This is a genomic window from Bradyrhizobium sp. CW1, assembly GCF_023100665.1.
GTDB classification, from domain to species: Bacteria; Pseudomonadota; Alphaproteobacteria; order Rhizobiales; family Xanthobacteraceae; genus Bradyrhizobium; species Bradyrhizobium canariense_D.
Genome location: NZ_CP064684.1, coordinates 6996179 through 7053849 on the forward strand (window position 1 = coordinate 6996179; position 57671 = coordinate 7053849).

Consider the following 57671-nt stretch of genomic DNA (forward strand, 5'->3'; position numbering starts at 1 on the left):
GCGGCCAAACCCGACCTCTTTGTTACCGCCGCGGATCAAATCGGGGAGTAACGCCTTGAATGTGGCGTCGTCTGCTGCAACATCCTGGCCGAGCGTTTCGACCGTTGCGGCTGCGCGTGCGAAGGCGCCTACATAGTCGTCATTTTCTACGTCGTCCAAATCATCAAGGTCGATGCTTCTCCCGCCCTTCGCGCCGAGGACGACCCCTCGGACTTTGTTCATTAGATTTTTCGGGCGCAAAAACTCTTCTAACACCTTGAGGCGTGCCAGAGATTCTGCAGCAAGCCCATTGCCATAAATGCAGGCCTGTCTCGCCGCGATCCAGCCTTCGCGCCAGAACCCCTTCGCAGCGACGGCATGGGCGATCCGCTCCAAGTCGTCGGCTCGGTTGACATTCGTCCAGAGCCCACGAAATTCATGGGCGATTGCATTGCGCACGCCTTCGCCAACGCTACTGTCCAGAAGCGCGAGCGGTTCGGCGAACGTCAACGCGGCGGCGAACCAATCCGCAACGTCTTTGCTGGTTGGCGGATGATAGCCGTAATCGCGTGAGCGAACGCCAAACTCAAAATTATAAACAGACATAAAATGGTTGGTCTTAAACACGGCTTCCAGCGCATCTGCGCCCAGCTTTTGCATCCCATCATCGCTTGATCGCATTAGCCCGTCGATTACTGAGAGGCGGGTCGTGATCGGGGCGTGTGTTCCGGACAGCACGACATAGAAGAGAGACTCAACGATCTTTCTCGGCTCATCGTTTGAACGTCCATCTCCGGGAAGGCGGGCGAATTGCACCAGCAACGCAACGGCGCGGCTAAAATGCTGGGCGTCGTACGCCAACGAACGAAGCAGTCGGGTGAAGGGCTTGCATTTGCCAAGAGTTGTATCGTCAGCGTTTTCCAGGGCGCTCTCTAAAGCCGAAAGCACGGCACTTGGCATGACGGGGGCGACGTTGCTGAACATTGCCCGGCCGAGATCGTTAAGATTGGCGACATCAGCCAAGAGTCCGCCAGGTGCAAGCCACCCTTGAACAATGTCACGAGCCTCTTGGCTGCTGTCGAGATAACCCAATCGCCTTGAGAACGATTGGAGAAGTCGGGGCGGCGCATTTTCGACGAATGCCGCGAGAAGTTTTTGGCGTGGGATTCTTTCAAGGGCGGTTGTTGCCAGCCGGTTCGCTATCGCGTGTGGTAATACAGCGCGCCACGGGCCACGCGTCTGCAATAGATGCCGCTGCTTTAATTCCGTCACCGCGCCAAATACATCTTCAGCGGTTCTGCCGACAAGTCCGCCGAGGACCGGCAGTTCGGCATCGTCCCCGTCGAGCTTCTCGCCTTCGAAGGAATAGACGAGGGAGCACGCTTGAGCCATCGAGAGTAATCCCGCGTCGGGATCATTGCGCTGTTGGAAGAGGCGACTGAACAGCAAGCCGTCACTCAAGCCGATGACCGTCTCGTTTTTACCCACCGTTCCGGCGAGCGCTAGGGCGACACGCGCATTGCCACCGGAGGAGTCTGCAATGGTCTTGCGATCAATCTGAGAAAGGTCGGGGAACGGATTTGCAATCAGCTTCTCGATCAGCTCAGGAGACGACGTATCGAGCACGAAAACGTCCGTGCCTTCGGGCTGATCCTCGCGGATATCGTATTCAACGGTAATGACGCTGAGCGTGGTTTTGGATGACCTAACGATCTCTGCAAGCTGCCGATGAATTGAGGGCGGGCAATTGTCGATGACAAGGATGGCACGGGTCTTGGCAGCGATAAGGTCTGATGCCAACAGGCCGGGCTGCGGATCGGGTCCGTCTGCAACGTCGGTATAAACGGCTAGCGATGGGTCGAGTGCGTTGATGCCTACGGCAGGCTCAAATAGCGCTTCAACAAGCCGCGTCTTGCCGACGCCCGATAAGCCAACTAAACGCGCCACGTGCCCGGGTGTGCGAAGCGCATCCCGTATCTTGTTGATGCCATCGGTTGCGGAAATACCATCGCCTTCATCCTTATCTCGCGTCCTGATCCGCGCCGCGGCATCGACCAGATAGGTGGCATCGGCGCCTTCAGGGCGAGATGACCAAGACCCGTACGCCCGCCAACCGGGGATGGACTTGCCAATCTTTGATCGCACCCATGGGATCAATCCCGGATGGCTACGTACCCAGGTGGCCATCCGGCCCCGGTCATAAAAATCAAGGGTGAGCTTGTCGGCGTCGGGCATTCCTTTCAAGGCTTCCGCCATTGCATCGCGGCGGCTTTTGAGTGCCGGGTCCGCCGTCGATCCGGCTGCGCTCACGATGATGTAGGCGCCCGAGGCCTGCGCCAATTCCGTAATAACGGGGCGAATTTCCCCCTTAGGCGCAGGCTTCATCTCAGCGAGAATTTCGCCCCGAGGCATGTCCTGCTTTTTTACCTGAAATCCCGTATCCGGCTTTGGGATAAACCCGTCGATCGCCGCCGAAGCGGGAAGCGCCACCCGGACATCGAGACCGCCATCCTTGGCGGTTTGATTGCCGCTCCATGTAACGGCGACGGTGGAAAGCTCACGCTGGCGCAGCTCCGCCTCACACAATCGCCCCACGAGTGCGCGCAAATCTTCGTCGTTTAATGCGGCGACGTGCTCGCCATCAATTTCAAACATAGGTTGAAGCTAGGGAGGCCCATAGAGTCGGTCAATTCGAGGCGCGCAGAAGCCAACTGGAATTTTGCGGGGTAAGCGGGTCGACGCCGTCCACAGGCTTGCGATTTTTACAGCAGGCCGTGACATAGGAACGACGAAATTTCAGGTAAATAGCTGATTTTGCTCACAGAAATAACGAGCGAGAAAAAGTACAGAATTTGCGTTTCGCCGGTCCTAGCCAGAGCTAAGACTTCTGATCTCGATTAGTTGCTCAATAGTCCATCATGAATGTACTTCGGATCAAAGTCCGTGAGCGCATCGAGTGGATTGACAGGAGCGCCCCAGATCGCCTGTCGCACCTCGGGTGCGAAAGCCCAAAACTTCTCTAGCCCGGCTCGGTTCGCAAAATGCGGCCATAAATCTTCATTGAGAATGATCCGCTGCAACGCTGTTCGGGCGATGTGCTCGACAATCGCTTCTTTGCGCAAAAGTTCAAGACGTCTGGGGCGGTCAAACGGCTCAAGAAGGCGGTCTTCGTGTAAATGTTCTACAGAACTGCGATCCGCGTAAATCTCTCCCATCACGTCACCATGCCCGGTGCCGATGAACAGTTCGGTCCTGTTTTTGAAATCACTTGCACCTTTGCCCGGCCTCGTCAGCACCAAGCCGTCAACGCAGCGCGCATACTGATGCAAGCGGTGGAGCAGATCCTGTTCGGGACGTGTCGCAATATAAAGATGTAAAACTCGGAACAGGCGCCAGTGACTGTCACCCTTGGCAATTCCGCTAATCTTGCCGAGGTGCGTTCCGACAGACGTAGCCTGCCGCAGATCGGACTGCGAGACTTCCGGATAGGGCCGAAAAATGTTTGGTACCGGCGATTCCAAATCTTGTGCTTGGCGTACACCGATTTCGTCATCTTCGCGTGATCCGGTCACGATGACGGGCTTGTGGGCGGTCGCAAATGGACACATCAGAAGAAGACCAATATAGAAATTCCAAACGCGTCGCTGAAGGGGTTGGCTTTCGCCGTCCAACACATCGGGCTGTTTTGACTTCAGCTTGCTGAGGATGAAAAGGTTGCAGTCGTCCACCTCTTCGGCGCGAATACTGCCCAACCATTCACGCCAATGCGTGGGCATTTTGAACTCCGCCCCGGTTAAGACCGACAGTTCGGGAGAGAGCGGTCCTTCGGAAAACCCGGCTTCGTCATCCTTCAGGCTTAGGCCGAGCAAGGCGTATTTCTCGCCGTCGTCTAACCACGTGCCAGATTTCTGCTCACTCATCTCTCATCCCTTCCGGTGCAAAGATCATTCAAAATCGCGAAGCCACCAGCGCCGCAAAAAAGATCAACAACGCGACCAGGATAGCCACAACACCTTCGGCATTGATCTTGAGGCACAGCAGACTGACTTGAAGCTTGGGTTCACGCATCGCACAGCTCTCCATTGAATACTCTGAGAACTGCCGGGGGGATTTGCTTTTGTCGTCAGTTTCGGAGAGGGCGTCAAGTATTATTGGAAAACGGGGATTGAAGGTGGTTTGAAGCGCCTTTGAAAGTAACCTTGCCCTCAGCACACGCCTTCGGCCGCTGACCGATCTCAATCGGGAGGTGATTCGCCTGTTAGCCGGCCCCCTCACTCATCTAAGTCATCATTCTTCAGCGGCTTCTTTTTCCGAGGCCACGAAGCTTCGCCCCAGTTTTTCATACCAATTCCGCAACTGCACCAGGACCATGCCAACGTCGAATGATAATCCCGCTACATCTGACGTCGCCCTGTCGATGTAGGCAGCGTCCACATGCTCTTGATCGAACGACGCTCCCGTCTTCCTTCGCGTCCACTTGCTGCGCACCGGGGAGTGACCGATTTTCATGAAATCGAAGATATAAAGAGAGTGGACGATCTTGTTGCGCCGGGTCGCTTCGGCCCGTAGCCGCTGCATGACTTCGTCAAAGGATGTCACCCACGCTTCTTGAGCCGGGCTGCCATCCGCGATTGCCGAGGAATGAACAATCGATTGAACCAGATCAATCTTCTGGCTGTTCGACAGAAGAGCGATGATGCCATGACTAACGTGCCGTCGATCTAGGCCGATTGCGAGTTGGATGATTTGATCGAGCTTGGATTCCACGTCTTGAAAGACGACCACATACATGCCGATGAACTGGAATAGGCGCTTGATCTCCGCTTTTTCCTTCTGTTCCCCTTCGTCCAGAACGGGTAGCTCGGGGAGCTTGTCCTTGAGTTCAGGATTTTGCTCAATCGCAGCAACGAGGCTTTTCCATGTGACAACCATTCAAGCCCCCTTAGCTCCTTATCGAAGCGCGATTGTTCCGCATCTTTTCCAGCTCTGCTTCCACGCGCTCAACCGACAAGCCAGTGACGCCGAACCGTTCATACAGCGAGGCAATGAGGGGTTGGAGATGCGTCGCGAGGTTGGATTTGATGTCCTTCACAGGAACAAGCGCCTCCAGCATAGCTTCATCGCTGCGCGCGGCGCCACCTTCCATGAAGAGGTCCGTCATCGGGCTTGCCCAGGCGCGAAGGACCCGCCCGCTAAGACCGGTATAGAGAACGCGCAACCGCACATTCACCTTGTCTTTGTCCTCGGCTAACTGCTCCGCGAGGGCCTCGGCATGCAGCAGGGCTTCACCCAGTCGCCATGTTGGGAGCGTGGTGTCAAAGATCGTTCTCGGCGCGAAGGTATCCTGCACGTCTTCCTGATAACCGCGCATGATGACGGCGCGGCCGGTGGGCGCTGCGCGCCAGAAATCGCAATGGGCGGCATCCCCGAAGGGACGGTCAACGCCCGCATCCGCCGGCTTGAGCCAGCACTCAATGACGCCGTCTAGTTCACGGGGCCTTACCTCGGGGCGGGTCAAGAATAGAAAAAGCGGCCAGCCGGTGTTGCTGCGTTGGGCCTTGCGGAGCATTTCCTCAAAATGGTGGAGCTCAACCGTCTTTAGATCGCCTTCTAGCGCGTAGTCGATCCGGAACCATCCATCTGGAAAGCGTCCGGGTGAATCCTTGGAAAGTGCGCTGGTAAGTTCGCGCCAACGGGCGAAGGCTTCCTGCACGAATGCACCCTGCGCACCTTCTTGGTTCGGTTCTTCGACGAGGCCGACAACGCGAAGGATGTCGAAGGCCTTGCCAAGACTGAGTGTCGGCTCGCCGCGATCAAAGGATACGATGGTGGGGATGCTAACGCTCGCAAGCGCCGCATGCTCTTTCTGCGTAAGTTTCTCCTGCTTGCGGCGGCGGATCGCCTCCGCGACAAGTTCGGACCAATTGAGAGGGGTTATTCCCCGAGGATTCGAAGGCATGCGCGGCTCACGATCTCTTGGTAGCGGTGGACAAAACCTTCGGGCGGCTCGCCTTGTGGTGGCTGGAGGATTTTCGTGGCGCGCTGCACGCGGCTTTTCAGATCGGCGAATGTTTGCTCGATCGCCCGCGGCGCAAGCCCGATGCTCTTGCCGAAGTTTTCCAATGTGGCGCGCGTGACTTGATCAAGGGGTATTGTCTTTCCGCCGATGGACAGCGCGAGGTTTTGATCAAAGCCGTCATAGAACGCGGTATTGACGATATCGTAGGCGGGCGAGAGCCGCAGCCCCGCGTCAGTCTCAAGAAGCGAGAAATTCTTGAGATGGGCGTCGCAGTTACCGACGAGCGCAAAAACGACGAGGCGGCGGAAAAAGCGTGCAAGGTCGATTTCGGGGCGGACGGAGTACTGCTTGATGACGTTTGCCACGTCTTCGTAGGAAGCATCGTATTTGCCGGCGAAATCACGGCCTCTTGGCTTGCTGAGAATCTGCGCGAAGTCTTCAAGACGAAGCTTGGTACCATCCGGCTTGCGATCAAAGCGGGTGACGATAAGGGCGGGCTCGTTGAGCACGGCCACATTGCCGAGCACGAATTCGTTGACCTCGTCCTTGCCGAGAACTTCAGCGCTCCATCGCAGGCTTAAGGCCTCGTTCCGCACAAGGGATTGAACGGCTTCACGCTCCGAATTGAACTTGGCGATGTAGGGAGCAAAGCCATCGGCCCCGGCGGGGGTGAACCGATTGCCTTCCTTGACGACGAGAAGCTTTCGCTGGACGCCGGAAACGGTGCGGCCTGGGCTAGCTGTCACTTCGGCGGCGGGCTCGACATCTTTTCCTTTGTCGCCCGCAAGGCGACGAACACCGACCGCGCCGATGCAATCCGCGCCGTAGCGGAGCAGGAGGCCAAAATCATCTTCCTCGGCGATATGGGCGGTGCGCGCCTGTTTCTCGCGCAACCAACCTTCCGGGCCGAGATGTTGAAAGAACGGATGCTCCCCTTGGGGCCATTCGTGTTCCCGCTGCAAGACCGGGAGCGCACAGGCGATGGGCGTTTGCCAGTTGGGGGTATAGATGAAGCGTGTTCCGCCATTGGCCGTTTCTTCGAACGTGCCAGCGGGCTGATCTTTGAATAGAACTTCTGCTTTCCTAAGTGTCATAGTAAGCTGTGGCTGCCTGAGTTTTATTCGAAGGAAACTACGCCATTCTACACGTATATGGCTTAGTAGGCGATCCAATTAAATCAGCAAGACAGCTATAGTTTAGTATACAGTTATTGCTATGATATTAGGTAGACATAACTTCCTATTGATAGGAAAATCAACGACTTAGCCGCAAGACTCCGCTTTGATTGAGCCACGTCTAGGCGAGATCCGGGTTCCGGGGCTTTCCTGGGAACCGGGCGGAAGGCTTAGCCGGCGCAAACTGTTCTCTGCCTCACACAGTCACTCTACCGCTGCTGGCTGACTTGGCGATGCTCGCCACCACCCTTCCTGCTCGCCTCGGAGGCGCGCTGAGGCTGAACTTTTACCGTTTGCGTTCCGCCCTCACCCGATGAGCACGTCGGCTGCATCAGAGATGGTGGTTTAAAAGCGATGGCCCTCAGGAATTTAAGCTTAAGTTCAAGCGGCGGACCCCTTGCCATACTTGGGCTTGCCCGTGCGGTGACCCATAAGGCTATCGATCAAGCTGTCGGGAGCTTCTGCTGCGATTAGCCGGTCTTTGAAGCTGTGGCGTAGTGAATAAACTGAATGGGACTTCGTCGGCCGCAAATTGTTCTCGGAAAGAAATTTGTTCAGGGTATCCTCAAGCACTAGCCATTCACGCGATGTTCGGTTTTTCCAGAAGGGCCGGCCCTTCCAACGATCCTGACCACCGTAGATTGCGCGCCGCCCGACAAGGCAATTTCGAAACCCAAGCTGTTCGATTTGGGCATAGCGATCTGCAGCGGAGACGATCGAAGGCTCGCGCAGGAGCAGGCGCGCGATTGCTGAAGCTTTGCTAAGCGCGGCTACTACCCCCAATCCGGCGAGAGGATCAAACGTCTGTCTGCGCGTGGCCGAGTTTCTCGGGATGCGCTGAATTTGGTTGCGGCCAAAAAAAAGGCATTCTGACATCGCCACTAACTGCGGCCGCTGCAGCGTACAAATCGGACCAGCCGGAGAAATCGCGGCGTGCTTCCAGGTTCGATTTCGGTCAAAGCAAGTGTACCGGCCGAAACAGCACGGTGCATGCCGGCTGCCAGGAGCCTGCAATTTATTTTTTGCTAGCTAATTCAGCGCGTCAGTTTGTTGATATTCTTGTTGGTATTCTCCGAATACGAAGACGAATATAGTCATATTTTCATACAGTTATGACACTAAGCGATTGCCGGTCAGGAAAACGGCCTCGGCATTCTTCGACTCGAGTTTCGTCACTTAGAAGTCCTCCGCAGGATTCTTTCTCTCTGCTCGCCGGGGCGCGAACGCGCAGCAGGACGCGGAACGGCTATCCGGCCAGCGTTCGCCAGTCCTTGATGACGACGGCAAGAGCGATCAGCGGCAAGATGATTTGCATCCATGCCTGCAGCATGGGTGGCTCGAAGAGCCAGGGCATATGTTCCTGCGTCTCCGCGGGCAAATACATGCAATATTCGGGTTTGAACGCATGAAGCCACTCGAACAGAAGGCGGCTTCTCTGGAAGGTATTGCACTCGCCCTGCGGCGCGAGCAGCAGAAAGAACTGCAGACTCAGGAAGGCCGCTCCCAAGGGAGGTATCGCCCGGAAGAGCCCGTTCTTGAGGTCCTTCTTCCCCCGCGTGCGCGGCAAATCTTCCCGAAGGAAATAAATCGCCAGTATCGCGAGCACGATCAGCAACGGCCCTAACACCAGAAAATAGCCGGCATTCAGCTTCAGCTTCAGATCGATCAACGGGACTTTGATCTCGTCGAACACCGAAGGTGCTCGAACGGCCACGCAAGCCGCAATGCAACAGAGACTCAGTATGAGAAAGTCCCGACACTTGGGATCCTTTTTCGTTTGGTCGGCATCGTCGTGAGGCATCCGAAAAGGCATTCTTTCTAAAGTGGAAAAAATTCGTCGAGCGCCTTCGGACATATCCAAGGCACGACCTGCGTCAGCGCTTCTACGTCACCATCTCGACCGAAGCACAAGCAACAATAACAACTTGCGGTCAGAACCCTAATCTTGAACGGACCCAACCATGACGACCGACTGCGTCGTTATGGTCACCGGGCCCTTGGGTGACGTCCTTGACGGCGTTCGTGACGGCCTTGACCGCCTCGTTGTTCGGTCCGGGGCCTTTCGTGACGTCATGCACGAAGTTTTGGAGCACCTTCATGATCTCGCCGTTGGGGCCGATCTCGATGTCGCCGATGGTCACCCGCATGTCGCCTTCCACGGCCGGGCAGGCCGGATGTTTGGCGGACTCGAGAGCAGCCGAGATCGCCGCTCTCTGGGCCTCTGCCTCGGACCGCGAGATCGCGCCATCCGACGGGTGCGCCTCCAAGTCGGCGGACACGGCGTAACCGTCCTGGCCCGTTTTCACGTCGGCGACGCTGACGCGGTATTCGATGGCATCGTGCATCAGTCGGAACGAAGTACCGTCGTCGAACCGATGCGTCGTTTCGAGAGCGACCCGCTTCGGAAGGTCGTCGATGACGAGGGTCGGCTGACCAATGGACTGAGGCACCGGAACATTCCATCGCAGCCCGACCGGAAATAGATCGGTCTTGAAATCGCCGATCTCGATGCGGCCATCGGTCTTGACGTCGGCCGTTACGCCGCCGCACGGCATGGATGCGTCGAGAACGAGTAGGGAATGGCCATTGGCCGCGATGCGGTTAAGCCGGAGGGTGCCGTCGACATGCTTGCCGGCGCCGCCCTTCAGCATGACGGTCGTGCCCGCGCCGCCGCCGATGGGAAACGGGTTGGCGTGAACGTGGACCTTCGCTTCCATATCCATGTTGAGGTCGACCGCAAGCGCGGCGCCCTGGTTCGGTAGCCACCGTGCGCCGACGTTGGACATGACAAGACGGGCCGTCGCCGAGGTCGGGTCCCTCAGTTCGACGTAGGATTTTCCGTCGGAGACCAGCTGACCCGTGGTCGCGATAGAGGCGATCGTGGCGGTACGATTGGCGTCGGGAAGCCGCGCGATCTGCTCCGCCATTCCTACGATGGTGGCTCCTTTCAGCATGAGGACGAGGTCGTGCTTCTGCTCCAGATCCTTGACCTCGTCGCCGAGCTTCGTCCGCAACGCGACGACTTTGGCCGGCAGATCGGCTTGCGGAGCGGTCGGCTTGGCGGGCGCGACTTCGTCCGGCGCGGTCCGCGTCGCCGTCAACCATACGCCAGACTCGACGAAGAGCGGCATAGAGGGCGCGAAGTTCTGCCGCACGGTTCGGCCCGGCAGAGAGCTCTTGAGTGTCACCGAACCCGCGCTCGTCGGAACGGTGCTGACGTTGGCGAAACCGGTGTCGAACGCTAATCCGTTCTCCATCGGGACTTCCACGACGAGGTGACGGTCGAGCGCAAGCATGAGACCGGACGCGATGACTTCTCCGACCGTGCGTCGTCCCGGCAGATCCAGGAAGCCCCAATCGAGCCGCGGCTCCGCGTTCGCGATCGAGATCGCAAACTCGGCGACGGTCTGCGCGCTCGCACCCGCCCGCTCGACCAACTTCGTGCCTCGGAAGGCGAGGTCGCCTTCGACGTGCATCTTGACGGCGGGGCCGTGGCTCTTGCTCGCCACACGGATTCCCATCGCGGCTCCGGCAAGACCGATGCCCGGCTTGATGCGGATCCCTTCGATCGTCGCCGCAATACCTCCGACCTTCTCTGCGGGCACGTCGACCGTCGCACCGACCAGCTGCTGCAACGCGCCGTCGAGCGCCTTGTTGGAAAGGAACGCCGCGGCATCCGCGGCTTGAGGACGCAGCCCGTTAGAAAGGGCTTCATCCATGAGAGCCAGCGCGGTCCACTCCGCTCCCAGCCTTTCGCGCATCACGAAGTCGTGCTTGTAGGTCAGCCAACTCGCGGTCGTGGCCAGGCCGACGGCCGTCACGAGACCGACGGAAGAAACAATGGCACGCGTTCTCATGTCGGAGCGCTCCCCGCCGCGATGATCGCGGCACTTTGCCCATAGCATGTAGGAGTTGAACTGCAGATGAACAACGACAGGACGCATGGCCGTCCGCACGTGTCGCAAAACATTTGCAATGACGACGGGCTCCAGCCAGCGATCGTGTGGCGCGAAATCCCATCGGCACCGACGACTTGTCTCCGGAGCGTGGACGTAGTTCAAAGGCCGGATCGATCGCGGATCAGGCCGGAGCGTCCGATCGCAGCCGCGGATCCAGCATGCCGTACAATACGTCGCCACTCTCGCGGAAGATGCGCTCACCCGGCTTTCCGCCGCCCGGCGACGGCGGCGAATCGAATTTGGCCGGCGTGATGTTCGGCATGATGCCGTTGGCGTGCAGCTGAAAAAGCGATTGATAGAGCGCGTGCAGAAAACCAAGCAATTCCCGCACCTCGTCCACGGTGGTGTTGGCCATCAGGGCGTCGGCGGTCGCCCGATCGATGCTCTTATGCGCGAAGATCTTGTGCCGGATCTCGCGGTACCTGGTCTCGTAGACTTTTCGCCAATGGCCGACGGCTTTGCGCATGCCGCGCACGTCGTCCGTACGAACCGTGCGCGTACGCCGCAGCGTCCTTCGGTGTCATGCCTTGCGCGATCCTCCGTCGCTCCTAGGCGACGGCGCTCAAAGCGGCGATGTCGCACGTCACGACGCCGAGCAGCTTGTCGATATTGTGCAGCGACTTCGGGTCCTAGTCGAAGATACGGCCGAGCACGACGAACGCCGACATCAGCAGCGCGTAGCGCGTGGTGATCCAGAACTTAGCGGTTTCGTCCATCCTCTCCACGACGTCCGGGTTCTTGGATGGGACGAGTTGCAGAGCAAGGTAGCCGAAGAAATATTGCAGCGCCGCCTCCCCCTCGGTGCGGAACATCTCGAGTTCATGCTCGAGCGGAGATCGTCGGGTGATCATTCGGTCACCTGGGTGCGCCAATCAGAACGAATGGAAATGCTCGCCCCGAACAAGCCAAAGTAGGCGAGACTCGTGCTCATACGCCGATCTGCGTGCGCGACAGCCTGGGACAGAAGGGGCGATTGGCGCCTCGAAAAGCAACCACTTCGGCCGGCTACGGAAGCGCTCAAAATGAGCTCAACAATGAGCGGATCGGAGTTCAGCACCGAAGGGGCATCTGGGCGACAAACTCTGCGTCTGAATTTGGTGGCGCCCCAACAAACACAACGCAACCAGCGCTGTCGTGGTAGCTATCTGGTAGCTACGACAATCCATCGACCCTCAATCTATGTATTAAGTCTCTGATTTATTTGGTTCAGTTGGGTGGGCTCGAACCACCGACCTCCTGTTCCACAGACTAAAGGTCGAAATTCAACCGCACCAATATCGCACCAGAAACGGCGTGAACGAACCGCAAAGAAAGCGATCGAGCTCGAACGAAACTGCAGCAAAATCAACCAATCCGATCGATAGTCTGCCGCTCATAATGGTCTGGTGATGTTCGAGTTACTCGCTCCACTAGGAATCAGAAACCTATACAGCGCAAGCCAAAGAGCGCCGCCACAGTGATCGCGTCGAGGCGATAGCTGCTGTCGAGCGGATCATCCGAGCAGCATTTGTTGTAGAGAGCCCCTCCTCCCGTGCGATTTACGTTCGGGCCGCTATCGCTGAACAATGCCGCGGAGATCGCCGTGCAACAGCCTGGAAAGAAAAACCCGACGGACTCTGCTTTTCTCGGAACTTGTGGATAGGTTGTGGTCAGGCTGTATGAGGAGATTGTCGTCGGGATCATGATATTACCGCGGCCTGAGGGCAAACATATATCAGGCAGGTGCCGATGATGAATCGAAGAGTTGTTCCCGGCTCGTGTAAACTCTCGATCGCAAGACTCGACGGGTGGCTCGCGACGTGCGGAGCTCACATCTGTGAGCTTGCTGAAGAGAGGACTTCCCGGTCATATCGGCGCTCGTCGGCAGATAGGCCCAATCCGTTGTGGTGCTTTCTGTGTGCGACTTTGTACCGTGCCGCCACCGCCCTGTTTTGCCGTGCTCGTCTTGATATAGATTTCAAGGCGATGTTTGTCAGCAAGAAGTCAGCACCTGCCGTCGCTGCAATCGATCGACCAGCCTCACGCCACGTCCTCTCGAGTGTTGGCTTGCGCGTCATAGATTCTCACTCGCAGCATGAGAAACCGCTTCTTCAGCTCGCGTGCGCCTGTTTTGGCCCCGTCTCTCGTCGCAAATTCAGTGTTGTGTCGCCCATCGATTTCGAGTGCGTAATCTGAACCGGCATTCACAGGCGTGAGGGACCATTTTTTCCTTGACAGTAAGAAGACGCGGTCGACCACTTAGCGGAGCCGCGCAAATCGCGCCAGCTCACTCCTATGTTGAGTAACGTTTTCAACCGCTGAAGTTCGCGATTTCCTGCACGAAGGTGAAGCCTTTGCAATCTCGACCGGAGCCAAGGGCACTCGCAATCGGAACTTCGCGGGTCGATGCCAACCATCATGATGACGTGGTGCTCGGGGCAGGCTACACCGTCAAGATTCATAAGAAAGCTGTCATTCAGCTCATTTTCGAGAGAGCTTGAATCGTACGTAGCGTCATATTGTACTCTATCGATTGCGTAGAGTATCACCTCGGTCGCGCATTTGGGAGGACATTCATCGCGGACGTGTCGAGTTAAGGACAGTACCGCCAATGGCATGAGAGATGCTTCTTGGAATAAGCGAGACGTTAGACGAGCCCCATCGACGGATGTGCATTCGGCAGCCGTCCAATCCTGCTGGACTGGGGTGTTATGGGAGAGAGCCGTGGCGCATTCTTCATCTGCCGCGATCGCGCTTGCGACCATGCCGAGTCGCGCTGGTGGACGACGAATCGAGAACGGAAGCATGAGCGAACCGGCATGAGATGCAAATCGACGGTCCCCTCAATATCTCTTTGTTCCAAACGCGGAGCGCGGAAGTGGACAATATAGAATCGATGACTCCACAGGAGCTGCGCTCTGCAATCAGTGGCGGCAGGGTCTTGGAGATAACTACGACAACTGGCTGTGTCGTCGGATGTTCTTATTGTCCGCAAGACAAGTTTGCCGAACGGCAAAGAGCGATATCCGACGTGAAGCATCTTTCTCTCCAAGATTTCAAGCGATGTCTGGCGCGCGTACCAGCAGCCGTCGACATTAGCTTTTCCGGATATTCGGAGCCTTGGCTCAATCCAGCTTGCACCGAAATGGTTGAGCATGCCTATGCGTGTGGCCATGGAATCCGAATTTTCACAACCCTGGTAGGAATGAACGGGCGGGATCTAAGACGTTTGCGTGCGATGCAGTTCCGCGTTTTCCTAGTGCATGTTTTTGATGACGGCACGCACATGGATAGTGGTCTCGTCAAGCGCAACTATGTCGATTTGATGCGCCAACTTGTCGATGCCGACTTTTCATCGTTGCTCTTCATAGTCATGGGCGAGGTGCATCCCGACCTTGTCGGCATAATTCCTGACGAAGCGCTGGTTCGTTCGCGTCCGCCGCGCAGCAGGGCTGGCAACGGCGAGAAGATGGTTGGAGCGCGGCAGCCAATCGTTGGAGCACTGACATGTCCTGACGAACGGCAATATCGTAATGTTCTTCTCCCAAACGGCGACGTTACTTTCTGCTGCATGGATTTTGAGCGACGACACGTTTTGGGCAACCTCCTCCGCGACAGGTACAAGGATCTCTTTGAGGGGGCAGCATTTTGCAACATTGCCGATCGCATGAACGGAACGGATGGCTTTCTGCTTTGTCGATCGTGTGAATTCGCCGAACCAATAACGTCGGAATGCTGATCTTTGAGAGAAGTTGACCTCTGCTCGAAGCGAATCGCGAGCCCTGGCAAGGATGGCGCTGCGCTCATCACCACATCAGCCGCGGGGACGACCCTGCCATGAACGGAGGGCCGCCATGGCCTGGAGCATTTTGTTGGCCGCCGGCCTGCTGGAGGTCGCCTGGGCAATCGGCCTCAAATACACGGAGGGCTTTACCAAGCCCGTTCCGTCCGTGCTCACGCTCGCGGCCATGGCCGGCAGCGTGATCCTGCTCGGCCTTGCTCTAAAGACGCTGCCCATTGGAACTGCTTATGCGGTCTGGACCGGCATCGGTGCGGTCGGCACCGCAGCGCTCGGGATCATCCTGTTCGGAGAACCGGCCGCCGCGTTTCGCCTTGCCAGCATCGGGTTGATCGTCGCCGGCATTGTCGGGCTGAAGCTCGTGTCCTAACGAAAACACCGAAAGCATTGACCCCACCAGGTCAGCGCCGCAACGATCGCCGAGGCCGGCACGCTAATTCTCCTGGCATGGACGATCGAGCTGGCCACGTTCCAGCGCACCGCCGAGCGGCGCGGCGCCGACAGTGGCACGGAAGTCGCCAAGAACAACGAGCGGATGCAAGGCCTCTGGGCCGAGACCATCTGGCCGCGACTTGGTCGTCACGCGAAAGCCCTAGTGCGGACGATACGCCAGCTGCCCATCAGGGTCCCACCTGCATCGGTCTGGCACAATAGCACCACCTAGAACGGCACGAACAATTTCGCTTCCGAGATCGCCGTGCGAATAGAACAGCAATGAAACCCAGCTATGGGTCTGATCTCGGGGAGACGGTCAAGAAAGGTCGCTTGCCGGAGTTATACGACGCCTGATCTCCGGAGCAGCAGGGGAGAAGATGCAGATCGGCAGATCGTGTTCGTTTGTTTCGGACCGCTTCCGGCCATGCCGCGTCGGCATCATCAGGAACTGCCGACCCAGTTCAATTCCTAGATCGCAGAGGTGAGCTTGCGGTCTTTGACTGAGCTCAGCACTGCGCCTCGAATTAAGGTGCGACTTCATTGTGTGGTTGCAAAGAAGGTCGATCACCTAATCTCTTTCGCAGGAGCGTTCACTGAAATCATCTAACCGGCGGTGCCGGCGCCCGGCATTCGATTCGTGTTCGACCTCAAACCCGGGGCTTGTTTGAGCAATGACTGCTATTGTCGGGTTGGCGACATCGCGATCGAAAAAGGCCAGGAGCTTGCATCGTGCCCGTCGGCACAGAGTCTGCACACCACTAGGTTATGGGAGCGACGCTGCGAGTTCAGTGGCTCACGTTTCGTTCTGGAAGGCGCGCACTTCGTGTTCGGTAGGTGATATGCGATCTGACGTTCTTGTTGGGGCTGCCGCAGCAGTTGCGCTCCTCGCATGCGGTTTTGCTCATTCAGCGGATCTCCGGCCAGTCGTCAGCGAGCCGTGCTGTTTCCAACCGAACGAGCAGCTGCATTGTCTTCTGAGGCATTGTTGTGATCGGCGCCTGCAAGGCAGGTCCACACGTCTTTGTCGCCGAAACCGCACGTGTGGTGTTCAGCTTGTTACGCGCCCGGCCAAATTCTGGCGTGAATCGGAGCAGCCGTGGCTTGAAAAGGCAATCGCCGCCGATACCGCCAACAGCAGCGAAAGTCCGCGAAGGGACCTATGCGGCGTTCCCGCGGCAAAGGGCCCAATTCGATTATCGTCCTTTCGATAAGCCCCGCGGAGCCGGCGTTGAGCAAGCGCTTACACCGGCTTGCTGCATCAGATTTGAGTGCGAGTGTACGAGTTTTGGTGGGACGGCATCTGGCGACCTCTGGGAATCAGGCTGCGAGCCCTGGGCTTGTCAAACCTGAAAGTTTGGGTCGAATGGAGTGGAGGTAGGCTGCATCCAAGCCTCAATCGTGTTGCCTACCTCGCCCAATGGTGCCTTGAACGCCACTGGCCTTCTTTCTTTCGCTCAACCCGTACCCGGCGGAACTGATTGTTGTTCCGTGCCACGCCTTTGTTTTGGGAGAGCCCCCCATTCTTCCGAGTAAATGCGGCTCTCTCTCGAACTCAAAAGGCGCCGCCTTGGCATGACCGCGAGTCCATGATTCCGAAGAGTTAGGGCGAGAACCATGGCGTTCCTGTGGAGCTCGCGATTTTCTGTCTTGCGACTTTCGCGCTTACGAGAGCTTGAGATCATCTTACCCCTTTTGAGCATGGTGGCGCGGCAGTGGTAAGCTTGCTCACTCGCGGCCGACGCCAGCTCGCCCGTGTCGGTCACTTTGTGCGGAACGAGTCTGGCATATATTCTGGTGTGAGGAATACCGGTCAAGGGTGAGCATTCGCGTCGTCAGAACAGCTGGCTGGTCCACCACCTAACCGAATGCACGCTCGATATAGCCAAGGTACGGCAAAGCTGCCCGCCCACAAGCCCAGTCCGGCACGATCGGCCGCGCGTTGCGCAGCGCGGTATCGGCCCCTGGAGTATCGCTCCCAATCGAGCACGAGACCGTTGCGCACCAACCATTCTCCGAGATCGATGCCATCAGCTGAACAGATCGCCAATGTCCGTCCACACTCATCCTCCAGGACTGACAGACAACTGACTTCGCGCTCTGCAATGAAGGCTTCAAGATCGCTCGCGGCCATGAGGCCACATCGATAAGGATTGAGGTTGATATCTCGGCACATTTGGGACTTGTCCGGCGCGTCGATGCCCCAGAGCCTAACGCGTGTCCCGTGAATTTCAAGGGTGTCGGTGCTGATGACCTTTGCCGGCCCGGTCAATTCGCCGGCACACACGATGCTGCACAGTGCGAGCGTGGTCAACACCACGATCAATCCATACATGGCGATCTTCTTTGTCGAACTGCGAACATTCCGGCCGAGTGCAGCAGAGCATGGGAAGCCGCCGAACGGCGGTCCATCGCGGCTGTGCTGAGGAGGCTGCCAATGTTGCATGGATAAGCTCGTTCGACGGATGACTCCCAGTGTATCAGCAGCGCAAGACGCCCTCGTGTCCAACCTCGTCCCAGATGCTCTGCGACCAGGCTGCTGCCCTGAGCGCTTCCCGCCATTCCTCCACGTCGTGGCGGCAGTTCGCCTTCGCCACATCACACACCGGCAGGTCGAAATCTGTAGTGCGCGTCCGATCACCAGCGACCGGGCCGGCGCAGACGGCCGGCCGCAATTCAGCGAGAAATGATTTCCTGGTCGTCTTGTGCGGAATGAGCCTAAAGTCGGCCCCCTCGCGGATAACAGCGAGCGCGCGTCGCCCGGGATCGCTGCAGCCGGCTGCTATCGGGGAAAGCGTACGTATCGCTTGAGCAAGGCGGCCGAGATGGCGGCCATCGTTACTTTCGACCGCAACATGCCTTCTGGGAGCGGTAGGCGACAGATGCCCTCACACTCACGCCGCCCAATTTGTTTCCCGAGCGCCAGCGCAGCCAGATCAGCCAGCGGCTCGACCAAGGCCACAACTGCATAGTAAACCGCGAGCGATGCGACTTTACCGAGGTTGGCGGCGCCGAAGCCCGCGCGATAGAGCGCCAAAGACGCGATCCAGACAGCGATACCGGATTGATACGCAGTCGAGAGCGCCTTGCTGTACTGCAGATCGCGATAGGCAGCCTTGGATGGAATGAGGCGCTTGGCGAGCGCCTTGATCGCAAACAGCGGCATTAGAGGCGTCGTGACATTCATCCGATATTGCGGCAGGTCGGTCGGAACAAAGAGGACGCTTTGCAGCAAGAGGCCGAGCGCAAGACCTAAGGCCGCCGGCGCCGCGCCAAACAAGAGGAACAGCGTGGAGCCCAGGACGAGGTGCACTTCCGAGGCCCAAACCGCAAAGTGCGGTGGGAATTCGAATAACGTGAACACCAGGCCCGTCGCGGCGATGGCTTGCACAGCAAATGACAGAGCGCGCCGCTCGTGTATGGCCTCGACCACAAGCTTGGCGACGACGCAGCCCATCGCAATGCCTGTCGCGCAGCTCAATACGAACTTGGCGCCTGTTACTATTCCCGGTTCGATATGCACGGTCTCTAGTCCTTTCTGCCGTTGTACTCGGGCCTTGGCTCAAGAATTTGCCGCGACGTTCGTGTGGCTGACGGTTGGAAACGGCACTTCACCTTCCCCATCCTCGGTCCACGGGCAACGTGCTGTTTTCGCCCGATCGGACCAGGTCTGCACTCAGCCTTCGCTCGGTCTTTGCGACATTTCATAGCAACAGCTATGCCAGCGCCGCTGCCGCGGTTAAGGCTCTGATTGCGCTTTGAAAGCTTGTGCGGCGCCCAAGATCCGCCGTGTTCTGTAGCCGACATGCTCTGGAGGAAATTGAACACACATCGCGACCAGCTTTTTGATCAACCTGCGCCGTTCCTGGCGCGAAGACACCGGTTCGGCATCAATCTTGCTCGACGTTGTTCGAGGAAGGCGCCTACGGCGCAGCCAAATGTTTGGCGGCCGGGGATCGTCGAATTCCTCGAAGAGCTTTGCTGGGCGTTCGATTGAGCTTGCGGGCAAGTATGCACGAACATGAATTAGAGACCACCCATCCAAACTCTGGAGCCGGCATTTGCTGGATCTCAGCGTCATCTCTCACCAACGCGCCCGGCAAATTCCGCTGCACCATCTGCGACGAAGTTCTGGACGTGTTTCTGGGGGAACGCTATCGCGTCGCAGTGGCGCCAAACCGGATGCTAAAGTGAACATGGATCAACTTACGCCAGGTAAGGCTGTGGTCTCCGGACAGACGGCGGCCGCCTCGGTGCTGCGCATTCGGGCAGTCATGCTGGGGGATCGTATCAACCCGTCGGCTCTGGAAATCGGAACGCTGGTGTCCTCGACGCCGGTCGCTTTCCGCATTCATGCGGGCCTTGTCGTGGTCTTCCGCTATGGCGTTGTAGTGCTCATCGGGTTGTCGCCCTCGGAGGAAACCGCTCTGATCGAAACCCTGATACCGCGCGTCATCGGTGAACTCACCTCCTATGAGGAGGATAGCGCGCAGGCGCAGCTCTGCAACGAGCAGAGCGCTGAGGTCATCCTGCCGGGCGGGCGGATTTGTCTTAGAAATTTTAGTGACGATCGGCTGCTGCTGATCGCCGATACGCTAGCCAAGAGCACGGCGCTGGAGCGAGATGAGCGCCGTGTCGCCGCGGTGTTCGACGTGATCGAACCCTTTGCACGCGAACTGGCCGAGCGCGGCCGGACGCCGCGGGGCCGCAAGGGCATTCTCCAACTGATCGGCAATGCGCTCCTGGTCGAGCAGCGCGTCGCGGGCCGCATCGCGATTGCCGAAAAGCCCGACGCACTCTGGGAGAAGCCGGAACTCGAGCGGCTCTATGCGCGTCTGAAAGACGAATACGAACTGAAGGAGCGTCTTGAGATGCTTGAGCGCAAGCTGTCGGCCATCTCCGGAACGGCTAACGCACTGACGGACATTATCGACACACGGCGCTCGCTGCGTCTTGAGTGGGTTATAGTCGTGCTGATCGTGATGGAAGTTGCGATCGGATGCTTTCAGATTATTGCAGCAGGTCGCTGACGTGCCGCTGGCCGCAGCGCGTGAGGCGCCTTCGTGGGGTTTGAGCAGGCCTACTGACCGACCTGGCCGGCATTGACGTGGGACGCGCCGTTCGGCCGTACTCAGCTGCGGATTTCGGCTGTGTCTTCGGCGTGCTCGTGGACACGACGTTCGGCGAAAGCCGGTGCGGCTCGCGAAGACAGCGAATAGCCGACGCGAGTTCGGCGTATTCCCGGCCTCGAGCAAGGATAGGGGGTTTATGGCAGACGCTCGGCGGAGCGTTCATGTCGACGATCCAGCGCCACCCAAGAAGGCCCTTTCGTCCAATTTGCAGTGGGCCGCCACTCAGCTTTTCTGCTATTCTCGACTTGCTCGCGGAATACTTGCCAGCCTTGCCTCGCCGCCCCAGGGCGCAGCCAGCGACTACCGAAACAAGGGCTGTCGATTTCACCAGGACGCCTCACCGAGTTGAGCGACCGCCTTTCGCCGCTTTGGCACATCGCCGCGGCTCGGTCGACGTGTCCTGCCGTGATTTCCCTTGCATGGCTGTTAGCGAACGGTTCCATGATCCGCCAGCGGGCAAACGCGCGCTGCAACTGAACATGAAAGCTCAGAATGCGGATCTCGTCCTCGCTAACGCGAAGGTCGCCGAGCTTGACGCGGCCGGGGACTGCGACCGGACGTGCATAGCGGCTCCGCGCCAGCGATAAACGGGAAACGGATGACAAAGGAGCTACGCCGCGAATTTCGAGGCGGTTTTGACCTCGCAAGCAGGCGCCGAGATTTTCTGACGTCTCCATCCGCTGTGGACATTCAATCTTGCAGGACTGTCCCTCAAAGCGCCCTGGACACTCACGCACGCTCGGCAGCTCCTCTCAAATCCGCTTCCGAACCGATCCCGGCATGGCGATCCTTCGCTGGCTGGTTCAGGAGCCCGGCGAGCCTAGAGGCCTTCAAGGACTCCTTCGAGCCGGTGTTCGCGAATGATTGCGGCCAGTAGCGAAACGGCCTCCTCCCGATGGACGGTGAAGCAGACGTCAGGCGCTCGCTCAACCAACAGGTCCAGCAAGGTCGGAAGGTCAGCAACGTGGTGGCGTAAGGTCGAGACCACATCATTTGGCGAGATAGGTCGCGAAATCAGCATTCGGCGGCGGATCAAAGTCCAAGTCGACCTCGGCGCGCTTCTCGATCGCATGTCGTATCAACTCGCCCTGCCGTCTTGCATTCATCGAGAGCATGAACACCGCATCCGCGAGCTTCTCGCGCGGCAAGCTTCTCAGTTCGGCTATGCGGGCCTGGATGTCGCCCACCGAACTCTCACGGCGTGCCTCTGCTCGCCGCGCGTTAGCGGCTGCCCTGCTCTTTTGTAATCCAACAATCGTCATGCTCTCCGGCCGACCATATGTCCCGGCGATACAGGCGAATGAAAGGGCAAAATTGTGTGCTGCATGCGCGCAGCCCGCCTGACGATGCGCAACCCGGCGGTCGCGCGGAGGAGTCGCAAATCGCTAATTTTGTGATCCGCCGTGCTTGTCTAGTCTACAAGGCGCTCGATGGCACGTTGTCGGGTCGGCGGCTATGGCGAAGCGAAATCCTGCTTCCAGCGTTCCGTTTGAGGTGATAGGCAGCGTTGCGAGGCAGTGGCGACAGGCGGATCGCCTCGAACTCCAAGCAGGACGAAACCGGCGAGATTTTGGGGAGAGAACCAGGATCGGTCGATCCGAGATGGACGACCTATTCCCGCCAATGAGTTGCGCCCTGTCTCGGATCCGGCTCGCTTTGGGTATCTCCGGGCATATTGTAGCGGAACCTGGGAAGGGCCCGCCCGGTAGATGGAAAGATCGGGACTCGATTGAATCAGGTGAAATCTCAACTCGCGCGTGATCTCGTTGTACCGCCACAACGCCGCAGCCTGCCAATCAGCCCCTACCCCGAAGCTTTAACCAAATTTGAATAGCACACCGTAACCGCCACGTGGGTAGCTCCACTCGATATCACCACTTTCTTCGCAGATCACCCGGCAGGTGCCGCACTCGACACACCCGTCGACTGTCACCTCAACATGACCTTTATCGCTGAGCTCGTAGCACCGTGCAGGGCAGGCCTTCAGCATCGATAAGAGCCGCGACGAAGGTGTGGTGTGCGGCCGCACCTTGATATGGGCGCGGCCGGAATCAACGAGATAGCGGTTGTAGAATAGTTTGTCTTCGACACGTCGGGATGGCTCGCTCGGCATTGTTTCTGGCTCCGTCATTCGTCGTTGTCTTTGGTTTATGATCACCGCCAGGCCCGGGCAATGCGCAGGGCATCGCTGAACAATCCACTCCACGACCGCGCCTTGATGAACGAGCTCAGCATCAGCTTCTCTTTCTCAAGCTTTGGTGTGCCGTCGACGCGCACGTAATCCTGCATCGCCTTGGAGAAGAGCTGCGGATATGTGAGAAAGAAGTTCTGCGAGTGGGTGTGCATCAGTGCCGGCATATCCTTGTACTTCTTCAGATCCTTGATCACGAAGGATTCATTCAGGAGTTTTTTGTAAAGCGAAAGATTTTTGGCCGTCATCGGATCATTTCGCGATTTGATAAGACAGATCGCTTCCGCGGCGATACGGCCCGACGTCATCGCCAGATTGGACCCCTCGCGATGGATGGCGTTGTTGAGCTGGGCGGCGTCTCCGACAACGACCCAGCCGTCACCACAAAGCTGCGGGATCGCTCTGTATCCACCTTCGGGGATCAAATGCGCGGAATATTCCTTTACTTCCGAACCCTCGATCAAGGGCGCGACGGACGGGTGACGCTTGAAGCCCTCGAGGAGGCCGTAAGGCGTCTCGCCAGTACGCTGGAAATCGGCAACAAGACAGCCGATACCGAGCGATATGCATTCCTTGTTGGAATAGATGAAGCCCATACCGGTCATGCCGCGGGAGATGGTTCCGGCGGCTTCGATGACGAGCCCCTCGTCGCCTTTGAGATTGAAGCGAGCATCGATTGTCTCGCGCGACAGGAAATGCATCTCCTTGACCGCGAGTGCGACCTTGTCCGGTTTCGGCCGCCCTCTTAAGCCCGCACCCGTCCCGAGCACTCCGTTTACCCCCTCGGCCAGCACGACGACGTCTGCATGGATTTCACCCCCATCTCGGTCTGTGCGCACCCCGACGACCCTCCCATGGGAATCCTGGAGGAGCTCGGTCACCGTGGTCTCGCACAGCACCGTGGCGCCGGCCTCGCGGACCTTCTGCGAGAACCATTTGTCGAACTGCGCGCGGATGATGGTGTAGCGGTTCGGCTTCTCCTCGTTGAAATCATCGGAGCGATAGTGAATCCCCGTGTGCGAACGCTCGTCCACGATCCAGAAGCGTTGCTCGACGAGATGCCGCTCAAGCGGTGCATCTTCTCGGAAATTCGGGATCAGCTTCTCCAGCATGTCGGCATAGAGGATGGCGCCTTGCACGTTCTTCGACCCCGAATACTCGCCGCGCTCCAGCTGCAGCACTTTTAGGCCCCGCTCGGCCATGGTAAGCGCTGCCGCATTCCCGCCCATCCCAGCACCGACGACGATCGCATCGAATCTTTCCTCGATCATAACAAGCTCCCCTAGCCAGCGATGCGGTCGTGCGAGTGCGGCGACAGCTGCGCGCGGAATGCAGAGGTCAACGCGGGCAACAGTCGAATGGCGTCGGTGACGATGCCGATATGGGCGAAGTCGAAGATCGGAGCGTGCTTGTCGGTGTTGATGGCAACGATGAGGTCGCCCCCCTCCACGCCAACGCGATGCTGGATCGCGCCGGAAATACCGGCCGCGATATAAAGCTTTGGCCGAATGGTTTTCCCGGTCTGGCCGATTTGTCGGTCCGCGGTGACCCAGCCCTTCTGGACCAGCGGCCGCGAGCAGCCATATTCGGCGCCAAGCACGTCCGCGAGCTGCTGTACCAGTTGGAAGTTCTCAGGCGATCCCAGACCGAGCCCTCCAGCGACGACCACGTCGGCATAGGCAAGGTTGGACTTTGTAGAATCGCGGTCCGGGAGGAAGGACAGCACTTTTGTGACGATATCTTCCTCTACAAGCCCGAGCGGATGCGAGATCACGCGCCAGACGGCGCCGGTCACGCGCTCGGGCATCGGCATCACGCGCGGACGGACGGTTGCCATCTGTGGACGATAGTTCAGTGTGTAGATCGTGCACAATAGTGAGCCGCCAAACGTCGGCCGGGTCGCTGCAAGCGAGCCGTCGGCATCGACATCGAGCTCGGTGCAGTCGGCAGTTAGACCGGTGAGCAGTGTGGTGGCCACTGAGCCGGCGAGGTCGCGGCCCAGTGTAGTTGCCCCTAGGAGTAGGATTTCCGGCTTGTACGTATTGACCAGCTCTGACAGGGCCTTGGTGTAGGATTCATTGCGATAATCGGCCAAGAGATCATCCGTGACGATATAGGCAAGATCGGCGCCGTAGCAGAAGGATTCGGCGACCGCCTGCTGCGTTGTCTCCCCGACCGGGCCGATGACAACCGCGGCGAGGTCAACGTTGAGCTTGTCGGCGAGCCGGCGGCCGGCACCCATCAGCTCCCAGGAGACGGGGTGCACTATCCCGCGTTCCTGCTCGATGAAGACCCAGACGTGCCTATAAGCCTTGAATCGTTCGGGCAGCTCCCTCTTGGTCGCCGCGCGACCACCACCCGGGGCCGGAGCTGCGCTTTTGGGTGCGGTGCTCATCATCTGTACTCCCATCCGTGTTCAGTAGCGGCTCGCCAGCGAAGCGTGCTCCGCCTCCAGCTTTGAATTCGCGGGTGAAGATTGCTTCAGTTAAAGTTCGGCCGCGTGCCCGCCGCCATTTTTTCAACACTGCCTGGCAGCAGCGCGGCGCCCAGACACCCGTTGCTGGACCTTGATCGACGAGCCCGGAAGCACGCGCTTGGGCGTTCTTTCCCGGTTCGGCATTCTGGGCCACCGTTTGGCAATGGAACTAGTGAGGCACGCAACCGCGCGGTCACTCGATCCGATCGATTGGTCCCCCTCATCTTCGAGATGCAACCGAGTTGGAACAGACCGAGGACCTGGCAGAGGCTCGGCTGGTCCCATTGCCGGCCGCGAGCTTGCCGGTGAAAACGCGACCCATTACTCCGAATGCCCTCGCAATATTTCCGATTGCAGCGACACGCCCGCAACTCTTGGCGAGGGCACGAGGGCCGGCGGTGAAGCCGCCCGTCAACGGCGCCGCGCGACCAGCGCCGGAGAGCAAGGGCGCCGCCCGGAAAACCTCGGCCATAGATCGGCCAGCGGGAGTGATTTCGTCGACGAATCTTTGGCGCGGATCACGCGCAGCTTTCAGCTCAGCCGGGCCGGAATATGCAACCATCGCTTTGGCGTCGCGACGTATCATGGTGTCGACAGGCAGCGCGCGCGAAACTGCGCGGCGTCAAAAACAAACTCGATGCGGACCAAGATGTGCATTCGTTTCTCCAGACTAGCTGAGTAAATGTCAGCAATTGTCGTACCAATTGGGCAGACGATGAAAATTGACCGCCAATACAGAATCTTACTGAAGGAAATCGGATTGGCAGCCTCTCACGAGGATCGGAACATTCGACACCGTGCTGGACCTATGTCCAGAATGCGACAGAAGACAGTCATCCGCATCTTGGTGCTCTTTCCTCGCCAAATATGTGCTCCCCGCTGCCGGCGTACAATTGCAGGAGATAGGTGCACCATGGGCAGCAGCTTGAAACGACGGAAATATCAGCGCTGAGCCGTGATTGGCTCTTAGGGAGCCGAGTGTCCAAGCTGCGGACCCGCGGCCGTAACTGCAACTTGCGTTTGAATTCGACGCCCTGGGTGGTTGGCAGGTTCTCTGAACCTTCACGCTCCAGAGCACGATATAAACTGAATTCACTCCAAAGAACCGAGCTGCACCAATGCTGGATGCTTGTTCGATTGTGGTGCGGCCGCATCCTTCAAGACCTTGAACACGCGCTGTTCGATCGGGGAGGACGTGACGAAATCGGCATAGGCGCGCTCGAGCGTGGCCTTGCAACGCGAGGCGATGTCAGGATCGGATGCACCGGTAAACTCCTCGCCCGCGAGATATTCACCCATGCGACGCAGAATATGAAGCCGCGCCACGTCGATGATTTTCGCATCGTACTCGACGCCGAGCAGTGCAAAAAACTCCTCTGCCGCGGAGGCCTTGTTCAATTGCGAAAGGATCCCGTCCGTCGTCATTCTCAACCTCCATCTAGATCCGCGACCAGAAGCCGTCCCGGCCCGAATGTTCCAACCTGATCGCGCGAAGCGCATGGCTGACCACCTGATCGCCCTCCGTTGAGGAGCGATCTCTCATGAATGTCGCGCCACATCGCCACCACCGTTTCCTCGGAAACCGGGCCTTTGTGCTCGACGGCATGCTTACGGACGCGCGCGAGAGTGGTTTGGGTTTCGTCGGCGGTGACCGAAAGCTGCAAGTCGGACAACAGCGAAGTGATAGCGGCAAGCTCTGAATGCTCGCCGATCACAATGCGGTGGGTCGATCAGGAAGTTGACATCGGCACGCGAGGAGTCTTCGCCACCTAGCGCGACACCCAGTCCCTTGTCGCGAGCGTGGGCCACGACGCGCTTCACCCGCTCCAGCACGGCCAAACGGCGCCACCGAGTTTCGCCGCAATCTGCGCGTCCGACCATGGAATCGATAGGATTACCATCGAAACACCGGCCTCGATCTCCGCATCGACATCCGCGGGTTTTATCTGGCACCAGCCGATGATCATGGCCGCGAGGCCAGCTTCGGCGACCGCTCGGATCGCGGCAATCTCTTCCTGACCCATCGCCGGCGTGCCGGCCTCGATCTCCGTGACTCCGGCCGCGGCCAGCGACACGCGCCATCGAGACATTTTCCGGTGTCGCGAAGGCCACGCCCGGTGTCTGTTCGCCGTCGCGCAAGGTGGTGTCATTAAGGACTATGGACCTCGACTGATCTTTGTCGGGCGCGGTGATTGCGGCAGCTAACGCCATCAGCGGCTCCGTAGGTTTATGCCGGAAGCTTTACAGCAACTGCTGTGCCAAACCGCTCGAATTCCCGAGAACTTGTGAATGACGTCGAATTTCAGATTAGTCCGGTGTGTCGCAAATCCGCCAGGGTGGAAACGGCGGAGTGCAGGTCCGGTGCGCTTGCGACCGAGCTGAAGGCAGGCGCCGAGCTTGGAAGCTTGGCGGCCGGGCAACGGTTCGGGCCTGACCTCAAGCTGCAACACTTCGGGGAAAGGCGCGTGCATCCCCGGCGCTGATCGAAGAGGATTCTTGAGCCATCCGGTCGTCCAACCACAAGTCGTCGTTCGTAAAACGTCAGCGGGCGCGATCGAGAGGGCGGATGTTGGCCTCGATCGCGCGTCAACATAGAACATTTTGGCGGTAAATGTGACGGTCGCATCCACCAGTTATCAAGCCCGATGATCAGGCGCCGCCGCGTCCTGCTTAGGCTGCCTGCGCGAAGTTGTTTACCCGGTGTCTTTTCAAACCCTCAGTCCGGTCATGTGACCGTTGGCCGAAAGCTGGTCCGATACACCGGGACTCGCGCCGAGGAGCGGGCATCCAATATGAGCTCAGCCCTGCGAACTTCGGATGGCTTGGACGGAGTCATCGAGACGACGCAGATGATCCCGCCGGCGTCCGGCCATCCGGCTCTCCCCGCTCTCCTCGCCGAAGCAAAGATCAAAATCATTGCATTCCGTGCAGACCGGCGTGGTACACATCACCAGACCGTCATCTTCGCATAGCGTGCGATAGAAGAAGCGCTTCCACCGCATGTTCTTGGTGTTGCGAGCCGCCAGCGGCCTGAAATGGCGCATCAGGAGGCGGGACAATTCGTCCCGCTCCCGCAGACCGAGATCTTCCCACAGGTGATTAGGCTCCATGGCGCGCCGCGCGATCATCGTCGCGAGCCAGCCGCCGACCTCTCCATGAGTGGAACGTTGCGCAAGCAGGAGGTTTAGCACCATAATCGTCTCGTCAGGAGCCGGTAACGCGGACTGTTCGCGCCAGGTACAACTCCTGATCGGCGTCGATGGAAAGTATTGCACCAACAGCGCATCGAGCTCCTGGTTAGTCAAGCCGGCCCGTTCGGGAAGTTGGCCGCCATCCATAGCGGATGCGGCGAGAACGCAAGCGAGCACATGGCGATCGAAATCGTTATCGTCGCTGATGTCGACTTCTGTTGGATGGCGCCCGGTCAGAAGCCCGTAGAGCTCACTCGCATCGCGCTGCTCGGTGACGTGAGCTGCTGATACAGGAGATGACACTGTATTGGCAAATTCGCTTTGTGTGCCAATCATAAAGGTCCCGCAGTGGACGATGTCGGCCTTCCCCGGTCGAGAAGGCCGACAAGATGAACTATGCCGAAACAGCGGCGAGCTCGGCGGCGGTCTTGCCGACCAGGCTCTCGTCGACAGGCTTGATGATGCCGTGCTCCATGAGCATATCCTCGAGCTCGTCCATGCTGATTGGCGTCGGGATGGCGCCTTGTCCCGCATTATTGTGGATCTTGGTCGCGAGATTGCGATAGTGATCCGCCTGCTTGGACTCTGGCGCGTATTCCAGCACAGTCATGCGGCGCAGCTCCGCGTGCTGCACGACATTGTCGCGTGGCACGAAGTAGATCAGCCGGCTGCCGAGCTTCTTGGCAAGAGCATCTGCCAGCTCCAGCTCCTTGTCGGTCTGGCGCTCGTTGCAGATCAGGCCGCCGAGGCGCACGCCGCCGGAATTGGCATACTTCAGAATACCCTTGGAGATGTTGTTGGCGGCATACATGGCCATCATCTCGCCGGACATCACGATGTAGATTTCCTGTGCCTTATTCTCGCGGATAGGCATCGCGAAGCCGCCGCAGACGACGTCGCCCAGCACGTCGTAAGAGACATAGTCGATGTCCTCATAGGCGCCATTCTCCTCCAGAAAGTTGATCGAAGTGATCACGCCTCTTCCGGCGCACCCGACCCCCGGCTCTGGACCGCCGGACTCGACACATCGAATGTCCTTGTAGCCGAGCTTGATGACGTCCTCAATTTCGAGGTCCTCAACGCTGCCGGCATTCGCCGCCAGACTCAGAATGGTGTCCTGCGCTTTGGCGTGCAGGATGAGGCGAGTCGAGTCCGCTTTGGGATCACAGCCGACGATGAGAATCCTTTGGCCCAGCTCAGCAAGAGCCGCCAGCGTATTTTGCGACGTTGTCGATTTGCCGATGCCACCCTTGCCATAAAACGCGATTTGTCTCAGCGAAGACATGTTGCTCTCCATCAACCGATTGCCAATTTTGCGCGCCGAACGCGCGAGGCTGTTTCTCTCTCAGAAACGTGGGCACATGGGTTTCGGGAAGGAGGCCATCGCTCGCCATCGGCGTCGGCGTGCCCTCAGCCCTCACTCCTTGTTGCTGCATTCAGTTAGCAACTGGCGTGCCATTCGTTCGCACGCGCGTTAAGCATCTGATTAGGCTTGACTAATAGCGCAGCCCCCGAGACCGGAAGCTGTGGTGGACCCGACAGCGGCAAGGGCTCTGACAGAAAACCGACAAAGCGGGCGCGTGGATTCCCCTGCGAGAGGCGGGCGAAGGAGCGCGCAACGGGGAATGCCGGGCCGAGTCAATTGAGGAGACCACACGGTGCAGATAGGGTCCGAGGACACCGCCATCATCAAAGGCGAATGTTCCACGACCGGCATGATGGGGCTTGCCATCAGCGGGGTGGCATATCGCTTGCTTTGCCAGTCGCGGAACGCTGTTTCCGTGTGACGCGATGCTGTGAGGACAATATGCCTGGAATTGGAAGTAAGTTGCCGCCGTTCGACATCACAGGCGTGAAGCCCGGCTTTCACCTGCCAGAGGAGAACGGGCAGAGCGCCTTCGAGACGCTGACTGAGAGGAGTTTCCCCGGAAAATGGAAAATCATCTTCTTTTACCCGAAGGATTTCACATTCGTCTGCCCAACCGAAATCGCTGAGTTTGCTCGCCTGTCCAAGCATTTCGCCGATCGCGATGCAATCGTGCTTGGTGGCTCGACCGATAACGAGTTTTGCAAGCTCGCCTGGCGGCGTGAGCACAAGGATCTGCACCGTCTATCGATCTGGCAGTTTGCGGACACCAAGGGCGCACTGGTCGATGGCCTTGGAGTGCGATCGCGTGATGGCATCGCGCATCGCTACACGTTCATCGTCGATCCTGAGAACACGATCCAGCATGTCTATGCGACAAGCCTCAATGTCGGCCGCAGCCCGACGGACACGTTACGCGTTCTGGATGCGATACAAACGGATGAGCTCTGCCCTTGCAACCGCGAAATCGGCGGCGACACACTTAAAATTGCCTGAGGCAACATATCGAAAGTGCAGCAAGGAGCAGCTCCGAATTAAGGACGTCAGATTCAATCGTTTCTGGATACGGACGATCTTACCGCAAATGCGGCCTGCTGCTAGCGAGTGCGGCACGCAATTCAATTCTCATTGCCACCATCGAGTCTACCGCGGCCGCCGCGCTGTCCGCGCGCGGCAGTCGTGGCGGCCAATCGACAGTCTCGATGATGACGATGAACAAGGTTCACCACCGCTCTTGCCCACCTCATAACAAATCCCGCATACAAGAGGATGCCGAGGCAGCTCCGCATGAACATACAAAATACTTGTACGCTTCTGCGCCTACTCGACGCACATCTCCTGCCGGAGTTCCTTTATGTTGTCGCCATAGGCCGAACCGCGGCTATTCCCTTCTTTCTGCGCCTTGCCGGCCCGCAGCATCATCGGAGCGATCTGCGTCAGCCGCAGACCGCTAATGCTGTAGGCTGACATGCCGGCACCCACGGACTCGGGCCAAGCTCCCTCTTCGGGGCAACTAGGGTTCCAGTAGTGCGCCTCGAGAAGGATGGAGGCAGAGGGAGATAGCTCAGCGCCGAATGACGTCTACCGGCCGGGATGATGATCCGCCGGCACGCTCGCGGACCGTATTTCCGGGCTCGATAAATCTATATTGACCGATGTAAGCCGCACTATGAGACGAACGAGTCGGGCTTATCAGTCCCTGATTAAAACCATGACTCGACGAGTTTTAGGCCAAGTGAGCCGGTCTATCAGGAAATCGGTCAGCTCGTTCATGGCGAGCTGACCCTTGGGCGCAGGGACCTGAAGCGATCGGGTGACCTGGCGGTCGTAAGCCGCCTGGCCGTCTCGATCATCACGCCGGTCAATTTCCGAACATTGAGGCGGATCTCAGCGCTGGTGACCCAAGCCAATCCCCAAGGTACGTGCTTTCTGTCTTAGAGAGCCCTCGGATCGCTTCATAAGCTTTGAAACCCTAGCTACAGGGGTGCGGGCCTTTGAGTGCGCCTTGAGCAGCTTGACGTCATCCTTACTATACTCTTTGCGCTTGGTGCTTTTTGCCACGTGTTCTCCGATTTCGCTTTGCACATCTGTTTGTAGCGTCTTGTTTTTGGCGATGACGCAACTGCTTCCCATTACCATATCAATGGTCATCGACAACTATTCAAGCGGATTTTTCTCTTTGAGATAAGAACCGGAACTACACGCGAATTTGTCCTCTGTCATCTGGATCTTTATTCGCGTGACAAACCTGATTTTCCACGTGCACGTCAGCGCCTTCAACATGGAAGCAAGCGATAGAGATGGGACACTCGATGCGTCTTCGAAAAAACAACTCGAAAAAGCGCTTCTGCTTGAACGCGCCGACTTCACTCACTAGTTTGTAGTATGATATTTCCGCGCCCGAATACTAATGATGGAGTAGAGCGGATAGGCCGGGACAGTCGCACTGCCTCACTTGCGCGCGCATCACCAACCGGCGTTCACGGCGAGTGCACGGCGGTGGACTTAAGGGCGAGTACTCACAAAGGCACATCTTGCAAAGCCTGAGCGTTACTCCTCATCAGCAGATCGAGCACGGCTCGCTGATCCAAACTTCATCTACCGCAGTATCCTTGGTTTAATAAGCCACGTTGACGTTCCCAGGCGATTCCGTCCTCAGCGAACAGTTCTGGGAGACCATCGCCTGTCCCCGTCTTATGGACCCGATGGACGAGCGAGCGAGCTGATCGTGATATTCCCGGGCCGGGCACTACGGCATGGCAAGCAACCCGCGGGCCTAGCCGTCCTGTGTGAGCTTGGCACCGGCAGGCGATTGCTTGATCGACTTGCCAGAGCGCTTGGCCAGCACAATGCCGGCGCGCTGCGGATCATTCGTGATCTGTAACAGTGACCTTCACTCTCGAGTAGATGCAGGTCGAACTTCCAACCCGGCGGAACGGATTCTGCGTCATCTCGGACGCCTCGCAACAAATCCAGGCAAGATGTGGAGCTTTCTGCCGGAGCGTCAGGCAGGGCTCAGAGGCTGTATGAATAGCGGCGAGCGTCTACTCGATCTCCGTCAAGGCGCCTTCGAGCACCATCTCAACGATCTATTGCCAGAACAAACGTTCAGGGTCGGCGTTCAGAACCGCTGTCGCCAGGCTAAGCCGTTGATGGGTTGAATGCCACTCCCAAAGGCCCCTGCGGTGATCTTTGCGGAGCAGCTGCCATGCCGCCGCAGTCCTATCGTGGTGCAGCAGCGCGACGTCGACGAGGCCGCCCTCCGCATTGATATTGCCTGAGCAGCACGGGCTCTCGACCAGATAGCCACCAGCAACCGCTGTCACCTTTGGCGAGACATATCGGTAGTGCTCGCGCTTCTTCAGCGCGCGCACGATCCGCCACCGGTCGAGCTCGTTGGGATGCGCAGGCAATCCGGAATGATGTCGTCTGATGATTGCTGCGTTCATTGCGCGATATCCTAGACTGCAGAGATTTCTGCCTCGAGGCAGCCAACCACCAACTGCTTGCCGAAGTCGACCATATAAATGGGTAGGTTCGCTCCCGTATGGCGACCGACCTGGACGATCTGACCAATATACCCGACGCTGACCAGACACTCTTCGGCCGACGCGCCGGGAAAGGAACCGTCGTTGAGCAGATCGATTGCCGCCTTGACACGTTGGCCTGACCGGTATTTTGGCGATCTTGGTTCGATCATCGGGGTGCCGCTCCTGGCAAGAACGGCTCCTCGCCTTCGTGGCTTGGCGAGACTAGATCGAGCTCCTTGCATTTCATGCCGACGCGATTGCCGGAGCCGAGGAATTCGACTCCATAAATATAAAATTGTTGCAGGAACGTGCCGATCGAGACGACATAGCCAAGCTCGCCTTTCTTGACCAGAACCTCACCGATCTCCTTGCCCACATAGGTGCCGTCGTTGCGGATGGTGCGGTTGGCCCGCACGTTGTCACCATAATCAAAGGAGGGGGCGTCCGTCAGCTCGACGATGTCACTATCACGGGCGATGTTGCTCATGCTGCCGTCTCCGCTCCATGGTTCAACTGTACCGCGCCTCGCGAGCGCCCGGGCTTACGAACCGCCCTATCATGATGCTCGATGGACCCCCTCCATTCCCGCACGGCGGCGCTTGGGGTCACGGATTGCATGAGCCTGTCGGGATCCCGGTGCAGCAACATCAATGCCCGCAGCCTAAAATCGAGACGATCGAGATAACTATCCGTGAGCCCATCGTTGATATTGAAGAAGCCATCGACGCGGCACGCGCGTCTGTCATCGAGCCGGGCGTGCTTGAGCCGGCCGCGAGCCGCGTGCTTCAGCGCGGGATGCGCACAGCTGACAGAGTCGACCTGATTACCCCGGCAACCGAGGGCATTGTGGACGTGATCACTCACGGTCCCGCCCATACGCTCGCCCAACAACACCTCGGCGCTAGCATCGTCCGCCGGACAAAGCCCCAGCAGCCTCCGACAGTTGCCGTCCTTCGCCGGGTTGCCCGAGACGCACCTGCAAGTCGGCAATAGGCGTTGAGCGAGAACAGGAAGACCCGCACGAGGTGCTCTCATAGCAGCCGAATTCCAACTTGGTGGCGCCGACCGCACCGGTGGCAGGAAATTCGTTTCCGCATCACGTGATCGGGTCCGAACGCCCTGCCGTGGCGCAGGTGTATTTCTGCACCTTCATCGAGGTGATAGGATAGCCCTGTCGCCCTGTGATGATGCTTAGCCGGCTCGATACCGTGCGACCAAGACACGGCTCGGTGAGGACGCCCTCTCTCGGATGACCAACTGAAGAAGGCCTCGGGCATGAATGTCGCCTGTTCAATGATGGCCGCACATGACTGGATTGATATCGTGGAAGACGGGTCAGCCCTTTGTGGGTCCATCGGCGAAATTGATCCTTGACGCCCAAGACAGCGGCCTTCGGGTCGACAGGAATAGCTCGAGCGCTCCCGCCCACGTGCGCGTTGCCAGAATATGGGTCGACAACTGGCGAAAAGGTTAGCGACCAGGGAGAGCCGTCCACCCGGTCTGAGAAGGGGAAAGTCGTGGCCGGCGCCTCGTGAAGGCGGAGCATCATCCGCCCGAGTTTCTGAACGAGTGTCGTAGTGACATCCATCGTGGCCCTCAAGCAGCCTGGTGACGCGGCAGCGCCGTATCAAGCACGCATGTATTGTCAACCGGGCAAACCGCCACGCATTGGGGCTCATCAAAGTAGGCGGCGCACTCGGTGCATTTCTCAGGATCGATCTGGAAAACGCCGGCTCGCTCGGAAATAGCGAAGTTCGGGCACTGCGTTTCGCAGGCCGAACAGCCCGTGCATTGCGAGGCGATGATCTTGAACGGCATTGTCTGAACCCATCCTCAGGCGGCGGAAATCAGCGCATTGCGGCGGGCAGCCGGATCGACCCGCTCAACGTGCTTGATTTTCCCCTCATTGACTTTATGGAGATAGAGTTTGAACCAGGCGATCGCCGAGCCATCAATGAACTCCCAGGCGTACTGATCGACCGGCTCGATTCCGGCCTTGATCAATTCGGCCTTCGGGCAGCCGCCGATCTTTGACACGAGCACGGCATGGCAGTCGTTGATGGCATCGATGGCGATTTCGAGCTTGCTGTCCTCGCCATCGCCGCCCTGGCAATAGGAATGAATAGGACGATGGCCAACGAATTTGGCGCCCGAAGTTGAGAGCTCGTAGATCTGGAACTCCTTGGCATGACCGAAGTGCTGGTTGATCAATCCCGAGCCCTTGGTTGCAACCGCCACCAGCACCTTGATTTCGCTGGACGCGCTGGCAAGCCCAGCAAGCTGCTCCTGCTTGGCCGCAAGCTTTGCAATGCGCGCCTTCTCGACTTTGGCCTGATACTCCTTTCGGGCCTGTTCATCATATTTGATGTCCATGGCCATGATCTTTTCCATGGTGAACTCGGCGCCGCGGTCCTCCCCGAGCAGTCCGACGGCGTCGGCGCGGCACTGGCGACAGTGACGCATCATGTTCATCTCGCTTTCGCAGCTATCCTGCAATGCTGTCACTTCCTGTGCGGTCGGGCCGCGTTGCCCGCTGAGACCGAACACGGTGCCGTGCTCGGGTGACGAAATCAGCGGCATCACGTTATGCAGGAAGGCGCCGCGCGACTTCACGGCCTTGTTAACCTCAACCAGATGCTGATCGTTAATCCCGGGAATCATCACCGAGTTGACTTTGCACAGGATGCCGCGCGCGGTGAGCATCTCCAGGCCCTGGAGCTGCCGATTGCTGAGGATGCTTGCAGCTTCAATGCCGGTGTAGCGCTTGTGGCGGTAAAAGATCCAGGGATAGATTTTTGCGCCAATATCGGGATCGATCATGTTGATCGTGATCGTCACGTGATCGACCTTAAGTCTTGCAATCGTGTCGACATGATCAGCTAGCGCCAGACCGTTCGTCGAGAGGCACAGCTTGATATCTGGCGCGAGTTTATTGACGAGCTCGAAGGTCTTGAATGTCTTGTCCGGATTCGCCAGGGGGTCGCCAGGGCCAGCAACGCCGACCACGCTCATCTGAGGGATGGCGGAAGCGACCGCCAGCACCTTCTTGGCGGCCTGCTCCGGCGTCAACTTCTCGCTGACAATGCCGGGGCGCGATTCGTTTGCGCAATCGTATTTACGATTGCAGTAATTGCACTGGATATTGCAGGCGGGTGCGACGGCGACATGCATCCGGGCATAATGATGGTGCGCCTCCTCGCTATAGCAGGGATGGTTCTTCACCTTTTCCCAGACCTCATTTGGCACATTGCCGATGCCGGCCTGAGATCGGCACCTGGCCTTGCCGCTCCCACCGACCGTACCGCAGCTGTTGTGCTTAGCCATGACTTGCATGGTCTCGCTGATCTCGCCGCCGCCGCAGGCTACCTGGTGTTGCGCTGAAGTACTCATTTTTCCAATTCTCTTCGCAAGCCGAATCCTTCCAGCAAGCATCCCCAGAGTCGTTTCTGAAAAGCCAAGAGCAACTGGCGTGCCATACCTGCCACAAACGTATTTGTGTTTCGCGTCAAGCAGTTAGGCACCGTCCGTTCGAATGTCCGTTTTATCAACTCATGTTCGAAAGCTGACAGAATTGCGATCACAAGAGCGCCCGGCAGCGCTATTACGAGGGCGGTACGCTGGTTCATCTATGCCCTTGAGCAAAGAGCATGGCGGCTGGTGTCGTTGAAAGTTGATCTTGTCGCCGAAATGTGACGCGTATGCAAAGCACAATCCGCAAAAGACGTTCCGGACGCTTTGAAGGACAACTTGAACCGGCGATGCTTCCTAGATGCAGACAAGAAACCCGTTACCGACCTATGTCGTGAAGATCACGCGGGCCCCTTCCTGACACTCCGGACGCATTGTCGGGCAGGTGAAGAGAAACGCCTGGTGCCCAGAGTCCCGACGGCCACGAATTGGACCGTGCGTCCAAACGTTGGTAGGCATCTCGAATAGGTGGTGCGGGTGTGGACGCCTCAGATTCGTAAAGCTGCAGCCGCCTCGGTCGACATCGCACGAACTGCCGTCCAACAACTACACTACGTCGCTCCCGTCCTCGGTATCCAGCCAGCCGATCCTGCTCTTCAGGAAACGCAGGCCCAGCACCAACAAGCCGGCGTGCTCCCTGTTGTCCTTGCCACAGCCGTGGCCGCCGGCGGCATGCTCGTATAAATAAGCCTCATAGCCCATCGCCTGCAGCTTCGCTGCCATTTTGCGCGCATGTCCGGGATGGACGCGATCGTCCCGCCGCCTGGTGGCCATCAGGATCGGTGGATAGGACTGCCCGGGTCTTGCAGCATGATAGGCAGAATAGGTCTTCAGCCACTCCCACTCCTCAGCGTTGTCGGGATCGCCATATTCGGCGAGCCAGTTCGCCCCGGCGAGCAGTTTGGTGTAGCGGCGCATGTCGATCAGCGGGACGGTGCAGAACAGTGCGCCAAAGAGCCCAGGATATCGCGTTAGCATGTTGGTAATGAGGATGCCGCCGTTCGATCCACTCTCGGCCCCGATCCGCTTGGCCTGTGTCACGCCGCGCTTAACGAGATCGGCGGCGACGGCTGCGAAATCGTCATGCGACAATCTCTTGCCGGCCAGCCGGCCGGCGTCGTGCCAGCGCGTGCCGAACTCACCGCCGCCGCGCAAATTTGCCTGAACCGTGGTGCCGCCGCAGTCAAGCCAAAGCTTACCGAGCGCGGAATTGTAATACGGTTTCACGGACATTCCAAACCCGCCATATCCGCTCAGATGGACCGGCGCGTTGCCGGTCTGTCTGACCGGCCCGGTCTGTAGGTAGGGAATTCGCTCACCGTCGATCGAGACGGCCTCGTGCCGCGTGACCACGCAGTGCTCCGCGGCAAACGTCTTCGGCGCCTGCTTCAGCACGGCGGGACTGCCCACGCCCCGCTCCAGCAGGATGAGAGACGGCGGGGTGAGCGGATCCTCGACGTGAGCCAGCAAGTCACCATTGCTCTCGGACGGATCGCGATCGAGAGACCAGATGTCGACGACGCCAAGATCAGGAAGCCCGCCCAATTGCTCGCGGTTCCAGCGATGATCGGATGGAGTGCAGATCTCGAACACTGGGCGGAGTTTGTCGAGAATACAAAGCACAAGCTTGCCCGCACTCCAAAAGAAGCTCTGCAGCGCACGGCGCGGGCCCGGCTCGAAGAGAATGTCGAACTGGCGGCTGCCCGCCAGGAATGCCGGCAGCGCGATGACGAGCACCGTATCCGCGGCATAGGTGTGCCCTGCCACAGACCAGGATTCGCGCGGCTTCAGGGCAAGCCAGTTGCGATGCGACCGCATCCAGATGTTACTTGGCAAATCGAGCCTCGTCTTGGCTCCCGTTTCATCGCCCAGCCAGACCACACAATTGGAGACGTCTGTCGCATCGAGGAACCAGATCCTGGGCGGCACGACAGTGTCGTCAACACTGCAACCGACTGACACATGAGCGGCCTTGGTCTCAAAGATCACTGCCGCTTTGTCAACATGCGTACCACGCCGCCACAGCCTCACGGTGCGCGCATAGCCGGTGGTCGCGGCCATGCCGTCACCATGGGAGCTTAACAACACCAGCGTATCAAAATCGAGCCATACGCCGCTGCCTTTGGCTTCCGGCAAGACAAAGCCGTCGTGGATGAAGAGCTTCGTGTCTGAGTCGAATTCACGCAAGGTGACGGCATCGCTTCCGCCGCGCGATAGACTCAAGATCCATCGCGAGTGATCTCCAGGCGGTGCGGCCGTGGCGTTCAGAAGCCAGTCTTTGCCTTCGCTGACCGCAAGTTGATCGAGGTCGAGCAGGATGTCCCATGATGGCTTCAGCCTGCGATACTCTTCCAGAGTGGTTCGCCGCCAGAGGCCGCGTGGATTATTGGCGTCCCTCCAGAGATTGTAGAGATACTCGCCGCGCCGGCTGACATAGGGAATATTGTCAGGTCGGTCGTAAATCGCTGTCAGCGCATCTCTGTCTCGTTCGGCTGCGGGTCCGCCAAACACCTCCAGGGTTCTGCTATTCTGCCGCTCGACGAAGTTCAGCGCCCGCGCGCCTTCTATTTGTTCCAACCACAGATAGGGATCATCGTCAGGAGCGGAGGGCGTTGGCCTTCCAGTTCGCGAGTCGTCGACGCTCCTTGTATGACGATGCGTCATTTACAACCTTAGTCTTCGCGCAATTCGACTGATTCAAGGATTTGCATCGCGACCGTTGCATCACGATTTGCGAGCTACGACTTGGCCCGGTGCGAGATCCAATCCTCTCGAAACTGTATTTTGCGGAGTTGCAGCGATTGGCCTAACTATGAAGATGTGCGGAATGTAACGACCGGGCTGGCGATGTCAGCACAATGGGCCCTCGCGAGGCCTCCCCGGCAACGCCATCTCGTTGCCCAACAGTGCAGGCTAGGCCGAGTATTGCGTTTGACACCATGCGTCGGCGCCATCTTGGGTCCCAAGGACGGTTCGAGCGCTTCCGGAGTCATCGGCAGGTTCGGCTGGAACCTTCGACCACGCCAAGCCAAAGCCAGGGATTGATGTGGCCTTCCTCGCAAAGGCCGGACCGCTGCGCCAAGAACAGCTTCCGCATCCGCTGGTTTGGCGAGGTTCTGTGGAGTCGCAGCATTCATCATTCGGTTGCTTCGCCGTCGCGCTTCCTGGCATTGATCGTAATTGGAAGGATGGTGTCACTCGCCATCGCGGGTAGGTCGAGCACCCACCCGTTCGCGATTCTAATCCAACCACCCCACAGCGTCTCGTGCTCACATTCGACAATCGACTCCTCAAGATCCTTCTTGGGCACATAAATCGAAAGCCCCGTCTCGGGCGAACGGCGAATCATGACCTTCATAGGAGCTCCGCAACTTGTGAGCTCTCGCCCGCGCGCTCCTGACACGCACGCCACAAGGCTCTCTGTTTGGCATTGATGTCCGCCAGGACTTGCAGGACACGATCGATCTCATCCGGCGCCGTCTCGCGCGACAGCGAGAAGCGAACCGCACCGCGCAAAAAGGCCGGTGGTACTCTCATCGCGCGCAGGACATGGGACGGCTCCATCGAGCCGGACGCGCAGGCTGAACCGAGCGAGGCGGCAATTCCGTTGCGGTTCAGGTGGTCGACGATGGCCTCTGCTTCGAGATGCTCGAATGCGATGTTGGACGTATTTGGCAAGCGGTTCTTGATATCACCAAGCACGATGCAACAGCCGAGAGCGAGAATGCCTTGCTCAAGCCGGTCGCGAAGCATGCCAATCTGCGTCTGCTCTTGCATGAGGTGTGCCGCAGCGAGTTCCGCCGCCTTGCCGAGCCCAATAATGCCCGGAACGTTTTGGGTGCCAGCGCGGCGATGCCGCTCCTGTGCGCCGCCGATGATCAGCGGTCGGAACCTGATGTCCTTGCGCACATACAGCGCGCCGATCCCCTTCGGACCATGGAGCTTATGGCCGGAGAGCGATAGCATGTCGATGTCCGTAGTCTTCAGGTCAATCGGAATCCGCCCGACCGCCTGGACCGCATCGGTGTGAAAGAGCGCGCCGACTGAGCGCGCCATCTTGGCGAGGGATTTCACCGGAAAGATCGTACCGGTCTCATTATTGGCCCACATGACCGAGGCGATTGACGTCCGCCTCGACAATGCGTTGCGATAATCCTCGATGTTCAATCGGCCGCTTGCATCGACCGGAATGACATGGGTCTTGATTCCGCGTCGGCCCAGCTCCTCGGCAAGGGACAGCACAGCTGGATGCTCAACGGCCGTAGTGACGATCTCGTCGCGTCCCTCCTGCACGGCGAGCGCGGACAGGATCGCGGTGTTGTCGGATTCAGTCGCGCCCGAGGTGAAGACGATCTCGTTATCAAATGCCGCGCCAACGAGGGCCTGCAGCTTCCGGCGCGCTTGTTTCAATGCGGGCGCAACCTCAATGCCGAATGCATGCCCGGACGACGCATTGCCGAATTGCCCAGAGAAGAACGGCAGCATTGACGCGACTACCGATGGATGTGCACGGGTCGTCGCGTTGTTATCCAGGTAGATCGGCTGCACGGACTGTCCGCTCTGCACTTAAGGCCCCTCTTTGGCAGCTGCGGGGAGCGGGATCAGGCGGACGAACTCGCCGAGCCGCTCGATCAGGCGCGCCTGAATGGCCGCGAGCGTCGTTCCCGCAAGCTTGCATAACATGCAGGCGCCGGTGAGCCTGACCATGATCTTGTTGCCTTCGATTTCGACGAGCTCACAATCCCCACGATCACGCCTGAGGCTTGGCCGAATCTCATCGAGCACGGCACGGACAATCCGCTCGCGATCGGAAGCCTCTGCACTCGAAGACTGCTTCGTTCGTTCAGCCTTCAGGCCCATGTTCGATGCTCCTTCCATTGCGAATGGTCCGAAGGCGACTCAGCTGAACGATTTGCCGCAGGAGCAGCTCGATTTGGCGTTTGGGTTATCGAAGCGGAACCCTGATCCTTCGAGCGACACCACGAAATCGATCGTGGTGCCGTTGAGATGCACCCGGCTCGCCTTGTCGACGAAGACTTTGATCCCGTCTTGCTCAAACACGGGCTCATCGGAGACCGGCTCATGAGCAAGACCCATTTTGTACGTGAACCCTTGGCAACCGCCGCCTTCGACCATGACCCGCAAACCGCTTGCCGGCTGGGCCGTCGAGGAGATTGCGGCCTTCAGTGCGTTGATGGCGCTATCCGTTAGGCTGATCATTTCTGGCTCGCTCTCAGTTTCTGTCGGAGGCACAATTCGCAAATCCCATGCCAATCGAGATGCAGCTGAAATCCATTGGTTTAGCAGGGGCGACCATTCGATTTGCGACCTGTCTGATTTGCGACAGGCGGTTTTCGGGCGTCCCGCCCTTATCCGGCCGAGACCTCGTGATGGTGCCAGCACGTATTGTCCCTGCACATTGCGCCAATCCGCCGCTTACCGTGTGCGTCGCTGCAGACATGGGGGCACGGCAAACAACTTGCATAAGGTCAGCGGACACGCCGCATTGGCGATGCATGTACACGACAGATTGATGAGGAGCCTTCCATGACGTCCATCGACAACACCGCTCTTGGCCAGTTGGACAAGGAGGGGCGGTTGCTGAATGCGGTGCTTAAGACCGAGACAACGAAGCCGGGGCGATTTGGATTTCGGGGCGACATCGCGCTGAAGTTCCAAGCCCAGCTCGCCGACGAAAAACGACCGCCGGACTATTCCATTGAACAAGTTCTTGCAATCGCGCAGGAAGGCGAACCGACCATCCCAGTCCTTGCCGGATATCTGCATTCGTTCGCGTATCTACCTGAGGCTGCAAAGGTTCTGGATGGCAGGCTGAGCCCCAAAGGCAGCTATTTCATTTTCTGCAACAACATTGATCTGCTCGCGAAGTACCGCACCAAGATAGGCGACATCACCTTCCGCATTCTGCCTTGCGACGAATCAACTGTGTGGAAGGAGATGATGGACCTCGCCGGCGTCGACAAGAATGACATCAAGAAGCTCGGTACGGCCGGTAGGCTCGACTACCTGCTCGACGCGGCCAAGGACATCGGTGGATCATACACGGAAGTTTCATACGAGGACGGCCTGGCCAAAATGGAGCCGGTGAAAAACAGAAGCGAAAACCGCCCCGTCTGAGGCAGACCTCTCTCTCGCCAGCTCGACGACTATGCCGCAGAGAGAGTCACTGCGCCCGCTTCACCGTGACTGGCTCTGACAAACCCTGGTGATGGACTACCGGCCCTCCCTTTCGGGAGATCACACCGCCACTCTGCTGGTCGTGTGTCGGCCAAGAGCACTGTCGTCAACTGCACTGAGGGGCGGCTGGCCACGACCGTCCGCCTGACTGCATCCATGGGGATCCGGACAATCCAATGCTGATCGGCTGATGGTCGCGGTCACATTTCAGAGGGCGGATCGCCGATGTATGGTTCGGCTTTGGCGCTGTGCTCCAGGCCTTTGCCAGCCTGCGTGGCGCAGAGATGTCGCGCGTTCGATGCTCGCCGGCCGAAGTCATCGACGAGCTGCGCCCATGAATGATGGAGACCGACCCGGGGACTGAGTAACGCGCACGTTTGCATCGTTCCAGAGAACCCAGTGAGCCAGTGTCAAGCCTCGTACACGCAATTCCGCAGAGCCGTAAAAACGCGACGGCGGGGTGCCGGTTGGTCGAGCCAGGCCAAGCGATAGCTGAGCAGACTTGGCCGCACGTCTTCAATGTTGTGAGAACGAAGCGAAGCTATGCAGCATGCCAACTGAATCTGCCCTGGGAAGTTGCTCCAGGTCGCGGATCGCGCGGCCGACCCGCCCATGCCAGAGACGCCACTTCACAGTTCTGACGTCCCTGCCGATGGCTGGAAGCACTCAAAAAGGGCCTGATCGGAATCGTACGATGCGATCGGCGATCTGCTGTATGGGCTGGATCTCCATGGCAATATGAAACCAGTCGATGATGTGGGTCGTTGGTTTCGGCATGGCGCGGGGCAGCCGCTTTAAGATTTCGGCCCCGTCCGAGGTCACCGTCACATCCCCAAAGCCGCGATATTCCGACTTCCTAGAGAGGGCGAAGAGCACGATCGCGGATTGCCTGATGGTCGGTGCTGCCGGTTAAGAAATAGCAACCGCCCCTTTCTCCCCGTCCCCCGCGGGCGCATCTGGCCACGACGAGCTCGAAAATTCGCGCCGAATGTTGATCAGCGCTACGAACGTACGCCGTATCGATGCTGATGACGAACTCTTTGCGCCGAGCTCCGGGAAGCTGCATCTCAAGGTGCCATCGGTCATCCGTTTGGGGCCTCGCACGCCAATTTCCTGCATGACCTGGTCGTCGAGCCGCTTGCCGATCCTGATCGTACCTTGCGCACGATCGCATGCGTCTCAGTCGGTTCAGTGGGCAGGAATCGGCCAGCACCTTTGGCGCCTGCCAGTAGGGCAGCATGCTTTCAAGCCGCGCCATCAGTTCCATCAGCTCCGGTGTCGTTCGATCGGCCCTGGATGGCATTCCCGGCACAGCATGCATCGGGGATTGCGAACCTCAATGGTTCCGCAGACGGTTCGGATCCGGCGTGTCGTGTAGTCGGTGACCGGTCGGAGCGTATGGCAGCCCGGGCAAAGCCGGCGAGAAGGGCATAAGTCTCCGCCTCATGATTCACGAACGCGCTCTGCAGCGCTGCCATGATCTTCTTGGTATGGCGCATCGACAAGCAAGATGTCGCCGTCGAACAGGCTCTCCCAGCTCTTTGTCTATGTCTGTGCGGACCTCCTTCCGGCATTTGTCGTCAAATTCGCTCCGGCCCTCGATCATTCCACCGCCATCGCTTGGTCTCAAAACGATGCTGACGGGACTGCTTGAGCCTAACAACCCTTGTTTGACACCACAGAAATTACCGGTCTCCTCACGACGGATCGCCCATGAGTCGGGGTCGATCGCTACTCCTTCATTGCAATGGACTTGCACCATCTACTCCTTGCCGGGCTCCCGGCGCACCTAGTTCCGGCCACGTCAGAGGCTCAGCTCGTTCGGCGTGGCCGATCACCCCGATCAAAGCATCGACATAGGCGCCGAATGCGGCTTCACTCTCGGCTGTCCAGTCGGGCATGGCGGGGCGCCTCCCTGATCACGAAGCAGCACCCGAGCAAATCCGCCAGCACCGCGAATCCCCCGCATCCGCGACTTTCTAGCTGAGTAAGACTAGGCGCCCGCCGCAAGTGCGGGCGACGCCGCCATCAACCGGCGGGCAGATGCGCCGATGGCAACAAGCGCGCGTGACGCAACGCCGCCAGATCAGCCGAGCCGGTGCAGAAGCAGGCGACGGCCAACTGGCGGATGACGATCTCGAAATGCGCGACAACCGCCTCGGTGGATACCGTAGCCGCGCGCAGCACGCCGGCCGCCTGCCCGGCGATGTCCGCGCCCAGGCGAATGGCCTTGGCCACGTCGACGCCGTCGCGGATCCCGCCCGACGCGATCAGCTTCACCGTTGGCAGCGCCTCACGTACCGCCTGCAGGCTGGCTGGGGTCGGAAGCCCCCAATCGGCGAACGCCATTGCCACTGTACGGTCGGCGGCATCGCGGGCGCGCTCGCCCTCCACCGCGGCCCAACTGGTGCCGCCGGCGCCGGCGACATCGATCACCGCCACGCCCGCCGCAACGAGCGCACAGGCCACCGAGGCGGACAGGCCCGACCCCACTTCCTTGGCCACGATCGGCACGCCCACGCTGCGCGCGGCGCGAGCGATCTGCGCCAGGACGGCGCGCCAGTCGCGGTCGCCCTCCGGCTGTAGCGCTTCCTGCAGCGGATTGAGATGGACGATGAGTCCATCGGCCTCCAGCGCATCCACCGCGCGGCGCGCCAGGTCCAGGCCGTCGGCCTCGCGCAGTTGCGCGGCGCCGATATTGGCCAGCAACGGAATGTCTGGGGCCAGGCGGCGCAGCGCGCGCGTCAACCCCTGGGAGTTGCGGGATTGCAGGCTCACGCGTTGCGAACCGACGCACATGGCAATCCCCAAGGCTTGCGCTGCCTCGCTCAGATGCCGGTTGATGGCCTCGGCGCGTGACGTGCCGCCGGTCATGGAGCTGATCAGCAGCGGGGCGCGCATGATCTTGCCCAGCAGCGAGGCGCGCAGGTCGATCTGCGTCAGGTCCAACTCGGGCAATGCGCAGTGTTCGAAACGGACGTACTCCCAGCCGGGGGCGATCGTGGCCGGCGCCGTTCGTCGGTCCAGCACGATGTCGAGATGGTCGTCCTTGCGCCGGCTCAGGGCGGTGTCGCTCATGCTCGCTCCGTCCGTCGCATCGGGCGACGGCGTTGCGTCGGATCGGACCGACGGCAGCGCGCGCACGCCGCCGCCTCCCGCGCCTTCAGGCCGGCGCACGCTGGCCTCCCCCGCAGCGTCGCTGCGGTAGCGGCTGCTCGAGGTCTGGTAGTACTGCGCGCGGATGGCCGCCATGGCCTCGATCAACGGTCCCCACGGCGCGGGAAAGCGTTCTTCCGCCATCACCCGGTGCAGCATGCGCGTATGGCCGGCCAGCTCGTCGTTGAGGAACTCCACCGCAGGCATAGCCGGATAGCGCTGCAGCAGCAGGATCGACGCGTTGTCGGCCTCGCCGGCCGACCTGTCCTTGTCGCGTCCATGCAGATCGTTGTGCAGGCGCCCTATCGCGCAGATGAGCCGCAGGACCTCGCGAAACGCCGGACGCGCGCGCAAGGTCGCCATGTCCAGCCCCCACAGCAACGACAGGCAACAGAACACGTTCGTGTAGGCGATCGAATCGATGCCGTTGTGCAGGTACTCGGCGTAGGACCAGCGTTCCGCCCCTACCGCCTGCGCGTGTCCGCCGCGCAGCGCCGCGCAGTAGCACCGGGTATCGTCAAGAAGCTGAACATAGTCGCGACGATCGTAGGCGAGCGCGGCCAGCGTAGCGCGCAGCACAGCGCAGCCCTCGAATCCGGGCAGCGCGCACGGCACGCCCTGCCCCAGCGCCTGCTCCACGGCAGCGAGCTGCTCCGGCGCGATCAGGCCAAGGTCGTTGCAATCGTCGAGCCAGAACAGCAGCGCCAGTTCGCGATAGAACGCCACGATCAGCGTTTCGTCGTGCGGATCGCGGCCGGTGCGGGCGCTGGTGTCGCGCAGGCTCGCCTGGATGCGCTGCAGGATGTACTGGCCGCCCCTGACCGCTTCCACGGCATGCTCGTCTGCGAACCCGGTCAGGGAACGCCCCCACTCCAGCACCTGCTGCAGCGCGCGTTCGGTCTGGATCATGGCGCCGCTCCTGCTCCCTCGGCCGCGACGCGCCGCCCCCAACCAAGCGCCAGCCACAACCCGGCGAGTTCGGCCACGCGCACGACCCGGGTGGGGCAATACAGTTCCTTACCGATCCACAGCGGCGTCTGCGGCAATGCATGCGCCGCATGGCGGGCGAGCATCCACTCGAGCGCACGCGCCACCGCCTGCGCGATGCGCCGGCGCCCTGTCGGCTCCTCGCTCCGGTCCATTGCGTACAACGCGAACAGCGCATAGGCGGTTTCCTCGAATGTGGACGCGCGACCGGCGCCCCAGCCGCCGTCGTCGCGCTGCGCCTGCAGCAGCGCCGCCAGCGCGCGCTCGTCGCGCCACTGGGGCTTGCCTTGCGCCAGCGCAGCGACCGCATGCGCGGTGGGATACAGCCACGAAACGTGCCATTTTTCGTTGTCCCATACACCATGCGGGTTGCGATTGGCCTCGACGTAGGCACTGGTCCCGGCGGCGGGCTTTCCCAACAGTCGCAACGCATGCAGGGCATGAATGTTGGTCGACACCGAGGCATTGCGCTCGCCGGGGAAGGTGACGAACAGCTCGCCGAGTTCGAAATGGCGTAACGCATCGACCGCCGGGTCGCGGCCTGCAAGGCGCAGGACGCACAGCGCAACGGCGGTGTCGTCCGCATCGGCCGCGAAGTGCAAGGCCGGGCCCAGACCGCGCACGCCAAGGCGCGCGTCGAGCTGCGCGACGATCACGCGCACCGCCTCGGCGAGCGCGGGATGCGCGAACAGCCCGGCCAGATGCAGGGTGTACAGCGACCAGCATGGCTCGAACACATTGATCGGCCAGACGTTGGGAACGACACCTTCGATGCCGCTGCGCGTCGCCCGCGATGCCGCCAGCAGATACGCGTCGGCGCGCCCGACCTGCGGCGTGCTCCCCTGTGTCACGGCGTGCGCACGACACGCGGCGGTGGCCGCCGGACTGATGCCAATGCTGCCGTCGTCATCCGGGCATGCGATGGTCAGCGAGGTTCCCCAGGCTTCCCAGGAGTGCAGCAACGGATGGCCGCTCGGCAACGTCGCTACCGCCCCCAGCTTGACCAGGCACGCTTGCCGCAACGGCAACAGCGCCGGGTGGCGCGGAAACGCCACGCCGCCCAGTAAGGATGCGGCCTCGCCGCACAACTGCGGCAGGATCAGCTCCGCGGCGATCGGCGCGTCTTCCGGCACCGTATGCGCGTAGGGATCGGGCTCGCGCTCGAGGAACCGTGTTGCAGCCTGGACTGCGTCGGCAGCGCCGGGAAGAGGATCGGCACGCTGCAATGCCAGCAACGCCGCCCAAGTGGGCGCATGGCGGAACAGCGGGAAGTCCGCGCTTCCCCATCCGCCATCGGCCTGTTGCTGCGCGATAAGCCATGCGTATGCGTCCTGCCGACCGGTGACGTTGCCGCGGAACTGTAGAGCTCGCGCCGTGTCATAGACCGACGGGCCGACGCTGCCACCGTCGCTCATCTCGCTCAGCAGGTGGCGCAATTCGGAAAGGATCTGTTCTGAAAGCGCGTTCACTCGGGATGTTCCTTCTGCAGACGGTCCGGGCAGACGCCGCGCACGTCGCCGCGGGCCCGTCGCGGCCCCGCGCATGGGCAGCGCCGGACGGTCGCCCTGCTCCGGTGCGGCGACGCGCCGATGCTGGCGCCGGTCCGCCGCATAGGCTTGCGCGCAGCGCGCCGCGGCCGTTCTGGGCAACCGCTGCGATTGGCGCCGCGGACTCGGACACAGTGCAGCATGCACCGCTCCCGCCCGCCGATCGCAGCGGCACAGGGGCGACTCCACGCAGACGGGCGCGCTCATGCGCATGGCGCGTGCTTGAACAGATACGCGTTGGCCCGCTGCAGCATCTGCGCCAACCGTTCCGCACGCGGCCCCAGTGGGGCGATGGCCTCTCCGGCGTCGCGCAATAAATCCAGCGCGAACTGGCGCGCTGCCTGCAGCCCCATGATCGACGCGCAGGTCGGCTTCAGCGCCGCCGCGTCCTTGCCGGGGGTCTTGCCCAGCGTCGCGGTATCAGCTGTCGCGTCGAGAATGTCGTCGACCACCTGCAATGCCAGGCCGAAACAGGCCGTGTAGCGATCGAGCGCACAGTACAGCGCAGCGTGCACGGCATCTTCGGCAATGGTGCATAGCGCGCCCATGCGAACGGACGCGCGCACTAGCGCTCCGCTCTTCATCCGGTGCATCGCCACGATCCTGTCCAGCTCGACGTGCTTTCCGACCAGCGAGAGATCCATGGCCTGCCCGCCTGCGGCACCCTCGGCGGAGACCGCCTGCGCCAGTTCGCGCACGAGCGCGATACGGTTGTCGCCCGGCACATCCAGGCTCGCCAGGGTCAGGAAGGCGTGCGCCTGCAGCGCATCGCCGACCAGGATCGCAGTGGCTTCGCCGAACTTGACGTGCACGGTTGGAAGGCCGCGGCGAAGCACGTCGTCGTCCATCGCGGGCAGGTCGTCGTGGACCAGGGTACAGGCATGCATCATCTCGATGGCGGCGCCGATGTCGTCAAGCATGTGCGCCGGCGTGTCGGCCAGTGCGCCGGCAGCCAGACAGAGCAAGGCGCGGGTGCGCTTCCCGCCATTCAAGGTGGCGTAGCGCATCGCCGCCATCAGCTCGGCCTCACCATCGTCTTCGGCGCAGAGAAGACGCGCCAACGCCTGTTCGACCCGCTTTGCGCCGTCCTGCATCCAGATCTCCGGCAGCAGCCTGCCGGATGCGCCGCGCACCTGCGCGCCCAATCCGCCGAGCGCGGAAACGCCAGTTCGGTCGTCGTGTAGCGTAGAACCGGTCTGCATGTTGTTCATGTCCTTGTACCTGACACGGCCACGGCGAGCGCCGAGCCGCCGCGGTGTTGCCGGCGTCGCACCGAGCGCACGCGCCCAGTGCAGCAATGCCGCCCGTCGCCGGCGCCGCTGCCTCGCCACACGGGGATGCGATGCCAGCTCATGAGAAGCCGATGCGGATTGTCATGGACGGATGTGCGGTTGGGTAATAGCGCCGGCCTTTTTCGACGCCGCTGAGCAACCGCGGCCGCACCCCGGCCTTGTGCATGGTCAGCGCCAAGGCGATGCAGAACTGCACCAGTTCCAGCCATACCAAGTGGTAGCCGATGCAGACGTGTGGGCCGGTACCGAACTGCAGCATGTCCAGCGGCTGGATCGGCTCCGTGCGTTGCAGCCACCGCGCCGGGCGGAACTGATCAGGCGCGTCGTGCAGCAGCGCCGAGGTCGAGAAATGGAGCAGCGGGATGCACAGATGGGTGCCCGCGGGAATGCGCCGTTGGCCGAGTTGCAATTCCTGCAGCGCGCGACGCGGCAGGAGCGTGGCCGTCGGATGCACGCGCAGCGTCTCGCGGAACAGCGCCTCGGCGACCGGACACTGCGCCAGGTCCGCGTGCCGGGTCGGCACCGCGCCCACGCGTTGCGCCTCCTCGACCAGGGCGTCCCACAGCACAGGCTGCCGCGCCAGCTCGATCACCATCCAGGCCATCGTCGAGGCAGTGGTGTCGTGACCGGCAAGCAGCAGCAATCGGATATTGGCGACCAGGACGTCATCGGACATCCCATCATCGCTGCGATCGAAGGCGCTCACCAGGTCGTTGATCAACCCCGTGCGCGCGGCATGCGCGCGCACGTCGCGGACGAATTGGCGCAACTGCGCGTCGATCCAGTCGCGGGCGGCGCGGCCGCGCCGCAGGGGCAGTCCGGGCAGGTCGACCGGGGGCGCGACGATCAAGTGCACCAGTTGCCGGTACTTGCGATGCCATTCCGGCAGGTCATGCGCGGGGATTCCCAAGAGGCTGAAGATCAGCTTGAGCATCAGGTCGCCGGTTTCGCGCAGGATAGTTACGTCGCCGCGGTCGCGCCACGCCTGCACCCGCGCTCGGATGACGGGCACGAACAGGTCGCCGATGCCGGCCTGGGTCAGCCCCTTGGGCAGGAACGCCGCCTTGATCGCATCGCGCGCCTGCCGGTGCGCGCCGCCGTCCTGGGTAACCAACGTTCCGCCAAGCAATTCGGGCGCGATCTCTTCGATCAGCGCCGAGGACACGTCCTTGTGCCGGAGCAGTGCGAACGCATCCGGATCCACGCATGTCATCATGTGTCCGGCAGGGCCGAAATCCAGCCAGAAGTGGCTGCCCAGCATCCCTTCCGCGCGCCGCAGCAGGCGCGGCAGGTCGCAGACGATGGCGGGAAGATGCCCCACCAGGGGGAAAGCGCCGGGCACGACCGGGATGTCGTGCCGCAGCCGGTGCCGACGGTCCAGCGGGTTGAGCAGCATGTCCGTCAGCAGCGCGGCGCCGCGGCCGCTTCGGCGGTGTGCCGGCAGGCCGCGCGGCGCGGCTGTTGCCACGCTCGGCGTACGTCGGCACATGCGCCAGCATGCCGCCGTCGATGCACACGACCCGGCCGGTGATGAACGCAGCATCGTCGTAGAGCAGGAATGCCACCAGCGCGGCCACGTCCCTCGGCGCAGCCGACGCGCGGCAGGAGCTGGTGCCGCCGCAGATGCCGTTGCATGCACTCGTCCAGCTTGGCGAGGAGACGCTCGGTCATGACGAGACCCGGCGCAATCGCGTTCCAGCGGATCTGCGCATGACCGTACTGGGTGGCGAGCGAGGCCCAAAGCATTTTCATCGCCGCCTTCGACGCGGCGTAGGACGTCTGCGCGGGGTCAGCGCTGAGCCCCTGCCACGACCACATGTTGACGATCGCGCCACCGCCGCGAGCGACATGGCCTGCGGGCAGCAGAGCAGCGTGCCGCGCAGATTGGTCGCCATGGTCTCATCCGAGACGGTCAGGGCCAGGTCGAGAATCGCGCAGTGGCGCGGGGTCAGATGCATGTCGCTCGCGTCGTTCACCAGCAGGTCAACCCCACCGAAGTGCCGCTCCGCCGTCTCGCGCAGCGCTGCCACCGACTGCGCGTCCGCGATGTCCATGGCCACGGCCAGCCGCGTGGCCCGCTTCGGCCGCGATCTGCGCGGTGCAGGCGATGCCCGCCGAGCCATCAATGTGGGCCACCACCACTCTGCCGCCCTCGCGCGCGATGGCGAGGGCGCTGCCTTGCCGATGCCGGCGCCAGCGCCGGTCACCACGGCCACCTTGCCTTCAAACCGCGCCATCGTGTCCTCCTGGATTGCGTTGTTCTTTCGCGGCATGCAGCTCGGCCTCCCCCGGAGAAGGCGCAGGGTCGGCGCTGGCGCGCTCGTCATCGCCAACGTCGCTTTCGATGACCCGAATGGCGGCCACTGGGCATTGGCTGGCCGCGAGCCGCACGGCGGCGTGCAGCGCCTGCGGGACCGTCGCCACGCACACTTCGGCCACGCCGTCCGGTTCGCGCTGGCGAAAGGCGTCCGGCAGCGTCAGCACGCACTGGCCGGTGGTTGCGCACAGATCCTGGTCGACCACGACGCGCATCTCAGCCCCCCTGCCCACGCAGCCGCACCGGCAGCGCGCGGAACGTCCTAAGGAACTCGGAGGGCTCCCGGGTCGGCGGCTCGGCCAATGCCAGCGTGGGGAAGCGCGCCTGGATCCGCGGCAGGCTCTCCGCCAACTGCACCCTAGCCAGTTGCGCACCGACGCAGAAGCGGATGCCGTGGCCGAAGCTCAGCATGATCTTTCCGTCCGTCGACATGCCGGGACTGGTGCCGTAGAACCGCGCGGGATCAAAGCGGTCGGGATCGGCGAAGGCGTCCGGGTCGCGATTGCCGGCCGCGATCAGCACGCGCACGTCCGCGTTCTTCGGGATCACCACGCCGCCCAATTCGATGTCGCGCTGGGCGATACGCATAGTGGTGCTGAACATGACGGGCGAATCGCGGCGCAGGACTTCTTCGACGAATGCCTGCACCCGCGCGGCGTCTCCCTGAAGCCAATGCCGCTGTTCGGGATACGCCAGCATCGCCAACACCGCATGGTCGATGGTCGCAGCAGTGGTTGAGAAGCCGCCCAGCAGCATGCCCCAAAGCATGCTGATCAACTCCGCATCCGACAGCGTGTCGGCATCGTCGTCGTGTGCGCCGACCAGCATCGACACGATGTCGTGGCGGGGATCGGTGCGCTTACGCTGTATGAGGTCCCCGAAGTAGGCCTGCACCCTGGCGCTGGCCGCGTCCGCCGCGGCGAGCTGGGGGTCGCTGGCGTGCGGGCCCAGGCCTTTCAGAATGGGGTCGATGACGGCGGCGAGCCCGAACATGTCGTCCTGGGGCATGCCGAACAGTTCGGCCAAGACCAGCATGGGCAAGGCCAGCGCGAATTCCCGATGCAGGTCCACCGGCTCCCCGCGCTCCAGCGCGGGCGCCATGCCGTCCAGGCGCGCTGCGACGAGGCGCGCGATGCTCGGCCGCAGGTTTTCGATCTGGCGCATGGTGAAATCGCGCGAGATCAGCCGGCGCAGACGCGTATGCGCCGGTGGGTCCTTCATCGCTATTGTAGACGCCAGCAGATTGAGTGACCGGCTGGTCGCCGCACGCGGAAAATAGCGCGCCAGTTCGCCCGGCGCCGGTGCCCGAAACGCATCGCCCGTGGCCTTGAGCGCCCAGTAAATATCGGCGTGGCGGCTCAATAGAAAGAGGCCCGACGCCGCGCGATGCACCGGATCGTGCTCGCGCAACCACCGCATAAACGGATACGGGTCGTGGGTGCGCGCTGACGACGCCAGTTCGGCGAAGGCGTCCCGGCATGCTGCCGTGGTTTCTTGCACGTCCATCTTCCTTACCTGTTGGCTGGCTGATCCGACCGGCGCGCGCCAGGCGCTCGGGCAAACTGCTGAGAACATCGGGGCGATTTCGCCGAGGCCCCCTGCCCATAGAATGCTGTCTGATGCGGATTTGACATTTTGCTTTTCTTTCTTCGTTCCATCGATCGCGGTGTCATCCACGAAATGAAGGTCGGTCGGCGGCTCCCGGCTCGCAACGAAGGAGCTTCAAAACTCGTGCCAATTTGGCCGACCCGGCAGAAGGAAAAGATTGTGATTGCTTTCAGCGGATTAGCCTGAGGCCAGACAAGAGCTCGCGAACTAGGCCAGTGTCGCGGACCAACAAAGGCGACAGAACAGTGTCGGATAGTCGTCAGACGCCAGACTGGCGACACCTTCTTTATCAGTTCTCCTGAATGACGATTCCAGTTGCTGGAATATATGCGGCCTCTCGCAAGTGGACTGCTGTTGCAGGCAGGCCATAATGAGATTCGCGCACACGCGTTCCCAATGAAGGTTTGGGGCACGAAGCCCGCTTTTTTGCACAGGGCTTACGGTATGCTGATCTACTGTTTCGTCATCACTATCGCGAACCTTGCAAACGAGCCAGAAGCGTCAGGCAAACGCGGGATCTCTGCCGTCGCCACGCATCTGCTCGAAGCGCTAACAAAGACAGTGCTCCAGATCGACTTCAGGTCCGTCGCGATGTCCGGGACTGTTAGCATTCTTGCTCTTCGAGGGAGCGCTCCACGTCGATCTCGCAACGTTGGTAAGCCGCGCCGTACCCCGAATCGAGCTTGCTACCTTCGCCACGATCACGTCGACGTTTATCCTTGGCTTTCTATTCTGGCAGCCCGCTGGTCTCCTTGGTTAGTCGCTGCCGCTGTCTTTGGCGCTCGTGTCTGGCGGCCTCATCAGCCTGACCGATCCGGTAGCGGTCATGGGTACGCTCAAAATGTAAAGGCACCTGAAAGTCTCGAGGTCGAGATGCAGGGCGAGTCACTCTTCAACGAGGTGTCGGCATTGTCGTTTTCACGATCCTGCTGGCCTTCGCCGCCGGCGGTCCATGCGAGGTCGCGGCCCGATTCGGCAACTGCCGGCTTCACGCCAGAACAGGTCGGATCTGGGAGTTCCCTACCAGCTTGTATCTGACAACTCACTCGTCGATCTCGTCGGAGAAAGCTGAATCAACCAGGTGGTGTGTGGGTCTGACAGTTTGTTGGGCACACCCGGGCGCAGGCGCTGCAGCCGATGCAAGCGCCTTCGTCCTTCAGCACCATGACCTTCTTTTCGAGCTCATCGTCGTCCTCATCGAGATCGATGATCTCGCCACCCTCGCTTAGCCCCTTCAGCGTCATGACCTCACGGCCGCAGATCTTGTAGCAGCGGCCGCAGCCGATACACTTGTTGGGATCGATAGAAACCAGGTAGTCCGGCCTCCAATTGCGACCGTCGCGGGTCCTGAATGACATGGCTAACCGTCCGCTATGTTTTGTCCAGCGCCTCGAGATATTGGCGCTTGCTTTCGAGCTCGCTGAAGGCAGCGTGGGCCTTCTGGGCCACGCTCAGGATCGACGACCAGTTGACCGGCAGCTCCTCGGAGAGGTCGTGGAGGTCCATCTTGGCCTGCGTCGCCTTGGCCGACAGCTTCTTTATTTCCGCTTTCAGAGTTTCGATATCGCTCACACTTGCCTCAACAACTCGCCACTTCCGGGAACTTACGGATCATCTCAACGCCACTGTTGACGAATTTGTCGCCTTGATTGGCGAGATCAGAGAGATGGTCGAAACCAAAGCGATGCACGTCGCGCAGCTGCTTGCTCACGACAACGAGCCGGCCGCCGATCAGCACGATCCGACCGAACCCTTCGTGATGCATCTTCAGCATTGGCGAGATCATCACACCGGTTGCCTTCTCGATAGAGAGCGCAACGGCGTCGAAGAACAGCTCCAGCCGCCATGTCGTGTCCGGGTCGGGATTGCCGACGATCGGCAGCGCACGGCGCTTGCCATTGTCGAGAACGTAGGGTTCGAGTAGTTCAAGATCCTTTTTGCCCTCCCAGGCGCCGTGGGTGTCCTGGGCGCGCCAGATCTTGATGAGCTCTTTCAGAAATGGCCATTCCGCGGCGGCGGCGGCTGGAGTGACTTCAGACGGATCGGCCATCTTTATTCCTTCAGGCTTCGAAATCCACCGTACGTTCCCGGCTTTTGGTGAGCAGCTTCCGCAGCCAGGGCGGCGGCGACCCCTTCAGCACGGTTTCGAGTTTGACGCAAAGGTCGTGGATGGGCTCTGGCTGCAGCACCTTCATCGGATGGATGTTCCTGGCGACGACTCGCGCAGCACCCGAGCCGCCAATCGCCGCAACATAGAGGATTGCGCACTCCCTGATCGCCTCGATCTTCGGCGCGAGCTTATCCTCATTGCCGTCTTCGGTGAGGTCACCGTCGAATTGGATCGCCTCGATAAACCGATGCCCGTCCGGGCCGACCTCGTAGATCACGATGTTCTTGGCCCAGCCGAAGTGGGCATCGACGTGCTTCAAGTCCTGAGTGGCGAATGCAACTTTCATCCGGGTTGTTTTCTCTCCCTGCTCAATGCAACTGGGGTGGATGGACCTGTGGGCCGCCGCAGCTTGATCGCCAGGTGTCGGGCGTCGGCCCATGGTTCGCTTCGCGGTCCGTGATGATCAGATTGGCGATGTCAAAGATCAGATCGCGCGTGCCGCGATAGCCAACCATCGTGAGGTGCGCAGCGCCAAGGCGATCGAACATCGGAAAGCCTACCCGGAAGAACGGGACATTGAGTCGCGAAGCGGCCTGGCGACCATGTGAATGCGACATCAAGAGGTCGCAGTCACGCGACCTGGCAAGCTCTTCAAGGTCCTCCAGATCGCCGATCAGGACGTCCTCGGTCCTGACCCGCTGGAGCACCGGTGAGTTCGTCGTCGTCACCGCAGCACTTACCTGTGCGCCCATCTCGTGGAGCAAGCTGGAGAGATCGAATAATAAGTCCGGCTCGGCGCCGATCGCGAGCTTGCGGCCGCCGATATGGAAATGTGCATCCAGCATGGCGTCTGCCAGCTGTCCACGCTGCCGGCGATATTTCCAGGGCACCGACCGGCCGCTGATCTGGCTCAGGAAGGCGATGAATTCGTCATTTGGGATAAGGCCACAGAGCCGCTCGAACAGGCGGAACGGCGCGCCTGTCCGCACCTGCATGGCCTCGGCCGCACGGCGCATCTGCGCGCCGATCGCGATCGTCCAGGCCACCTGCCCCATGGTCACAATCTCGTCCACTCCAATGCCCCCGATCGTGGTGGGCGTGAATTCGTCGGGGATGTGACCGTCCAGCGAACCGGCGACGTCCGGCAGGAACGAGGGCTTGAGCCCAAAATCCTCAAAAATCGTGCGCAGCTCGTCGAGATCGCCGGGCGTGAGGTGGCATCCAGGTAGCACGTTGACGCGGGAGATATCGCGCGGTCTCGCCGTGTCGACGGGAGCCACAAGCATCTCGATCATCCGCGCCACTGTCTTGCCCCAGCCATCCTGAAAGGCATCCTTGAAATCCGGGGTGGAGACGTAGACAAGGGGGAGCTTTTCGAGCTTCGGATGCTTCTGTCGGATCAACCGGATGAAGGCTTCGACGTCATCGCCGTTGGTCTCGGTGACGCCAGTCGAATTGATACCAATGATCTCAGGCTCGAGCCGATTGTAGATGTTGAGGATCGCCTGTTCGAGATTCTCGTGGCCACCGAGCACGGTGGCAACCTCGCTCATGGCCGTCGTCTGCATCGGCACGGCTTCATTGAAATGGCGCACGAACAGCGTTAGCCCGAAGGAGGTGCAACCTTGCGGACCGTGCAAAAGCGGCATCGCGCCGCGCAGTCCCAGGAAGGCAAATGAGCCGCCGATCGGCTGGCTCATTTTGAGCGGATTGACCGAACAGGCTTTCTTCGAGGTAGTGACGACCGCCATGCCGCTCCC

The 57671-nt window shown here is 60.3% G+C and carries 51 protein-coding genes and 3 pseudogenes (1 of these 54 cut by a window edge); 7 read left to right on the forward strand and 47 right to left on the reverse strand.

Annotation, left to right across the window (positions count from 1 at the left end; all coding sequences use genetic code 11):
* The 10 genes from IVB54_RS33610 to IVB54_RS33655 all read right to left on the reverse strand — a co-directional run.
* On the reverse strand, window positions 1–2634 hold the 5' portion of the coding sequence (locus IVB54_RS33610) for a hypothetical protein (RefSeq protein ID WP_247776887.1). 1176 nt of this gene lie to the left of the window's left edge; 2634 of the gene's 3810 nt are visible here — the first part of the coding sequence; it begins with the start codon at window positions 2632–2634; the stop codon falls past the left edge of the window.
* Window positions 2635–2876: 242 nt separating this feature from the next.
* Complete coding sequence (locus IVB54_RS33615) at window positions 2877–3899, reverse strand: hypothetical protein (protein WP_247776889.1); 1023 nt, start codon at window positions 3897–3899, stop codon at window positions 2877–2879.
* A gap of 367 nt (window positions 3900–4266) precedes the next feature.
* Complete coding sequence (locus IVB54_RS33620; protein WP_247776891.1) at window positions 4267–4911, reverse strand: hypothetical protein; 645 nt, start codon at window positions 4909–4911, stop codon at window positions 4267–4269.
* A 10-nt stretch (window positions 4912–4921) separates the two neighbouring features.
* Entirely contained in the window at window positions 4922–5938 is a 1017-nt protein-coding gene (locus IVB54_RS33625) for a transcriptional regulator (protein ID WP_247776893.1), read from the reverse strand.
* A complete protein-coding gene (locus IVB54_RS33630; protein ID WP_247776895.1) occupies window positions 5914–7092 on the reverse strand; it encodes a HipA domain-containing protein in 1179 nt (392 codons plus the stop codon). The genes IVB54_RS33625 and IVB54_RS33630 overlap by 25 nt, the downstream gene beginning before the upstream one ends.
* 462 nt (window positions 7093–7554) lie before the next feature.
* Window positions 7555–8055 (reverse strand): hypothetical protein, encoded by a 501-nt coding sequence (locus IVB54_RS33635; protein ID WP_247776897.1) that lies wholly within the window; start codon window positions 8053–8055, stop codon window positions 7555–7557.
* A 364-nt stretch (window positions 8056–8419) separates the two neighbouring features.
* Window positions 8420–8866: a hypothetical protein gene (locus IVB54_RS33640; protein ID WP_247776899.1), complete on the reverse strand. Its 447-nt coding sequence runs from the start codon at window positions 8864–8866 to the stop codon at window positions 8420–8422.
* A 238-nt stretch (window positions 8867–9104) separates the two neighbouring features.
* Entirely contained in the window at window positions 9105–11030 is a 1926-nt protein-coding gene (locus IVB54_RS33645; RefSeq protein WP_247776901.1) for a hypothetical protein, read from the reverse strand.
* Window positions 11031–11253: 223 nt separating this feature from the next.
* Complete coding sequence (locus tag IVB54_RS33650) at window positions 11254–11598, reverse strand: hypothetical protein (RefSeq protein WP_247776903.1); 345 nt, start codon at window positions 11596–11598, stop codon at window positions 11254–11256.
* 163 nt (window positions 11599–11761) lie between these two features.
* The gene (locus IVB54_RS33655) at window positions 11762–11983 is read right to left on the reverse strand and encodes a hypothetical protein (protein WP_247776905.1); all 222 of its coding nucleotides are present in this window, start codon (window positions 11981–11983) and stop codon (window positions 11762–11764) included.
* A 2159-nt stretch (window positions 11984–14142) separates the two neighbouring features.
* Here IVB54_RS33655 and IVB54_RS33660 point away from each other — a divergent pair.
* Entirely contained in the window at window positions 14143–14850 is a 708-nt protein-coding gene (locus tag IVB54_RS33660; RefSeq protein WP_245288498.1) for an SPASM domain-containing protein, read from the forward strand.
* 115 nt (window positions 14851–14965) lie between these two features.
* The gene (gene sugE / locus IVB54_RS33665) at window positions 14966–15280 is read left to right on the forward strand and encodes a quaternary ammonium compound efflux SMR transporter SugE (protein ID WP_018458212.1); all 315 of its coding nucleotides are present in this window, start codon (window positions 14966–14968) and stop codon (window positions 15278–15280) included.
* 1875 nt (window positions 15281–17155) lie between these two features.
* Here sugE and IVB54_RS33670 read toward each other — a convergent pair.
* Both IVB54_RS33670 and IVB54_RS33675 read right to left on the reverse strand, forming a co-directional pair.
* A complete protein-coding gene (locus tag IVB54_RS33670) occupies window positions 17156–17788 on the reverse strand; it encodes a thermonuclease family protein (RefSeq protein ID WP_345946476.1) in 633 nt (210 codons plus the stop codon).
* Between the two features lie 336 nt (window positions 17789–18124).
* Entirely contained in the window at window positions 18125–18865 is a 741-nt protein-coding gene (locus IVB54_RS33675) for an energy-coupling factor ABC transporter permease (RefSeq protein ID WP_247776914.1), read from the reverse strand.
* A 673-nt stretch (window positions 18866–19538) separates the two neighbouring features.
* On the opposite strand from IVB54_RS33675, the gene IVB54_RS33680 reads away from it, so the two are divergent.
* Entirely contained in the window at window positions 19539–20372 is an 834-nt protein-coding gene (locus IVB54_RS33680; protein WP_247367919.1) for an RMD1 family protein, read from the forward strand.
* Window positions 20373–20608: 236 nt separating this feature from the next.
* Here IVB54_RS33680 and IVB54_RS33685 read toward each other — a convergent pair whose 3' ends face one another.
* From IVB54_RS33685 to nifH, 9 genes and pseudogenes are all read right to left on the reverse strand, one after another.
* Window positions 20609–21151, reverse strand: coding sequence for a hypothetical protein (locus IVB54_RS33685; protein ID WP_247776915.1), 543 nt, complete (start codon window positions 21149–21151; stop codon window positions 20609–20611).
* Between the two features lie 312 nt (window positions 21152–21463).
* Window positions 21464–21736, reverse strand: coding sequence for a hypothetical protein (locus IVB54_RS33690; protein WP_247776916.1), 273 nt, complete (start codon window positions 21734–21736; stop codon window positions 21464–21466).
* A 554-nt stretch (window positions 21737–22290) separates the two neighbouring features.
* Window positions 22291–22587, reverse strand: coding sequence for a ferredoxin family protein (locus IVB54_RS33695; RefSeq protein WP_083926516.1), 297 nt, complete (start codon window positions 22585–22587; stop codon window positions 22291–22293).
* Between the two features lie 41 nt (window positions 22588–22628).
* Window positions 22629–23936, reverse strand: a complete 1308-nt coding sequence (locus IVB54_RS33700) for an FAD-binding protein (protein ID WP_018458224.1) — start codon at window positions 23934–23936, stop codon at window positions 22629–22631.
* An 11-nt stretch (window positions 23937–23947) separates the two neighbouring features.
* Window positions 23948–25060, reverse strand: a complete 1113-nt coding sequence (locus tag IVB54_RS33705) for an electron transfer flavoprotein subunit alpha/FixB family protein (RefSeq protein ID WP_026233533.1) — start codon at window positions 25058–25060, stop codon at window positions 23948–23950.
* 1173 nt (window positions 25061–26233) lie between these two features.
* A complete protein-coding gene (gene nifW / locus IVB54_RS33710; RefSeq protein ID WP_247285952.1) occupies window positions 26234–26566 on the reverse strand; it encodes a nitrogenase stabilizing/protective protein NifW in 333 nt (110 codons plus the stop codon).
* Between the two features lie 119 nt (window positions 26567–26685).
* A pseudogene (locus IVB54_RS33715) lies at window positions 26686–27352 on the reverse strand (homocitrate synthase); the annotation flags it as partial.
* 587 nt (window positions 27353–27939) lie between these two features.
* Window positions 27940–28668 carry a nitrogen fixation protein NifQ gene (locus tag IVB54_RS33720; RefSeq protein WP_247776917.1) on the reverse strand — a complete coding sequence of 243 codons (729 nt, stop codon included), beginning with the start codon at window positions 28666–28668 and terminating at the stop codon, window positions 27940–27942.
* A 58-nt stretch (window positions 28669–28726) separates the two neighbouring features.
* A complete protein-coding gene (gene nifH / locus IVB54_RS33725) occupies window positions 28727–29617 on the reverse strand; it encodes a nitrogenase iron protein (RefSeq protein WP_026233535.1) in 891 nt (296 codons plus the stop codon).
* 522 nt (window positions 29618–30139) lie between these two features.
* On the opposite strand from nifH, the gene IVB54_RS33730 reads away from it, so the two are divergent.
* Entirely contained in the window at window positions 30140–30694 is a 555-nt protein-coding gene (locus IVB54_RS33730; protein WP_026233536.1) for a peroxiredoxin, read from the forward strand.
* Between the two features lie 324 nt (window positions 30695–31018).
* On the opposite strand, the gene IVB54_RS33735 is transcribed toward IVB54_RS33730, so the two are convergent.
* Complete coding sequence (locus IVB54_RS33735) at window positions 31019–31168, reverse strand: hypothetical protein (protein ID WP_018458234.1); 150 nt, start codon at window positions 31166–31168, stop codon at window positions 31019–31021.
* Between the two features lie 417 nt (window positions 31169–31585).
* Window positions 31586–31849: a hypothetical protein gene (locus IVB54_RS33740; protein WP_247359581.1), complete on the reverse strand. Its 264-nt coding sequence runs from the start codon at window positions 31847–31849 to the stop codon at window positions 31586–31588.
* 88 nt (window positions 31850–31937) lie between these two features.
* Between IVB54_RS33740 and IVB54_RS33745 the strand changes: the two genes are divergently transcribed.
* Window positions 31938–32075 carry a hypothetical protein gene (locus tag IVB54_RS33745; RefSeq protein ID WP_157643053.1) on the forward strand — a complete coding sequence of 46 codons (138 nt, stop codon included), beginning with the start codon at window positions 31938–31940 and terminating at the stop codon, window positions 32073–32075.
* Window positions 32076–32787: 712 nt separating this feature from the next.
* On the opposite strand, the gene IVB54_RS33750 is transcribed toward IVB54_RS33745, so the two are convergent.
* From IVB54_RS33750 to IVB54_RS33760, 3 genes are read right to left on the reverse strand one after another with little or no spacing between them, the layout of a single operon-like run.
* Window positions 32788–33147, reverse strand: coding sequence for a hypothetical protein (locus IVB54_RS33750; protein ID WP_247540846.1), 360 nt, complete (start codon window positions 33145–33147; stop codon window positions 32788–32790).
* A gap of 11 nt (window positions 33148–33158) precedes the next feature.
* Entirely contained in the window at window positions 33159–33398 is a 240-nt protein-coding gene (locus tag IVB54_RS33755) for a nitrogen fixation protein NifZ (protein ID WP_018457702.1), read from the reverse strand.
* Window positions 33395–33715: a nitrogen fixation protein NifZ gene (locus tag IVB54_RS33760; protein WP_247776918.1), complete on the reverse strand. Its 321-nt coding sequence runs from the start codon at window positions 33713–33715 to the stop codon at window positions 33395–33397. The genes IVB54_RS33755 and IVB54_RS33760 overlap by 4 nt, the downstream gene beginning before the upstream one ends.
* A gap of 125 nt (window positions 33716–33840) precedes the next feature.
* Between IVB54_RS33760 and IVB54_RS33765 the strand changes: the two genes are divergently transcribed.
* Window positions 33841–34221, forward strand: coding sequence for a hypothetical protein (locus tag IVB54_RS33765; protein WP_245288477.1), 381 nt, complete (start codon window positions 33841–33843; stop codon window positions 34219–34221).
* A 603-nt stretch (window positions 34222–34824) separates the two neighbouring features.
* On the opposite strand, the gene IVB54_RS33770 is transcribed toward IVB54_RS33765, so the two are convergent.
* From IVB54_RS33770 to IVB54_RS33800, 7 genes are all read right to left on the reverse strand, one after another.
* On the reverse strand, window positions 34825–35046 hold the full coding sequence (locus IVB54_RS33770; protein ID WP_247377099.1) for a 4Fe-4S binding protein: 222 nt from the start codon (window positions 35044–35046) through the stop codon (window positions 34825–34827).
* Window positions 35047–35061: 15 nt separating this feature from the next.
* Window positions 35062–36618, reverse strand: a complete 1557-nt coding sequence (gene nifB, locus IVB54_RS33775; protein WP_247377101.1) for a nitrogenase cofactor biosynthesis protein NifB — start codon at window positions 36616–36618, stop codon at window positions 35062–35064.
* Window positions 36619–37242: 624 nt separating this feature from the next.
* Window positions 37243–39360, reverse strand: a complete 2118-nt coding sequence (locus IVB54_RS33780) for a prolyl oligopeptidase family serine peptidase (RefSeq protein ID WP_247453723.1) — start codon at window positions 39358–39360, stop codon at window positions 37243–37245.
* A gap of 472 nt (window positions 39361–39832) precedes the next feature.
* Window positions 39833–40054, reverse strand: coding sequence for a putative nitrogen fixation protein NifT (gene nifT / locus IVB54_RS33785; protein ID WP_247336471.1), 222 nt, complete (start codon window positions 40052–40054; stop codon window positions 39833–39835).
* On the reverse strand, window positions 40051–41244 hold the full coding sequence (gene nifS / locus IVB54_RS33790) for a cysteine desulfurase NifS (RefSeq protein WP_247441640.1): 1194 nt from the start codon (window positions 41242–41244) through the stop codon (window positions 40051–40053). The genes nifT and nifS overlap by 4 nt, the downstream gene beginning before the upstream one ends.
* A gap of 18 nt (window positions 41245–41262) precedes the next feature.
* Window positions 41263–41556, reverse strand: a complete 294-nt coding sequence (locus IVB54_RS33795; protein WP_247299047.1) for a NifU family protein — start codon at window positions 41554–41556, stop codon at window positions 41263–41265.
* Between the two features lie 39 nt (window positions 41557–41595).
* Complete coding sequence (locus IVB54_RS33800) at window positions 41596–41916, reverse strand: iron-sulfur cluster assembly accessory protein (protein ID WP_247395810.1); 321 nt, start codon at window positions 41914–41916, stop codon at window positions 41596–41598.
* 327 nt (window positions 41917–42243) lie between these two features.
* Between IVB54_RS33800 and IVB54_RS33805 the strand changes: the two genes are divergently transcribed.
* Entirely contained in the window at window positions 42244–42834 is a 591-nt protein-coding gene (locus IVB54_RS33805) for a hypothetical protein (protein ID WP_247540838.1), read from the forward strand.
* Window positions 42835–43560: 726 nt separating this feature from the next.
* On the opposite strand, the gene IVB54_RS33810 is transcribed toward IVB54_RS33805, so the two are convergent.
* The 14 genes and pseudogenes from IVB54_RS33810 to nifN all read right to left on the reverse strand — a co-directional run bounded on the left by IVB54_RS33810 (window position 43561) and on the right by nifN (window position 57662).
* Window positions 43561–43770 carry a hypothetical protein gene (locus tag IVB54_RS33810; RefSeq protein WP_247299051.1) on the reverse strand — a complete coding sequence of 70 codons (210 nt, stop codon included), beginning with the start codon at window positions 43768–43770 and terminating at the stop codon, window positions 43561–43563.
* A gap of 1152 nt (window positions 43771–44922) precedes the next feature.
* Complete coding sequence (gene fni, locus IVB54_RS33815) at window positions 44923–45972, reverse strand: type 2 isopentenyl-diphosphate Delta-isomerase (RefSeq protein WP_247359575.1); 1050 nt, start codon at window positions 45970–45972, stop codon at window positions 44923–44925.
* Window positions 45973–46057: 85 nt separating this feature from the next.
* Window positions 46058–46959, reverse strand: a pseudogene (locus IVB54_RS33820) (hypothetical protein).
* The gene (locus IVB54_RS33825; RefSeq protein WP_247384321.1) at window positions 46956–48506 is read right to left on the reverse strand and encodes a hypothetical protein; all 1551 of its coding nucleotides are present in this window, start codon (window positions 48504–48506) and stop codon (window positions 46956–46958) included. The pseudogene IVB54_RS33820 and the gene IVB54_RS33825 overlap by 4 nt, the downstream one beginning before the upstream one ends.
* A 281-nt stretch (window positions 48507–48787) precedes the next feature.
* Window positions 48788–49786: a polyprenyl synthetase family protein gene (locus IVB54_RS33830; RefSeq protein WP_247777562.1), complete on the reverse strand. Its 999-nt coding sequence runs from the start codon at window positions 49784–49786 to the stop codon at window positions 48788–48790.
* Window positions 49787–49934: 148 nt separating this feature from the next.
* Window positions 49935–51272, reverse strand: coding sequence for a cytochrome P450 (locus tag IVB54_RS33835; RefSeq protein ID WP_247776919.1), 1338 nt, complete (start codon window positions 51270–51272; stop codon window positions 49935–49937).
* 5 nt (window positions 51273–51277) lie between these two features.
* Window positions 51278–52113, reverse strand: a pseudogene (locus IVB54_RS41860) (SDR family oxidoreductase).
* Complete coding sequence (locus tag IVB54_RS33850; RefSeq protein ID WP_247776920.1) at window positions 52100–52408, reverse strand: ferredoxin; 309 nt, start codon at window positions 52406–52408, stop codon at window positions 52100–52102. The pseudogene IVB54_RS41860 and the gene IVB54_RS33850 overlap by 14 nt, the downstream one beginning before the upstream one ends.
* 1 nt (window position 52409) lies before the next feature.
* Window positions 52410–53699 carry a cytochrome P450 gene (locus IVB54_RS33855; RefSeq protein WP_247777563.1) on the reverse strand — a complete coding sequence of 430 codons (1290 nt, stop codon included), beginning with the start codon at window positions 53697–53699 and terminating at the stop codon, window positions 52410–52412.
* 1175 nt (window positions 53700–54874) lie between these two features.
* Window positions 54875–55159 (reverse strand): ferredoxin III, nif-specific, encoded by a 285-nt coding sequence (fdxB, locus tag IVB54_RS33860; protein WP_018457679.1) that lies wholly within the window; start codon window positions 55157–55159, stop codon window positions 54875–54877.
* Between the two features lie 13 nt (window positions 55160–55172).
* Window positions 55173–55373 (reverse strand): CCE_0567 family metalloprotein, encoded by a 201-nt coding sequence (locus IVB54_RS33865; protein WP_018457678.1) that lies wholly within the window; start codon window positions 55371–55373, stop codon window positions 55173–55175.
* A gap of 7 nt (window positions 55374–55380) precedes the next feature.
* On the reverse strand, window positions 55381–55851 hold the full coding sequence (locus IVB54_RS33870) for a NifX-associated nitrogen fixation protein (RefSeq protein ID WP_247776921.1): 471 nt from the start codon (window positions 55849–55851) through the stop codon (window positions 55381–55383).
* A 10-nt stretch (window positions 55852–55861) separates the two neighbouring features.
* Complete coding sequence (nifX, locus tag IVB54_RS33875; protein ID WP_247299065.1) at window positions 55862–56257, reverse strand: nitrogen fixation protein NifX; 396 nt, start codon at window positions 56255–56257, stop codon at window positions 55862–55864.
* 22 nt (window positions 56258–56279) lie between these two features.
* Window positions 56280–57662: a nitrogenase iron-molybdenum cofactor biosynthesis protein NifN gene (nifN, locus tag IVB54_RS33880; protein WP_247776922.1), complete on the reverse strand. Its 1383-nt coding sequence runs from the start codon at window positions 57660–57662 to the stop codon at window positions 56280–56282.
* Window positions 57663–57671 lie beyond the last annotated feature (9 nt).

Bases quoted from the DNA above. Each gene is read 5' to 3' on its own strand.
- IVB54_RS33615 (WP_247776889.1), bottom strand. From the start codon at position 3,899: ATGAGTGAGCAGAAATCTGGCACGTGGTTAGACGACGGCGAGAAATAC.
- IVB54_RS33620 (WP_247776891.1), bottom strand. From the start codon at position 4,911: ATGGTTGTCACATGGAAAAGCCTCGTTGCTGCGATTGAGCAAAATCCT.
- IVB54_RS33625 (WP_247776893.1), bottom strand. From the start codon at position 5,938: ATGCCTTCGAATCCTCGGGGAATAACCCCTCTCAATTGGTCCGAACTT.
- IVB54_RS33630 (WP_247776895.1), bottom strand. From the start codon at position 7,092: ATGACACTTAGGAAAGCAGAAGTTCTATTCAAAGATCAGCCCGCTGGC.
- IVB54_RS33645 (WP_247776901.1), bottom strand. From the start codon at position 11,030: ATGAGAACGCGTGCCATTGTTTCTTCCGTCGGTCTCGTGACGGCCGTC.
- IVB54_RS33650 (WP_247776903.1), bottom strand. From the start codon at position 11,598: ATGCGCAAAGCCGTCGGCCATTGGCGAAAAGTCTACGAGACCAGGTAC.
- IVB54_RS33655 (WP_247776905.1), bottom strand. From the start codon at position 11,983: ATGATCACCCGACGATCTCCGCTCGAGCATGAACTCGAGATGTTCCGC.
- sugE (WP_018458212.1), top strand. From the start codon at position 14,966: ATGGCCTGGAGCATTTTGTTGGCCGCCGGCCTGCTGGAGGTCGCCTGG.
- IVB54_RS33670 (WP_345946476.1), bottom strand. From the start codon at position 17,788: ATGCAACATTGGCAGCCTCCTCAGCACAGCCGCGATGGACCGCCGTTC.
- IVB54_RS33680 (WP_247367919.1), top strand. From the start codon at position 19,539: ATGGATCAACTTACGCCAGGTAAGGCTGTGGTCTCCGGACAGACGGCG.
- IVB54_RS33685 (WP_247776915.1), bottom strand. From the start codon at position 21,151: ATGGAGACGTCAGAAAATCTCGGCGCCTGCTTGCGAGGTCAAAACCGC.
- IVB54_RS33690 (WP_247776916.1), bottom strand. From the start codon at position 21,736: ATGACGATTGTTGGATTACAAAAGAGCAGGGCAGCCGCTAACGCGCGG.
- IVB54_RS33695 (WP_083926516.1), bottom strand. From the start codon at position 22,587: ATGCCGAGCGAGCCATCCCGACGTGTCGAAGACAAACTATTCTACAAC.
- IVB54_RS33700 (WP_018458224.1), bottom strand. From the start codon at position 23,936: ATGATCGAGGAAAGATTCGATGCGATCGTCGTCGGTGCTGGGATGGGC.
- IVB54_RS33705 (WP_026233533.1), bottom strand. From the start codon at position 25,060: ATGAGCACCGCACCCAAAAGCGCAGCTCCGGCCCCGGGTGGTGGTCGC.
- nifW (WP_247285952.1), bottom strand. From the start codon at position 26,566: ATGACGACGGACGGGATCCTTTCGCAATTGAACAAGGCCTCCGCGGCA.
- IVB54_RS33720 (WP_247776917.1), bottom strand. From the start codon at position 28,668: ATGATTGGCACACAAAGCGAATTTGCCAATACAGTGTCATCTCCTGTA.
- nifH (WP_026233535.1), bottom strand. From the start codon at position 29,617: ATGTCTTCGCTGAGACAAATCGCGTTTTATGGCAAGGGTGGCATCGGC.
- IVB54_RS33730 (WP_026233536.1), top strand. From the start codon at position 30,140: ATGCCTGGAATTGGAAGTAAGTTGCCGCCGTTCGACATCACAGGCGTG.
- IVB54_RS33735 (WP_018458234.1), bottom strand. From the start codon at position 31,168: ATGTCAGCCTACAGCATTAGCGGTCTGCGGCTGACGCAGATCGCTCCG.
- IVB54_RS33740 (WP_247359581.1), bottom strand. From the start codon at position 31,849: ATGACCATTGATATGGTAATGGGAAGCAGTTGCGTCATCGCCAAAAAC.
- IVB54_RS33750 (WP_247540846.1), bottom strand. From the start codon at position 33,147: ATGAACGCAGCAATCATCAGACGACATCATTCCGGATTGCCTGCGCAT.
- IVB54_RS33755 (WP_018457702.1), bottom strand. From the start codon at position 33,398: ATGATCGAACCAAGATCGCCAAAATACCGGTCAGGCCAACGTGTCAAG.
- IVB54_RS33760 (WP_247776918.1), bottom strand. From the start codon at position 33,715: ATGAGCAACATCGCCCGTGATAGTGACATCGTCGAGCTGACGGACGCC.
- IVB54_RS33770 (WP_247377099.1), bottom strand. From the start codon at position 35,046: ATGCCGTTCAAGATCATCGCCTCGCAATGCACGGGCTGTTCGGCCTGC.
- nifB (WP_247377101.1), bottom strand. From the start codon at position 36,618: ATGAGTACTTCAGCGCAACACCAGGTAGCCTGCGGCGGCGGCGAGATC.
- IVB54_RS33780 (WP_247453723.1), bottom strand. From the start codon at position 39,360: ATGACGCATCGTCATACAAGGAGCGTCGACGACTCGCGAACTGGAAGG.
- nifT (WP_247336471.1), bottom strand. From the start codon at position 40,054: ATGAAGGTCATGATTCGCCGTTCGCCCGAGACGGGGCTTTCGATTTAT.
- IVB54_RS33795 (WP_247299047.1), bottom strand. From the start codon at position 41,556: ATGGGCCTGAAGGCTGAACGAACGAAGCAGTCTTCGAGTGCAGAGGCT.
- IVB54_RS33800 (WP_247395810.1), bottom strand. From the start codon at position 41,916: ATGATCAGCCTAACGGATAGCGCCATCAACGCACTGAAGGCCGCAATC.
- IVB54_RS33805 (WP_247540838.1), top strand. From the start codon at position 42,244: ATGACGTCCATCGACAACACCGCTCTTGGCCAGTTGGACAAGGAGGGG.
- fni (WP_247359575.1), bottom strand. From the start codon at position 45,972: ATGAGCGACACCGCCCTGAGCCGGCGCAAGGACGACCATCTCGACATC.
- IVB54_RS33830 (WP_247777562.1), bottom strand. From the start codon at position 49,786: ATGCAGACCGGTTCTACGCTACACGACGACCGAACTGGCGTTTCCGCG.
- IVB54_RS33835 (WP_247776919.1), bottom strand. From the start codon at position 51,272: ATGCTGCTCAACCCGCTGGACCGTCGGCACCGGCTGCGGCACGACATC.
- IVB54_RS33850 (WP_247776920.1), bottom strand. From the start codon at position 52,408: ATGCGCGTCGTGGTCGACCAGGATCTGTGCGCAACCACCGGCCAGTGC.
- IVB54_RS33855 (WP_247777563.1), bottom strand. From the start codon at position 53,699: ATGGACGTGCAAGAAACCACGGCAGCATGCCGGGACGCCTTCGCCGAA.
- fdxB (WP_018457679.1), bottom strand. From the start codon at position 55,159: ATGTCATTCAGGACCCGCGACGGTCGCAATTGGAGGCCGGACTACCTG.
- IVB54_RS33870 (WP_247776921.1), bottom strand. From the start codon at position 55,851: ATGGCCGATCCGTCTGAAGTCACTCCAGCCGCCGCCGCCGCGGAATGG.
- nifX (WP_247299065.1), bottom strand. From the start codon at position 56,257: ATGAAAGTTGCATTCGCCACTCAGGACTTGAAGCACGTCGATGCCCAC.
- nifN (WP_247776922.1), bottom strand. From the start codon at position 57,662: ATGGCGGTCGTCACTACCTCGAAGAAAGCCTGTTCGGTCAATCCGCTC.